Here is a 55,408-nt window from a genome sequence, read left to right as displayed (position 1 = left end):
GCGGCTGGACCCACTCGACCCGGCCGGGCTGGGTGAGGGAGTAGCGCCACGGCGTCGTCACGAAGCGGATGTCGCCGGCCGCGAGTCCCTGGGCGCTGGTCGCCAGGTCCTTCATGACGCCGACGGTGAGCTGGGGGTCGGTGGTGACGGACTTGGTGGCCGCGTCCAGGAAGTGGAACAGGCGGGCGGGGTCGGTGAGGGTGGCGCCGCTCATCGCCTTCTTGATCATCGAGGCGATGAACATCTGCTGCCGCTGGATGCGGCCGATGTCGGACCCGTCGCCCAGGCTGTAGCGGGCGCGCACGTAGCCGAGCGCCTCCTCGCCCTTGACGAGCTGGCGGCCGGCCTGCAGGTGCAGCATGGCCTTGACGTCGTTGATCGGCTTGGGCACGCAGATCTCGACGCCGCCGAGCGCGTTGACCATGCTCTTGAACCCGGTGAAGTCGACCTTGGCGAAGTGGTCGATGTGGATGCCGGTGAGCGACTCGATCGTCTTCCAGGTGCAGCCGATGCCGCCGAAGTTGAACGACTCGTTGATCATTCCGACGTGCGGGCGCTGGCCGGTCAGGCCGTTCTTGGGCGCGCAGGCCGGCAGTTGCACCAGCGAGTCGCGCGGGAAGCTGATGAGCAGCGCGTTGCCCCGGTCGGGCGAGATGTGTGCGAGGATGATCGTGTCGGTGCGCTCGCCGACTTCCCTGTGGCCGTACTTGACGTTCGCGCCCGCGCGGGTGTCCGAGCCGACGATCAGGATGTTCAGCGCCTTGCTCACCTTCGCGGGGCGGGTGCCGAGATCCTTGGCGTCGACGTTCACGTGCTTGATGTTGCCGCTCAGCTTGGTGTAGGCGCCGACCAGCGTCCCGCCCGCCGCGAGCGACACGCCCGCGACCGCCGCGACCAGGCACCACAGCCACGGTTTCCACAGTCCCTTGGCGCCACCCCGGGTCCCGCCCGAAGGCGGCTCCACGGGATGGGTAGGGCGCACATCGACAAGCCCGCCGTTCATTGTCCCCACGGAATGGCCAGGGCTGGTGGCCTCTGGCCACACGCCGACTACAGGCGCCGGATCCACCCGCCCGGCAAGCCGCGAGCCAGTCTAGCCATGGCCGTCATCTTTGTGGTGACGTGTCGCAGTATTCGCAGGAAATCATCGGTTTTGAGCCATTTCGACCGGCCGTTCGGCGGCGAGTCGGCGGCCCAGCAGCTGGGCCGGACGCTCGACGAAACGGTGGCCCAGGGCAGCACAGGCGACCACGGCGGCGAACAGCGCCGCCTCCCAGGCCAGCCGCACGCCGAGCGTCATCGCCGAGGGATCGACGGTGATCCGCCGGACGACCTGGAGCACCAGCGGGTGCAACAGATAGATCGAGTAGCTGACCAGGCCCAGCCAGGCGAGCACGGGCGGAATGGCGCGCCGGCGCAGGGCGAGACCGGCGGCGAAGGTCAGCCAGGCCCCGATCATGGCGGTCGACCAGCTCCACTTGAACGCCTGCTGATCGGCCTCCGGCATGCCCCAGCCGGGCCCGAGCCACACCGCGGTGGCGACCGCCAGCACCGGCACCAGGAAGATCGCCCAGCCCCACCGCGCGCGCAGGGCGGCCGAGCGCTCCATGTGGTGCAGGGCCGTGCCGCCGAACATCGTCGCCATGATCGCCAGGCTCTGCCAGGCGCCCACCCTGCTGTTGAGGGCGAGCAGCGCCACGGCCAGGACGGCGAGGGCCACGGCCCCGTGCCGCCGCACCTCCGGGCGCCCGGCCAGCACGGCGGCGAACCCGCCGGCCAGGACCGTCGCGGCGACGGCCACGACCGCCTCCACGCCGAGCCCCCGTGACAGCAGCCCGGCGGGCACGAGCGCGCCCGCGATCGGCGCGCCCACCGCGAACGCCAGCGAGGCCCGGGTCCCGGTCCCGCGCGCGCCCAGCACGAACATCGCCGTCACCAGCAGGTAGAAGGCCATCTCGTAGGACAGCGTCCAGAAGACGTTGACGACGCCCGGCACCTGCAGCAGGTCCTGCAGCATCGTGAGGTGCGCGAGCGCGGCGGTCCACGGCCGGTCGGCGATCTGGCCGGGCAGTGTGGTGTAGACCCCGGCGACCGCGAAGGCCGCGCCCGCCGCGGCGGCGAGCGCCCACAGCGGGTACAGGCGGAACACGCGCGTGATCCAGAAGGCGCGGACGTCGCCGCGCCGCTCCAGCGAGATCGGTACGACATAGCCGCTGACCAGGAAGAACACCAGGACGCCGTACTGCCCGAAGTCGAACCAGGGGCTGATCACCCCGCGGATCTCCGGGAGCAGCGGGTCCAGCGAGTGCTCGAAGACCACCACCAGCGCGGCGAACCCGCGAAGGGCGTCCAGCCAGGACTGCCGCGTGCGACGCGGGGTCGGACGCGTGGTGGGCGGGGGCGGCGGGAGGGTCGCGACCTGCATTCGCGGCTGGCTACCCGCGATGCCCGCGGGTCTAACCCGCCTCCGGCGGTCTTCACCCGATGAGCGGCACGTCGTGGCCCGCCCGTCACCGTGCGGTCACCCGCGGGCGGCGCCCGCCCGGCGGACCGCTCGTGACGGTCAGGTCATCCTGTGCGCGGCGCTCGCTCGTCAGCCGGACGGCTTTTCGTGGGCGTGGTGCAGCAGGCCGGTGATGACGTTCTCCAGGGTGACGATGCCGGCCACCGTGCCGTCGTCGGCGGTGATCGCGGCGAGCTGCGCCCGGCGCCGGCGCATCGTCGCCAGCACGTCCGCCATGGTCGTCCGGCGGCCCACGTGCGGCAGTTCGCGGACCGGCAGCGGCTCGTCCGGCGCGTGGCCGTTGAGCGCGTCCAGGACGTGGAGGTAGCCGCCCAGCCGCCCGGCCGCCCCGCTCACCGGGAAGCGCGAGTGGCCGTACCGGCCGGCGTACTGCTCGAGCTCGGCCGCCCGGGTGGTGGCCGGCACGCTGACCACCTCGCCGATCGGCACCATGACCGACTCCACCGGCCGGGCGTACAGGGCCAGGGCGGCGATCATGCGGTCGTGCTCGTCCCGGTCCAGCAGCCGGTGCCGGTGCGACTCCTGGATCAGCGCGGGCATCTCGTCAGAGGTGAAGACCGACCGCACCTCCTCGGTGCGCGGGATGCGCAGCGCCCGCAGCACGCCCGCCGCGATGGCGTTCACCACGACCAGCAGCGGCCGGGTCGCGCGGGCGACGACGCGCAGGGTGGGCACCAGCCACAGGGCGGCGCGGTCGGGGCCCGACAGGGCGAGGTTCTTCGGCACCATCTCGCCGATGATCACGTGCGCGGACACCACGATGATCATGGCCAGGGCGAACGCCGTCGGGTGGACCAGGCCGGGCGGCAGCCCGAGCGCGGCGAACAGCGGCTCCAGCGCGTGCGCGAGGACCGGCTCCCCGACGGCGCCCAGAGCCAGCGAGGCGAGGGTCACGCCGAGCTGCGCGGCGGCGAGCATCAGCGGCACGGCGTCCATGGCGGCCAGCACCGCCCGCGCCCGCCGGGAACCCTCCTTGGCGGCCGGCTCGATCTGGGTGCGGCGCGCGGAGATCAGCGCGAACTCGGCGCCGACGAAGAACCCGTTGACCGTCAGCAGGACCACGATGGCCAGGGCGTCCAGAATGGTCATCGGTCCTCCTCCGCGTCCGGGGCGGTCAGCGTGATCTGCTCGATGCGGTGCCGGCGCACGGTGTCGGCCCTGAGCGTCCAGCCGTCCACCACCACGCTGTCCCCCGGGTCGGGCAGGCGGCCGAGCCTGCTGATCAGCAGCCCGGCGAGCGTCTCGTAGGGCCCCTCCGGCATCTGGAAGCCGGTGCGCTCCTCCACCTCGTGGGCGCGCAGCAACGCGGGGACGGCGATGGAGCGCCCGGGCGCGAGCAGGGCGCCCGTGGGCTCGTCCGAGCCCTCCTCGGGCAGGTCGTACTCGTCGGCGATGTCGCCGATCAGCTCCTCCGCCAGGTCCTCCACGGTGACGATGCCGGCGAAGCCGCCGTACTCGTCCACGACGACCGCCATCTCCCGGCGGGCCGTGAACAGGCGTTCCTGGACGGTCTCCAGGTCGAGCGTCTCGGGGACCAGCAGGGGAGGCCGCCGGATCGCCGCCACCAGGGTCGCGGCCCGCTCGGACTCGGGCACGGCGAAGGCGTCCACGACCGAGGCGACGCCCACGATGTCGTCCATCTCGCCGCCGGACACCGGCAGCCGCAGGTGGCGCTCGCGCCGGGCCAGGGTCAGGAACTCGGCGACGGTGCCGGTGTCGGTCACGGTCACGCAGTCGGTGCGCGGGGTCATGGCCTCGGCGGCGGTGCGGTCGCCGAAGCTCAGCGCGCGGCGCAGCATGGCGGCGGTGGTGCCCGGCAGGGCGCCGGCCTCCGCGGACTGGCTCATCAGCAGGCTCAGCTCGTCGGGGGACCGGGCCGAGGCCAGCTCGTCCTGCGGCTCGGCCCCGAGCGCGCGCACCAGCGCGTTCGCGACCGCGTTGCATCCCTTGATCAGCGGGGCGAACACCGCGGAGAACGCCCGCTGCACGGGCACCGAGACGCGGGCCATGGCCATGGGGCGGGAGAAGGCGGCGTTCTTGGGCACCAGCTCTCCGAGCACCATCTGGCTCACCGTGGCGACGAGCAGGCCGAGCAGCGCGGCCACGCTCTCGGCGGCCCGGGCGGGGAGGCCGGGGACCAGCTCGACGAGCGGGCGCAGCAGATGCGAGATCGCGGGCTCGGCGATGACGCCGAGCAGCAGCGAGGTGATCGTGATGCCGAGCTGGGCGCCGGAGAGCTGGAAGGACAGGCGGCGCACCGCCGCCAGGATGCCCTGGGCACCCCGGTCGCCCGCCGCGGCGAGCCGCTGCACCTCGCTCCGCTCGACGGTCACCAGCGAGAACTCCGCCGCGACGAAGACGCCGTTGGCGATGACCAGGGCCAGCGCGCCCAGCAGGAAGATCCAATCGACGATCACGGTGTCGCCCTCCCGTGGAGCCGCTCCTTCCGTGGCTCGGACTCCACGCCATGTCCGGCTCTGGCCGGAACCGTACCGGCACGGCTCCGTGCTGGGAACGCCGGGCCCGGCGCCCGCGACCGCCGAGGGCCGGTGGCGGCCGGGCGAACCGGCGGCCGGCCTCCCCTGGGCACGACGGCGCGCCGACCGGATACTACGCGCAGGCGAGCGACATCGGGGCCGTTGGACGCAGGGGCGCGGAGGGACCGGTGAGGGCCGTCGGCGATGGCGATACGGGGCAGATACCAGGCAGGAGAGCAAGGCCGCCGCCTGGCGCGCACGACGGCCCGCCGTGGCCGGCCGTCGGAGGCCGAGGCGAACGGCCGAAGGAGGCAATGGTGCTCGGCAAGAAGCTCACCGAGGCACGCTGGACGCACATCGCCCTGCCCAGCGGCGACCTCGACAAGGCCATCGAGTTCTACACGACCATGACCCCGCTCGTGGTGGCCGCCAGGCACGAGGACAAGGACGGGCGCAACGCCTGGCTGTCCAACGACAAGCAGGTGGAGACGCCGTTCGTGCTGGTCCTGGTGGAGTTCGCCAAGGACAGGGGCCGCCGGCAGCCACAACTGGCGCCGTTCGCGCATCTCGGCATGGAGGTGCCCACCCGCGAGGACGTCGACGAGATCGCCCGCCGGGCGCGCGAGCTCGGCTGCCTGCACTGGGAGCCGATGCGACTGCCGCCTCCCGTGGGCTACGTCTGCGCCCTGACCGATCCCGACGGCAACGTTGTGGAGATCTCGCACGATCAGAAGGTGTTCGAGGAAGTACGCACACTCTGGGCCGACTGACGGCGGGCTCCGCCGTCCGCCGGTGGCGGTCCGCCGCGCGGCTTTGCGCCGAACGGCGGACGAGCGCGGAGTGAAGCGCTTCACTAGAGCTGGATTCCAGCACGGTCCAGGATCGTCCGACGCGGCCCGGCCCGCGGGGCCGGTCCCGCGCACGAGAAGGAGTGCCATGCGCATCGCCCGTATCGCGCCGTGCGTGCGCGGCCCGCCCCGGCGTCGCCCGTTCCGGCAGGTCTGACACCGCACCCGAGGGGCGTGCCACGCCCATCTCAGTCGGCAAGATCCGGAAATCCACCATAAGAGGTGATCGATACTGTGGTTCCGCCTACCACCGCGATCGCGGACGTATTGCAACTGCGGGGCCAGACGGGCTGGCTGAGCCCGCCGCTGCGCCCCGTCCACCGGGCGCCGGGGCTGCTCGGCCGGCCCCGTACCGTGCGGCTCGCCCCGGGACCGGGCGAGCACGGCCTGGAACCGCTGCGCGCGGTCATGGACGAGTGCCTGGACGGCCGGGTGATCGTCGTGGCCGGCGCCCAGGCCGCGGCCGGCGCCGTGTGGGACGAGATCATGACCCGGGCCGCGCTGGCCCGGGGAGCGCGCGGCCTGCTCGTGGAGGGCGGGGTGCGCGACGTCAACGCCTATCGCGACCTCGGCCTGCCCGTGTGGGCGCTGTACGAGGCGACGGCCGGTCCGGGCCCGGACGTGCACGTCGCCGCCCTCGGCGGCCCCGTGGAGATCGGAGGCGTGACGGTGGACGAGAGCGCCACCATCGTCATGGACGGCTCGGGCGTGGTCGCCCTGCCCTCGACCGACGTCTTCGCCGACTCCTATATGTACGCCGACGCCGAGGAGAACGTGGTCACGGCGCTGCGCGAGGGTGCCACCCTCGCCGAGGCCAACCGGTACAAGGAGGACATGGTCACCAAGCTGCTCCGCGCGACCTGATCCGCCCCGCCACCGGTCTCGGGGGCCGGCTTCACGGCATCGCGCCGCGGGGACCCGGCCGCTTCCAAGGCGCCGCCGGCCCCGCGGCGCGTACCTGCCTTCCACCGGGCGGGTCCGCGCCGCGGCGCCGGCGGGAGCGGTCAGTCCTTGAAGGCGTCCTTGACGTCCTTCGCGGCGTCCTTCACCCGCTCCCCGGCCTGCTTCAGGTTGCCCTTGGCCTCGTCGGCCTCGCCTTCGGCCCTGAGCTCCTCGTCGTCGGTCGCGTCGCCGACGCCCTGCTTGATCTTGCCCTTGAGCTGCTCCGCCTTGTTCGAGATCTTGTCGTCAGCGCCCATGATCCGGCCCCCTTCACTGTGGGTCTGTCCCGCTAGTGCACCTGTCCGGTGGGAGGGCCGGTAAACGCCGCCGCCCGCTAACCAGTGCGTCAAGTCCCGGCGGGGCGCCGACAAAGCCGGTCAATGAGCCTTGACCAGAAACCTCGCCATGGCCGGGAAACCCGGACATACTCGATCACGCGCGGGCAACAGCGGTAGTGCGGTTCCGGCGATGTAGCGCGGTTCCGATGATGAGGAAGCAGGACGATGGCCTCTCCCCGGCGCTCGATCGTGGTCGTGACCACGGCGGTGACCGTCGCGGCGCTCGCCGTGCTGTTCGCGGCACTGGTGTCCGGCGGCGGCTGGCCCCCGCAGCAGATCCCCGGCCTGCCCACGCCAGGGCCGCTGACCACCGCGGGACTGCCGGTCGTCCGGGTGCTGCTCGACGTGTGCGCGGTCGCGACGGTCGGCACGCTGTTCGCGGCCACGGCGCTGACCGGCGACCCGGGCGAAAGGCGTGCCGTCACCCGCGCCGCCGGGCCCTGGGCGCTCGGCTGGGCCCTCACCGCGGCGCTCACCCAGATCCTCACCATGTCCGACCTGCTCGGACTGCCGATCGGGCAGGCGCTGGAGTCGGGCTTCCTGACCACCTACAGCATGGAGGTGCCGCAGGGGCAGGCGTTCCTGCTGGTGATGCTGCTGGCCGTGGCCGTGGCGGTGGGGAGCACGCTGCGCCTCGGCTCGCGCGCCGGCGTCCTGCTCCTCGCCGTGGCGCTGTTCGCCGTCCTGCCGCCGGCCTACGTCGGGCACTCCGCGTCGGCCGCGGACCACAACATCGCCGTCTCCAGCCTCATGGCGCACATCGGCGGGGTGACGCTGTGGGTCGGCGGCCTGTTCGCCCTGGTCGCGCACCTGCGCCGTTCGCGGGCCACCGGGGCCGCACGGGTCGTCGCGGTGCGGCGGTTCAGCGCGGTCGCGCTGTGCTGCTTCGTCGTCGTCGGCTTCTCCGGGCTGGTCAACGCCTGGATCCGGCTCGGCGGCGCGGCCCAGTTCTGGGAGACCCGGTACGGCCTGCTGGTCCTGGCCAAGATCGCGGCACTGGGGGTGCTCGGCTGGTTCGGCTGGACCCACCGCCGCGGCACCATCGCCGCCCTGGAGGCGGAGCCCGACGCTGCGCAATCCGTCGCTGCGCGGTCCGATGGTGAGCGGTCCGACGGGGAGCAGGCGCCGGCCGGGGAGAGGTTCCTGCGGCTGGCGACCGCGGAGGTCGGGGTGATGGCCTGCACGATCGCGCTCGCGGTCGGCCTGTCGCGCACCCCGCCGCCGCGCGCCGACGCCCCGCACGGCCAGCACGAGCTGCTCGGCTACTCGCTGCCGCCGTTCTCCCCGTGGCGGCTGCTCACCGAGACCCGTCCCGACCCGCTGCTGATCCTGGCCGTGGCCGGCGTGGCCGTGGCCTACCTCGTCGGCGTGTGGCGGCTGAACCGCCGTGGGGAGAGGTGGCCGGCCGGCCGCACGGCGGCGGCGCTGGCGGGCGTGCTGGTCCTGCTGTACGGGGTCGCGGGCGGGGTGTCCGCCTACGGTCCCGCGCTGTTCTCCGTGCACGCCCTGCAGTACGCGCTCGTCGGCACCGTCGGCCCGGCCCTGCTCGCTCTCGGGGCGCCTCTGGTGCCGTTCAGGGAGGCCGCGCCGCTGCTGGGCCGCGGGGTGAACGGCCCTGTGGCGACGGCGCTGACCCACCCGGCCGCCGCCACGGCCGTGTACGCGGCGCCCTACTTCGTGCTGTACGTCACCGGCCTGTTCGACCAGGCGCAGTCGAGCCTCGCCGTCCGCCTGACCGCCATGGCCGTCATGGCGCTGAGCGGGACGTGGTTCTTCTCGGTGGCCCTCGGACTCGACCCGCTGCCCCGGGTGATCGGCCCGGCGGCCCGCGTCCGCATGCTCGCGGGCGCGCTGGTCGTCCAGGTCTGGACGGCGCTGCTGTTCCTCGCGGGCCCCCCGCAGGGGCCGGACTGGTACGCCGCCCTCGCCATCCCCTGGGCGCCCGACCGCGCCGCCGACCAGAGCACGGGCGCCCTCCTCGGCGCCGGGCCCGCCGCGGTCACGATCGCGCTGCTGATCGTGCTCATGACCGCCTGGCGGCGGCGGGCCGGCCGGCGCCTCGCGTCCCAGGACGCCCCGCCGCAGATTCACGCGACCCGGCCGTGACCTGCGGGGCCGTGACCTGCGGGATCGGGCCGTGACCTGCGGGACGCAGCGGTGCTCAGCGGGAACTGGCGGTGACCGGCGCGACCTGGCGGTGATCCGCGCGGCCTGGCGGCGACCCGGGCGCTGCGCCGGGATCCGCGGCGCCTTTAGAGTGTGGCCATGACGCGGTCGCCTTCCCCCGACCCCGCGGACGGGCCCCCCGGCACGCTCGCGCGACGGCTCGGCACCGGCGACGCCGTCGTGATCGGCCTCGGCTCCATGATCGGCGCGGGGGTGTTCGCGGCCTTCGGCCCCGCCGCCGCGGCGGCCGGGTCCGGGCTGCTCCCGGCGCTCGCGCTCGCGGCGCTGGTGGCCTACTGCAACGCCACCTCCTCGGCTCGGCTCGCCGCCCTCCACCCCGCCTCGGGCGGTACGTACGTGTACGGCCGCGAGCGCCTGGGCGAGTTCTGGGGGTACCTCGCCGGCTGGGGCTTCGTGGTCGGCAAGACCGCGAGCTGCGCGGCGATGGCGCTGACCGTGGGCGCCTACGCCTGGCCCGGGCACGAGCACCTGGTGGCGGTGGCGGCCGTGGCGGCGATCACGGCGGTCGACTACGCCGGCGTGCACAAGGCGGCGTGGCTGACCCGGCTGATCGTGGCGGTCGTCCTGGTGGTGCTGGCCGTCGCCGTGGCCGCCTGTCTCACCGGCGGCCGGCCCGCGCCGGTCGCCTCCGCCGCGGCGACGGCCGGCGGGGTGCTCCAGGCGGCCGGGCTGCTGTTCTTCGCCTTCGCCGGCTACGCCCGCATCGCGACCCTCGGCGAGGAGGTGCGCGACCCGGCGCGCACCATCCCGCGGGCCATTCCCGTGGCCCTCGGCGTGACCCTGGTCGTCTATGCCGCCGTGGCCTTCGCCCTGCTCGCGACGCTCGGCCCCGGGGGTCTGGCGCGCTCGGCGGCGCCCGTCGCGGACGCCGTCCGCGCCGCGGGGGCCGGCGGGCTGGTCCCGCTGGTCACGGTGGGGGCGGCGACGGCCGCGCTCGGGTCGCTGCTGGCGCTGGTCCTCGGCGTCTCGCGCACCGTGCTCGCGATGGCCAGGGACGGGCACCTGCCCCGCCCGCTGGACGCCGTGCACCCGCGCTTCCGCGTGCCGCACCGCGCCGCGCTGGCCGTGGGCGCGGTGGTGGCCGTCGTCGCCGGGACGGCCGACGTCCGCGGCGCGATCGGCTTCTCCTCGTTCGGCGTGCTGGTGTACTACGCGATCGCGAACGCCTCGGCGCTCACGCTGTCAGCGGACGAGGGCCGCCCGCCGAGGGCGGTGCCGGTGATCGGGCTGGCGGGCTGCCTGCTGCTCGCCTTCAGCCTGCCTCTGCCGTCGGCGCTGGCCGGGGCCGGGGTGCTGGCCGCCGGGGCGGTCGCCTGGGCGGCGCGAAGGGCGTGGCGACGCTCCTCCTGAGCCCTGGCGGGACCGCGTCCGTGGACGACGGCGTGTCTTTGACGACGGCGTGTCCGTGGACGACGGCGTGGCCGGCCGGGGGAGGCCCGGCCGGCGTCCGGGAACTAGAACAGCCAGTCCAGCAGGCCGGTCTTCTTGGTCTCGGTGGGGCTCGGCACGGGCGCCTGCGTGGTGGGCGGAGCCTGCGTGGGAGCGGAGGTCGTCGGCGAGGCCGTCGGCTTGTCGTCCTGGACCTGCGGGTCGTCCTCCGGCTCCTGCTCACGCTCGGTCGGCTTCGGCGCGGGCGGGGCCGAGGTGTGCCGGGTGCGGGTCGGCGTCGGCCGGGGCGTCGGCTCCGGCGGCGTCCGCGGGCGGGCGGCCGTCGTGGGCGCGGTCGACGGCGAGGCGCTGGGCGTCAGCGTCGGCTCCGCGGTCTCGTCGGGACCCGCGGCGCCGGTGGCCTCGTCGGTGGGCGTGGCGGCGGCCGTGCTGTCGGTGGCGGGCGCCTTCTGGCCGGCGGGGGTGCAGTCGGCGGGGGCCGCGCACGCCGCCTCGGACTTGGAGCCGACCGAGGAGGAGACGATCCAGCCCCCGGCGACGGCGAGCACCACGATCGCGACCATGGCGAGGATGAGGCCCTTGTTCTTGCTGCCCTTCTCCTCCTCGAGGTCGGCGTCGCCCGTCCAGCCGGAGCCGAGGAACCCGCGGCGCTCCTCGGTCGCGGGGCCCTGCTCGCCGTCGGGATCCCAGTCCTCCCCGTCCGGGCGGGCGTAGCCCTCGGGCCGCTCGTAGCCTTCCGGCCGCTCGTGGTCCTCGATCGCGGGGTAGCCCTCGGTGTACTCGCCGGGCTTCTCGTGGCCCTCGGCGCGGTCGAGGCCCTCGGGAGCCTCGCTCCGCTCGTAGTCGGGGCGCTCGGGCCGCGCGGGGTCGTCGTTGTGCGGGCGGACGGGCTCCTGTCCGGGCGTCCATCCGTCGGACAGCACGTCGCCGCCGGGACGCTCCGCCTCCGCGGCCCACTCGATGCTGAAGGGACCGGTCTGCTTCAGAGGATCCTCATCATGGGATCTCGGGTTGCCGTCGCGGTCCATATCGAACCTCTCTGCTCTAGAACCTGGCCGCGCACCTGCATAGCAGCTCCGACAGCGGCCTGTCCGGAAACTTCACACTTTTTCCAACTTTCGCAATCTTCCCATGGGTCACCCAGGCCACAGGCCGGAATCGGGAACAAGGCCGCGATCTCCGTCCGTCCGTAACCCCCTTGCCCACGGCACGGTGGACGGCTTCCCGACGCGTTCCGGCACCCGGATACCGATCCGCCGGTGGTCGTCGTATTTTGGGTATATGGCGTCACTAAGCGGGTGAAAGCGCAGGTGGCGGGCAGGTAGCGGCAGGGCCGAACGTCCCATCGCACAGGCGCCGTAAGACCCTGCCAGGTCGCTCGGTCATGGCCGAGTCTGGAAAGCAGATTCCCTGACAGGGAGGTGCCCCATGCGATCCTTGGCCAGGTGGACGGTGAGGTGTGCCCGCCGATATCGGTTCGATCACAACCCATTACGCCGCCGATCCGACCGCATCGAGGCCATCGCCGTGCTCGTCACGCTGCTGGCGCTGCTGATCAGCGTGTGGCCGGCCGCCATCGCCGCCCATCTGGTCTACCAGCGCGGCGTGGCCGCCGAACGCCTGGAGCCGGTCCAGCGCAAGCAGGTCACCGCCGTTCTGATGGAGGACGCCGCCAGCACCAGCACGGTCTCCTCCCAGGGCGCCGTGCTCGGCATCAAGGCCAAGGTCCGCTGGTACACCCCGGACGGCCGTCCGCACACCGAGACCCTGGCCGTTCCCGCCCAGGCGAAGTCCGGCTCCACTCTGGAGATGTGGGTCGACGCCTCGGGTCGTCCGGTCGCCGCTCCCCGGACGCACGCGCAGACCGTCGCCGACACGGTCGTCGCCGGTCTCGGCGTGCTGTTCGCGGCCTGCGGAGTCCTGTTCACCAACCTCGCGCTGTTCCGGTGGCTGCTCGACCGCCGTCGCTACGCCGAATGGGACCAGGCATGGGCGGGCGCCCACCAGCGGTGGCGGCGGCCACGGCAGCCGTGAGAGCGGTGGCGCCGTGAACCGGCCCGTGGTCGTCGGCGTCGACGGTTCGCCCCCCTCGCTGGCGGCCGTGCGCTGGGCCGCCGAGGACGCCGTACGGCGCCGGCGGGGCCTGCGCGTCGTCCACGTCGTCGACCCGTGGGTCTTCGACCAGCCGCTGGCCACCCCTCCAGGATTCCGCGACTCCCTGTCGGAGCTGTCGGGCAATGTACTCGCCGATGCCGCGCGGGAGGCCGCCGAGCGGGCGCCCGCGCTCGCGGTGGAGACGGCCACGCTCACCGGCACCGTCCGCGAGCAACTGCTGATCGCCGCGAAGGACGCCGAGGCACTGGTCGTCGGCAGCCGGGGCCTGGGCGGGTTCCTCGGCCTGGTCCTCGGCTCGGTGTCGATGGGCGTCGCCGGGCGCGCCGGCTGCCCGGTGGTGGTCGTCAGGCACACCGAGCCCGCCGCGTACGGCGAGATCGTCGTGGGCCACGACGCCTCGCCGGAGTCGGAGGCGGCACTGGAGTACGCCTTCGAGGAGGCCGCCCGGCGGCGGGCGGCGCTCCGCGCCGTCTACGCCTGGCAGGTGGACTCCATGCTGCCGATGTTCGGCGCCTACGGCGCCGACCTGGAGAGGGTCTACGAGTTCGGCGCGCGCGCCGCGCAGGAGCAGCTGTCGCCCTGGCGGGAGAAGTTCCCGCACGTGCGGGTGCGCGACTCGGTCGTCCAGGCCCACCCGATCGAGGCGCTGTGCAGGGCGTCGACCGAGGCCGACCTGCTCGTCGTCGGGTCGCGAGGAAGGGGCGGCCTCGGCTCGGCCGTGCTCGGCTCGGTCAGCCACGGCGTGCTCCACCACGCCTACAGCCCGGTCGCGGTCGTGTGCTCACGGACCGTTCGGCCGGCGGAGGAGGGCCGGGACCGATGAGCGGCGGCCTCCGGCGAGGAAAGGGGAGGCGAGGCGGATGAAGCAGAGCCTCCGGCTCGGTCGCGTGGCCGGCATCCCGGTGGGCGCCCACTGGTCCACGCTGGCGATCATCGCGCTGATCGGCTGGGCCCTGGCCGGCTCGGTCCTGCCCGAGGCCGTCCCCGGACTGCCCCCCGTGCAGTACTGGACGGTCGCCGTGGTCACCTCCGTGGTGTTCCTCGGCACCTTGCTGGCCCATGAGCTGGCGCACGCCCTGGTAGCCCGCCGCCGGGGCATCCCCGTGCGGTCGATCACCCTGTGGCTGCTCGGCGGCGTCACCGAGTTCGCCGGGGAGGAGGCGAAGACCCCGAAGGACGAGTTGCAGGTGTCGGCGGCGGGGCCGCTCACCAGCCTGGCGCTGTCGGGACTGTTCTTCCTGGCGTCGCTGCCGTTGCAGGGCCCGGCCGTGCTCGTCCCGGCCGTGCGGTGGCTCGCGCTGATGAACGCCGTGCTGGCGGTGTTCAACATGCTGCCCGGGGCTCCGCTGGACGGCGGCCGGGTGCTGCACGCCATCCTGTGGCGCCGGCACGGCGACCGCCTGCGGGCCGACCGCTCGGCGGCCCGTGCGGGGCAGGCGCTCGGCATGGCGCTGATCGCGATCGGCGGGGCGGAGCTGCTCCTGCTGGCCTGGACCGGCGGCCTGTGGACGATGCTGATCGGGTGGTTCCTCGCGGGGGCCGCGCGCAGCGAGAACATCGCCCGCGCGGCCCACCGGGGGCTCGCCGGGTGGCGGGTGCGCGATGTCATGACCCCCTCGCCCGACCTCGCCCCCGCCTGGGGTGACCTCGACGACTTCGTGGGCAACGTGGCGCTGCGCTCGCGGCAGACGGTGTTCCCGGTGGTCGACTTCGCGGGGAGCCCGGCGGGCGCCCTGTCGCTGGAGAGGCTGACGGCCATCCCTGCGCGGCAGCGCCACGACAGCCGGGTGGCGAGCGTGTGCAGGCCGCTGTCCCCCGACCGCGTGCTCGGCCCGGACGACGACGCGGGCCGCATCCTCGGGCTGTCGTCCCTCGGCGGGGAACTGGTGGCCGTGGTCGCCGACGCGGGTCACGTCGTCGGCATGGTGACCTCCGCCGACCTCGCCCGCGCCCTCCAGCAGGCCGTCCTGCGCACCACCACGGCCGCCCCGCCCCCCGGTCATCCCGGGCCGCCGCTCCACCCCCACCCCGACGCGCCCGGCGACGAGCCGCCCGACCGGCGCCTGCCCGGCTGACCGGAGTGCCGCCCATCGTCAGCGCACTCGTCTCAGCCGTCGCGGCAGCGGAGCAGCAGCATCGCGGCGTCGTCGTGGAGCGGCGCGTCGACGTGGGCGACCAGGTCGAGCCGCAGGGCCTCCAGCGCGGCCTCAGGGTCGTCGTCCTTGAGCAGGAACGCCCGTTCGGTGAGCGGGTAGAAGCGGCCCGCGCGGTCGCGGGCCTCGATCACCCCGTCGGTGTAGAGCAGGATCTGGTCGCCCGGCGCGAAGTCGACCTGGTGGGGGTTCGGGCCGTCGACCTCCAGCACCGCCAGCCCCAGCGGCGGGGCGGTGTCGTCCGGCTCCGCCAGCGTGATCTCGCCGTTGGCGCGCAGGATGAGCGGCGGCGGATGGCCGTAGTTGAGCAGGGTGAGCCGCCCGCAGGGGTCGGCGTCCACCAGGATGGCGGTGACGAACTCCTCGCCCGACAGGCGCCGGTTGAGCGCCTTCTCCAGCCGGCCGCTGACGCCGCGCAGGTCGGCCTCGTCGTGGGCCGCCTCGCGGAAGGCGCCGAGCACGAGCGCCGCGGTCTCGACGGCCTCCAAGCCCTTGCCCTGCACGTCGCCGACGATGGCGCGCACCCCGCCGGGGCCGGTGACCACCTCGTAGAGGTCGCCGCCGATGCGCGCCTCGGCGTTCGCCGAGGTGTAGGAGACGGCCGCGCGGAGGTGGCCCGCCAGCCGGGGGACCGGCCTGAGCAGCACGCGCTGCGCGACCTCGGCCACGGAGCGGACGGTCGCCAGCTCGCGCTCGCGGCGCTGCCGCCCCACCGTGGCCAGGATGCTCGCCGCGGTGACCCCGGCGATGGAGATCAGGCTCATGTTGCTCTGGCGGTCGCCGAGGACCCCCGCGTACAGCGCGAGGAGCAGCGAGAGGATCAGCGCCACGACGCCGATCAGGACCGTGCGCCGCACGCCGCCCACCAGGCTGGCGAACGCGGAACCGACGGCCAGCAGGGAGAGGTAGTTGAGGTCGGGCCCGGAGATGACGTCGACCGCGGCGACGATGCCCAGGGAGGCGAAAGGCAGCGCGCCCATGAGCCGCTGCGTTCTGCGACTGACCGCGCTCATAGGCGGCGTCCCGCTGCCGTGACGGTTCGTTCTCGCTGCCGACCGTTCGTCACAGGATGCCTCCGTGGAATAGGACCTTCTCGGTGGTGTGCCGACCAGGCTTCCCGGTGCTCCGCGGTAACTGTAACAAGGCGGCGAAAGGGCGAACAGCGTTCTGGCCTTACGCGATGGCCACAGCCGTGAACGGTGCGGCGACGGAGACGACGGGCCGGGGCAGCCGGCGAATCGGAAGTGAGCCGGCGTTCGCGGGGAACCCGGGTCACGAAAGAATCTTGAGTTACGGTGAAATGGGATAATTTCCACCATTTACCGCTTATGCCAGAAAGCACCTCGACAACCTCACAACTACAACGAACTGGACGCCCTCCGGCGTCGGAAAGCCGGATCGAGCCTGCCCGAGCGCAATTCTAGCCGGGAGGTCTCTGAAGGGCTCATGAATCGAACTTTACTCGGGGATCAGCCGGCCGGGACCGATTCGATACAGGCCCTCGACTTTCCGCGACCGGTCCGCCTGGAACCCATCCGATAATGCTTTGAGACGATAAATCATGCTCAGGCGGGCAGCTTGCTATCAGTCGTTGGTGGGAGTTCGTCGATGCGCGGGCAGGCGGGCGGTGAAGCACGCGCCGCCGCCCCCGCTCTCGGTGACGGCCACGGCGCCGCCGTGCAGGACGACGATCTCCCGGACGATCGCCAGGCCGAGGCCCGACCCGCCCGCGTCCCTCGTGCGGGCCTCGTCGAGCCTGGTGAAACGGTCGAAGACGGCGTCGCGGTCCTCCACGGGAATGCCGGGCCCGTCGTCGCGCACCTCCAGCACGGCGCCGTCCCCGTCCGCCCCCTCGGCGGCCACGCGGACCTGGACCGACGACGTCGCGTGCCGCACGGCGTTGTCCACCAGATTGACGATCATCCGCGCGAGGTGCGGGCGGGAGCCGCACACCACCACGTCCGGCTGGACGTCCAGCTCGACGCGAATGCCCGCCCGCGGGCGCGGGCGCAGCGACTCCTCCGCCGCCACCTGCCCGAGGTCCACCTCGTCGGCCCTCGGCGGCGCCCCGGCGTCCAGGGCCGCCAGCAGCAACAGGTCGGCGGCCAGCGACTGCAGCCGCCGCACGTCGCACAGTGCCTCGACGGCCGTCTCGCCGGCGGGGGCCAGCTCCAGACGGGTGCGCAGCGTCGCGATCGGGCTGCGCAGCTCGTGGGCCGCGTCGGCGACGAAGCGCCTGTGCTGCTCGACGGCCCTCTCCAGGCGGTCGAGGGTGGCGTTCACGGTGCGGGCGAGCGCCGCGACCTCGTCCCGCGCCGCCGGTACGGGTACGCGCCGGTGCAGGTCGCGCGCGGTGATGTCGGCCAGCCGGGCCCGTATGGCGGACACCGGCACCAGCGCCCGGCCCACGAAGAACCAGGTCATCGCGGCCACCAGAAGCAACAGGACCGGGATGCCGAAGATCAGCAGCCGGTTCAGCACGGCCAGCGCCTCACGCGCCGGGCCCAGCGAACTGCGCGCCATGACGGTCACCGGCCCCGCGCCGGTCTCCACGACGGTGCTGGCCGTCGTGTACGCCCCGGCGCCCCAGCCCGGGCCCGCGGCCTCGGCGGGAAGCCCGATATGGACGTCCGGGTCGGGCACCGTCCGCAGGGAGGCCTCGCTCGGCGCGCCCGACGCGCCCTCCTTGGTGATCGTGAGCGCGGCGCCCTTCGCCGAGCCGGGGACACCGGGTGCCTTCACGGGGCCGGTGGAACCGGCCGTCTTCGCAGGGCTGGGGGAGCCGGCCGTCTTCGCGGCGCCGGATGTACCGGCCGTTTCCGCCGGACCGGGCGATGCGGCTCTCTTCGCGTCGGACTCAGGGACCGCCGGCATGGGGGCGACGGCCAGGCGGCTCGCCGCCACCCCGGCCCGTTGCGCGGCCTCCGCGTTCGCGCTGCGCTCCAGGTCGGCGCGCAGGATCGTGGTCAGCGCGACGGCCGCCGCCGCGAGGGCGGCCGCGACGATGAGGGTCGCTGCCACGGTCGCGCGCAGCCGGACCGACCACCGCATCAGCGTCGCCCGTCGAGGCGGTAGCCGGCACCCCGCACGGTGACCAGGGAAGAACGGCCGAACGGGGTGTCGACCTTGCGGCGCAGCGCGCTGATGTAGACCTCCACGATGCTCGGATCGCCCTCGTAGGCGAAGTCCCACGCCTGCCGCAGCAGCTCGGCCTTGGAGACCACCTCGCCGGGCCGCCGGGCGAGGCCGTGCAGCACCGCGAACTCCTTGGGAGTGAGGGCGATGTCCACCCCGGCGCGGCTGCACCGCATTCCAGCAGGATCGACCACCAGGTCGCCGACCGTCAGCGCGACCGGCCGCTCCCGGCCGCCCCGCCGCACCAGGGCACGCAGCCGGGCCAGCAGCACGACGTAGGAGAACGGCTTGGACAGGAAGTCGTCGGCCCCGTTGTCCAGCGCCTCGGCCTCGTCGTACTCGCCGTCCTTGGCCGTCAGCATCATGATCGGCGTCCAGTCGCCCCCGTCGCGCAGGCGCCGGCAGACCGCGTACCCGTTCAGCCGGGGCAGCATCACGTCGAGCACGATCGCGTCGTAGGCATTTTCGGCCGCCATCCACAGGCCCTCGGGCCCGTCGTGGGCGACGTCGACGGCGAAGCCCTCGTTCGCCAGGCCGTTCTTGACCAGGGCCGCCAGGCGGCGCTCGTCCTCGACCAGTAGCACGCGCATGGGTCAAGGGTGCCGGACGCCACCTGAAAGGCGGCTTAAGATCATTTCGGCCGGCTTCAGGGTGGCTTCAGGTGACCGTCGGCAGGGTCTTTCTCCGTCGGACCCGCAAGGCCGGCCCGCGAGGGCCGGCCGGTCACTAGGAGAAGCTCATGATCGACAAGCGCCTGCGCGTGGTGCTGTCCGCCGGGGTGCTCGGGGTGGCCCTGGCCGCCACGCTCACCGCCGCCGCGAACGCCGACAACGCATCCGGCGACGACCCCGTGGTGCTCCATGCGACCCGCGTCTGCGGGCACACGATGACGCTGGTGCGCAAGGACGGCAAGGTCTACCTCGACGACGGCACGGGACTCAAGGAGCTGAAGCCCGGCGACGCGGCGCCCGCGGCGCCCGCGGTCCCCGCCCTGCCGCCGACCGGCCAGACGCCCGAGACGGCCACCCCGCCCCACGGCGACGCCCCCGAGACGGCCACCCCGCCCGACGGCGACGCGCCGGAGAAGGGCGCTCCGCCCGACGGCGACGCGCCGGAGAAGGGCGCTCCGCCCGCCGGTGACGCGCCGGAGGGGGCGACCACGGCGCCGGTCGTGCCGGATGGCGGCGGCACGCCCCTGGCCACGCCCGACGCCACCAGGACGCTGACCACGGTCCCCGATGGCGAGAGCGTGCCGCCGGCCGCCCGGGCGCCGGAGCCCGGGGAGAAGGCCGAGATCCTCCGCGCGGAGAAGGACACCAGGGTGAGCGGGACGGCTCCGGACGGGGACGGGAAGGGCGCGGGCACGTTGACCTGCGCCGTGCCGGCCCAGGCCCGGGAGGACCGGCAGGACGGCGGGGCCCGGGAGACGCGCCAGACCCATGAGGACCGACAGGAAGAGCAGGCCGAGTAGGCCGACGACGGGCGAGGCGGCCGGCGGCCCCGGCTCAGGAGCCGCTACAGCCAGTGCGCCGTCCACGAACGATCGCCGGGTCGGGCGCCGTAGTGCGGCGCCTTTACCGCCGTACCACGACCCGCCGACCCGGCGCCGATCACATGCAGCACATATCAGCTGAAGAGAGCCACACCCGGTGGTTACCGCGCCAACGGGTCGGCGGCCCGGCTCGGGGGCGTTCGCGGGCCGGTGACTTCAGCCTGGAGAGCCATGCCCGGTGAAGGCAGGTGGTCACCGTGCCAACGGGTCGGGGGCTGGCTCAGGGGTGTTCGCGGGCCGGTGGCTTGAGCTGGAGCTCGTCCAGCAGGCTGCTGGTCGCCGCGGCGACCGCCTCTACGGCCCGCTCGAACGCCTCGGTGTTGCGCGCCGACGGGGCGCGGAACCCTGAGATCTTGCGGACGTACTGCAACGCGGCGGCCCTTACGTCGTCGTCGGTGACGTCACTGGTGTAGGGCTCGCGAAGTGTCTTGATGCTCCGGCACATGAAAGGACGGTACGTCATGGGCGCGGAGGGCGGGGGACCCCGTCCCAGGCGCAGGGGTGACCCCAGCGGGCGGGCGGGCGCGGGAGTCACCCCGCCGGGGGCGTGGTACCCCGGGGGCCGCTGCGCGCGGGCGGCCTGGCGGCCCGCGGCGTGGTAGCCCGGGGGCCCCGGCGCGCGGGGCGGCCCGGCGGCCCGCGGCGTGAAACGCGAGCCCCGGCGTGCGGGCGGTCCGGCGGCCTGCGGCGTGAAACGCGAGCCCCGGCGTGCGGGCGCACGGAATGGGGGTCGGCCTGGCCGCGTCGCGTCTGTGGCTCCGTATGTCGGGAAACTCCCGGTAAAGCGGCGGTCGGCGGGCGTTATCCGCCGACGTCCGGAGGGGATGGGCACTACATCTCTGACTGACGGAGGCCGCCATGGCGCAGAAGACGACCGCCGCCCCGAAGGACGCCGAGCGCGGACGCGCCGAGACCGGCCCCGAGGATTCCGCGCGCCCCGCCGCGCGAAAGGCGGAGCCCCGGCGAGGCGCCGTCCGGAGTGCCGCGTCGGGGTCGGGCGCCGTCCAGAGTGCCGCGCCGGGGTCAAGTGGCTCCCGGGGTGCGGCGTCGGGGTCGGGTGGTGCCCGGAGTTCCGCGGCGCGATCGGGTGGTGCGCGGGGTGCCGCATCGGGGTCGGGTGGTGCCCGGGGGGCCGCGTCGCGGGCGACCGGCGCCCGGAGCGCCGCGTCGGGGTCGGGCGGCGCCAGGGGGGAGGGGCCGCGGGACGAGGCCGCCGCGCCCGCTCGGCGCCATCGGGCCCCCGCTTCGCGGCCGGCGGTGACGCTGCCGCTGATCGGGCGGGTGGTCCTGCCGCCGCCGGACCGGCTGGCCTTCTACGCGGCGCTGGGCCTGCTCTCGGCCTTCAACATCATCGAATGGCCGCTGGCGCTGGTCATCGGATTGGGGCACTTCCTGGCGGAGCAGCGTCTTTCGCGCGTCCTGCGAGGCATAGGACAGGCGGCGGAGGCCGTCTAGAGTGAATGCCGCATTTCCGGTTGATGACCGTCAATGCCGATGAATATCGCTCATTGTCAATAGCGCGCAAAATTCCAACACGCCGACCATCGGCAACGGACCGCAAACCTGGCAACAAGTCTCGACAGGGGGCGGATATCGGCGTTCGGTGAATCGGTTGTGGTCCGTTCGGCTCGGGTACATGGTCCTCGCCCGCCGAAATAGGACAAAGGAGTCATATCAATGACTTTCAACCCTCTGGAACAGCAGGGAATCCCGCTGGACCGGCAACTGCGCAACTGGCGGGAACTCAACGTCCCCCAGCTCGACCCGGACCATTCCGATCCCTACGCCCGCTGCCGGGTCATCACCATGAACGGCATCGAGGTCGAAGCGATCATGTTCGGCCACCACTTCGCCCGGCACTGCCCCGATCTGGACGTGCGGCGGCAGCTCGCCGAGGTGCGCTACATCGAGCAGCAGCAGCAGAAGGCCGTGAACTGGCTGCTGCCCGGCCTGGCCTCGGTGCTGGAGACCACGATCGCCTACGAGCAGGTGGCCGTCGACCTGACGGCCTGGGTCGCCCGGATGGAGCCCGACCCCTACCTCAAGCAGGCGTTCGAGTTCGGCATGCTGGAGGACTTCGACCACCTGTACCGGTACGCCAACCTGTACGAGCTGATCGAGCACCGCAAGGCCGAGAAGATCGTGGACGCGCTGACCGAGGTCATGCCCGGCCGGCCCACGCCCCTGCACCACCGGCACCCGATCGACAACGTCCGCGACCACTACGACAAGGACACCGCGAGCCCGATCTCCAAGCTGCACACCCTGACGATCATGGCCGCCGAGCAGCAGACCATGAACTTCTACATGAACGTCGGGCCGGAGTACATGGAGGAGATCGCCCGCAGGCTCTACCAGGAGATCGGGCTCATCGAAGAAGAGCACGTCACCCACTACGAGTCGCTGCTCGATCCGAACGAGACCTGGTGGGAGATGCTGGTCAACCATGAGTACAACGAGTGCTACATGTACTACTCGTTCATGGAGACCGAGTCCGACGACCGGCTGAAGTCGATCTGGGAGCTGCATCTGGCCATGGAGCTGGAGCACCTGCGCATCGCCTGCGACCTGATGCGCCGCCACCAGAGCCGCGAGCCGGCCGAGATCTTGGCGCCGAGCTTCCCGGAGCCGGTGACCTTCGAGCCGAACAAGATCTACATTCGCGAGATCCTCGCCACGCAGATCGACCTCACCACGCTCGGGACGGGGTACGTGCGCGACGCGCACGAGCGGTTCCAGCGCTTCCAGGACCGGTTGCACGGCGGCGAGCCGGCGCCCAGCGACCAGGTGCTGGAGGAGACCACGGCGAAGTTCGGGCAGGACTACCGGATGGAGACCGAGGGCCCGCATCCCGTGCCCAGCATGCGCCGTCCCGCCCACTGACAGGGGACGGACAGGACCGGCGCCCGTGCGGCGCGGCACCGCCCGCCCGGCCTTTCGAGGACCGGGCGGGCGGTGGCGTGTGCGGTCGGCGGTCAGGTGTTCTTCTTGCCCATCGCCTGGCGGACCACGTCCCGGACGCGGTCGAACATGGCCGTCGGCGTTCCGACCAGGACGTTCTTGGTGGCCGACTCCACGCCCGGGTGCGGGTGCGTCGGGGCGAGCGCCTCGGCGGCCTTGACGCCGAGCGCCATCGCCCGCCGCTCGGCCGAGTTGGTCTCCCGGACGAGCTGGGCGAACTCGTAGCGCTCCTCGGCCCGGGCGTGCTCCTCGACGGCGATGCGCAGCTTCTGCAGGTGCGAGGGGAACGAGGGGTCGTCGGTCCCCCGCTCCTCCATGAGGGTGAGCAGCTGCTTGGCCTCGTTCTCCTCGCGCAGCCGCTCGTCGACGATGGCGTCGCCGCCGTCGAGCGCGCGCCTGGCGTAGGGGTGGACGACCTCCTCCTCGGCGGTCTCGTGGACGGCCAGCAGTCGCACCAGGTTCTGGAACGCCTCGGCCCGCGTCTCGCCGGTGGCCTGCTCCACCTCGTCGAACATGTCCCTGATCTCCGCGTGCTGGCGGATCAGCAGTCCCACCACGTCGCTCTCGTCCATCAGCTCAGGCATGGTCTTGCTCTTGGCCATTGCGGTTCCCCCCGTGTCGTCGCCGCGGTGGCTCGGTTCTCCGCGGTCGGCAATGAAGACCTTCCCCACCGCCGGTGGCGACACGGACATCTGCCGACAAGGGCCAGCAAAGAGGTCATATGTGGAGCGGAACTCCCTCGATGCCGGAAGTCCCCGGATGCCGGAACGCCTCGGGTCCACAGTCCCCGGATGCCGGAACGCCTCGGGTCCACCGGCAGGTGCGGGAGTACGGCCGGGGGCCGTACTCCCGCGAAGGGCGCGACTCAGCTCGCGGCGCAGGTGTATCCGGACGGCACCGAGGTGGTGCCGTCGGGGCGGCCGCCCTGGAAGCCGAACGTCGTTCCGGCGCCCGGCCCGAGCGCGCCGTTGTAGGAGGCGTTGCGGGCGGTCACCGTCTGCCCGCTGGTGCTCACGGTCGCGCCCCACGACCCGGTGATGGTGTGGCCGGAGGGCAGGGTGAAGGTCACCGTCCATCCCTTGATGGCGGCGGTGCCGGTGTTGGTGACCGTGATCGGCTGGATGACGTAGCCGTTGCCCCACTGGCCCTGCGTGGTCGCCGTGACGCTGCAACCGCCCGTTCCGCCGCTTCCCGCCGTGGTGGTGAAGGTCACCAGGGCGGAGTCGCCGGAGAGGTTCCCCGCGCCGTCACGGGCCCGCACGTAGACCTGGTACCGCGTGCTCGCGCTCAGCCCGGTGAGGGTGATGGAGCTGGTGGTCGTCTGCCCGAGCCGCGGGTCGGTGCTGCCCTGTTCGCGGTAGACGTCGTAGCCGGCCAGGCCGGAGCCGCCGGAGTCGGTCGAGGCGGTCCAGGTCAGCGTGGCGCCCGAGGAGGTCACGGCGGAGGCCGCCGGGGTGCCCGGCGTGCTCGGCGGCGTCGTGTCGGAGGGGTCGCCGCCGCCGAAGATCGACGCCTGCCTGGCCGTCTGCTTGATGCCGTTGGCGCCGTTGAAGATGCGCTGACCCCAGGACGTCAGTGCGCTGGGGTTGAAGTTGGTGACCATGTCGAGGTACTCGACGCCGCCGCTGTTGCCGCTCCACGACCAGCCGAGGTAGCCGATGCCGCGCGACTGGGCCTGCGCCATGATCGTGTCCTCGTCGGGGTCGCCGTCGGAGTGCATGTTGCCGAACTCGCCGACGACCAGCGGCAGCCCGGCCGTCCGGAAGGCGTCGAAGTAGGCGTTGATCTCCGCGGCGGTGTCGAAGACCCCGTACATGTGGATGGAGAACACGGTGTTGCGCTGGGAGTCGGCGGCGGCCACGGTGGCGGCGGTGTCCCGCATGACGAACTGCCAGTCCTGGCCCCAGTTGGGCGCGTCCACCATGATCAGGTGCTGGAAGCCGCTGCCGCGCAGGCGGCTGATCGCGTTCGAGGTCGCCTGGGTCCAGCCGCTGACGTTGTTGTTGCCGTACGGCTCGTTGCCGATGTTGAGGATGACGTAGTCCTCCTGGCCGACCAGGGCGCTCTTGACGCTGATCCAGTAGTCGACCGCCGCGTCGAGCGTGACGGCGCCGCTCTGCTCGCCGTAGCCGGTGGTGTCGTGGTTCTCCAGGATGCAGATCAACCGGTTCGCCTTGCACTGCGCGATGACGTTCGCCACGTCGCTCGCGCCGTTGGCCGTCCAGCGCCCGCCGCTCAGCACGACGCGCACCGCGTTCGCGCCGAGGGACTTGATGCCCGCGAGCGAGGAGGTGGTCTGGCTCGCGTACCAGGTGTGCGCGTGGCTGACGCCCCGCAGGACGAAGGTGCCGCCGTTCGCCTCGACGATGTTCCTGCCGCTCACGTGCAGTCCGGCCGCGGCGCCCGCGGGCGGTGCGGCGGCGAGCATCGAGACCAGGAGCGCGAGCAGGGCGGCCGTCGCCGCCGCCGCCGTTCGGAGTCGCTTTCTCATCGATCACCTTTCATGGGAGGCCATTAACCGGTTAAGTCGCACGGCGGACGCCGCTGAGTCCGACGGTCGGGGAGCGCTCTCATGGTGGGTGGGTCGCGTTCGGATGTACAGCATGGGGCGCGCGCCGGACGGCACGGCGCGGCCGCGCCGGCCCCGGCGCGGGCGCGCGACCGTCCCGCGACATCGCAAGACGCCGGCACGGCGCCGCGCCGGGCTCGCGCCCCGGCGGTGGGGGGTGGGAGGAGGAGCTGAAACTTTCAGCTCGTCAGGGGCGCGCGCAGACCGTTCCGCCGGTCGGAGACGAGCGCACGACGAGCCGGTCTCCGGCCGGGGGAAGGAGGAGGGGAAGGGGGGCGGCCGGTCAGAGGAAGATGCTCTGCGGCACGGTCACCCCCAGGCTGGAGATCGGGCACAACCGGTCGAGCGCCGCGGCGATCTCGGGCACCACCTCCAGAGTGGCGCGCACCACCGGGTCGGTCACCTTCAGGTACGCCAAATGCCGGATGCCGTGCGCGACGACGTTCGCCACGGTCATGTCGTCAGGCGTGGGAGTGGCCGGCGCGCCTCCTCTCGCCACGCGCATGTAGGGCAACCGCACGGCGGGCAGGTGCGTCCACGGGTCCGGGCACACCGCGTACGTCAGCACGACCTCGCCGCTCGGCTCGTACCGCCAGCTCGTCGAGTGCACGGTCACGCTCACCTGCTCGGCGCTCACCCCGGCGGCACGGCGGGCGGCCTGGTCGGGGTTCTCACCGGGCAGAGGCGTGGTGACCAGCCGGCGGTAGGACCAGCCGCCGGAGGAATCCGCCCGCAATGCGAGGGTCTCGACCATCACCGTCGCCGTAGAAGTGCCGATCTCTTGTGTCAGCATGCGTTTCCAATCCCGTCATCGGCCCACCCGTGGGCGCCCCCCATCAGGGCTATTGCAACGAGTATGCAGGAGCGGTCACCACGCATCGCATCTTTGCTATTGCCGTAAGTGCCGCATGTGTGCTGGCTTGGACTCGTGCATGAGGAGGCGAGTGCGATGCCGGAGAGACCGGGAGTGCTGGTGCTCATGGGATCGGGGGAGACGGCCCCGACCATGGTGGAGGTCCACCGTTCCGTGGTCGGCAGATTCGGCCGGGGACCCCGGGCCCTGTTGCTGGACACGCCCTACGCGTTCCAGGAGAACGCGGCCGACATCTCCGCCCGCGCCCGGCGTTACTTCGCCGACAGCGTCGGGGTGAAGGTGGAGGTCGCGTCGGGCTCGGGCGCGCTGATCGAGGCCGACTGGGTCTTCTCCGGGCCGGGCAGCCCGACCTACGCGCTCGATCATTGGCGGGGGACGGAGGTCGGCGCCGCTTTGAAGGCCCGGGTGGGCTCCCGCAGCGGCGCCACGGTGCTGGCCTCCGCGGCGGCGTGCACGGTGGGGGTGGCGGCCGTGCCCGTCTATGAGATCTACAAGGTGGGCGCCCAGCCGCACTGGCGTGACGGGGTCGACATCCTGTCGTCGCTGGGGCTGCCGGTCGTGGTGATCCCGCACTACGACAACACCGAGGGCGGCACGCACGACACGCGCTTCTGCTATCTGGGTGAGCGGCGGCTGTCGCAGATGGAGCGCGAGTTACCCGACGAGGTCGCGGTGCTCGGCATCGACGAGCACACGGCCGTCGAGATCGACCTGCGGGCCGAGACCGTCACGGTGCGCGGACGCGGCGCGCTGACCGTCCGCCGCCAGGGCGCGCAGACCGAGTTCCCCACCGGCAGCACCCTGGCACTGGCGGAGCTGCGCGAACTGGCCAAGGGCGTCTCGGGGTTCGTCCCCGCCGCGCCGGTCGTCCAGGCGCCCGAGGAGGAGTCCTCCAGCGCCACGCTGGCCGAGTCGGTGCAGCGGTGCGAGTCGCGGTTCGACGCCGCCGCCGCGTCCGGCGACGCCGGCGCGCTGAGCGAGGCCGTCCTGGAGCTGGAGGGCGAGATCACCCGGTGGGCCGCCGACACCGAGGAGGACGAGGGCGGAGTGGACCAGGCCCGCGCGGTGCTGCGCCACCTGGTCGCGCGGCTCGGCGGCCTGGCCGACCTGAGCTCCCCGCACGACCGGCTCGCGCCGTTGGTCGAGCCGCTGGTCGCCCTGCGGGGACGGCTGCGCAAGGAGGGGGCCTACGACACGGCCGACGCGGTGCGGGACGCGCTGGCCGAGGGGGGCGTCCTGGTCGAGGACACCCCGCAGGGCCCGCGGTGGACCCTGCGCTCCTGATCTCTCGGGGAGGCATGCCCGCCATTCGGGGGTTATTGAGTCGAATGTCCCATTCGATGGCGGGCACATCTTCCCTATGGCCAGAACGACGCAACCCCGTGACGTGGCCGTCGGTGACGCGGTCACCTGGAAGAGCCACGGATCCACCGCCTCAGGGACGGTCGAAGAGAAGATCACCGAACGCACCGAGCGAGCCGGCCGTGTCGTGGACGCCTCGGAGGAGGAGCCGCAGTACCTGGTGCGCAGCGACAAGAGCGGCAGGACCGCCGTCCACAAGGCGTCGGCCCTGCGGAAGAAGCGCTGAGATGGCGAAGGACGAGCACCGCGTCGCCGCGGAGTTCGGCGAGGCGGTCAACATGACGCCCACGGAGATCGAGCGGTGGCTGGACACCCCGCAGTCCCAGGCCGCCGGCGACAAATCGGGCGGCGGGGAGTCCACCGGGCACGCCTCCGGCCGCCGCATCGCGGAGATCCTCCGCAAGAAGGCCGGGGACCTCTCCGAGGACGACTACGCCCACATGCGGAAGGTCACCGGCTACGTCCACCGCCACCTCGCGCAGCGCCCCTCCCACGACGTCAGGGATTCCCGCTGGCGCCACTCGCTCATGAACTGGGGCCACGACCCGCTCAAGTGACCCCGTCCTGACCGACGTTCCCGCGCCCTTCCACGACTAGGGCCGTTCGCGGCGGGCAGAGGGGAACCCGTGGTCGATGAGGGACTGGTGTTGCTGCTGGCGTGGAGCCAGCTGCTCGCGCTCCTGGGGCTGCTCGGGTACTTCCTGCTGCGGGGCAGGTCATGAGGCCCCCCGCGCCGCCGGGTACCGCGCCGCGGCCGGGAAGGCGCCGATTCGCGCGCGCCCTCCCGCAGGCGGCGCTGCTCGCGGTCCTCGCCACCGCGTGCGTCAGCCCGGCCTGGGACGACCACGACTACGGGCTCAAGGCGGGCGCCACCGCCCAGGCGGCCGCGTCCAGCGTGGAGCTGGTGCGGCTCGCGGTCAGGGACCACGACCGGCTCACCACCCCATACCTCAAGACGGTGCTCACCGAGGCGTCCGGCGACCTCGGCAGCGTGAACGACCAGTTCGGCGGGGTGCAGCCGCCCTCCGACGCCGCCGACCGGCTGCGCACGCAGGTCACCGACCTCACCTCGCAGGCGGAGGAGGAGGTCCAGGGCCTGCTCATCGAGGTCAGGCGGGACGGGTTGCGCGACCCGCGCGGGGCCGACCGCAGGCTCGGGGAACTCGCCGGGCGGCTGCGGCAGATCGAGGAGGCCCACCGGTGAAGAAGCTGTTCGCCGTGACCCTGGGCATCCTGACCGCCTTCGGCGGGTTCGTCGACATCGGGGACCTGGTGGCCAACGCCCTGGTCGGCGCCCGGTTCGGCATGTCGCTGGCCTGGGTGGTCATCGTCGGCGTCATCGGCATCTGCCTGTTCGCCGAGATGTCCGGACGCATCGCGGCCGCCTCCCAGCGCCCGGTCTTCGACCTGGTGCGCGAGCGGCTCGGCCCGCGCGCCGGCCTGGTCAACCTCGGCGCCTCCTTCTTCATCAACGTGCTGACGCTGGCCGCGGAGATCGGTGGCGCCTCGCTGGCGCTGGAGCTGGCCACCGGCGTCAACTACCTGCTGTGGGTGCCCGGCGTGGCGCTGGTGGCCTGGCTGGTGATGTGGCGGGTCAAGTTCGAGACGATGGAACGGATCTTCGGCCTCGCCGGGCTCGCGCTGGTCGTCTTCGCGGTGGTGCTGTGGCAGCTCGGCCCCGACTGGGGAGAGCTGGCCCACCAGGTGACCCACCCGCCGTCCGACGAGGGCGTGCCGACGTACTGGTACTACGCGATCGCGCTGCTCGGCGGGGCCATGACGCCCTACGAGGTGTTCTTCTTCTCCTCGGGCGGCGTCGAGGAGCGCTGGACGCGCAAGGACCTGGTCACCTCCCGGGCCAACGTCTTCGTCGGGTTCCCCCTCGGCGGCTTCCTGTCGCTGGCGATCGCCGGATGCGCGGCCACGGTGTTCCTGCCGGTGCACGCGCAGGTGGACACTCTGGGCCAGATGGTGCTGCCCGTCGGTCTCGGCCTCGGCCAGGTCGGTCTGGCGCTGGTCATCTTCGGGATCTTCGCGGCCACGTTCGGCGCGACGCTGGAGACGGCTCTGTCGTCGGGCTACACGCTCAGCCAGTACTTCGGCTGGCAGTGGGGCAAGTACGTGCGGCCGCGGCAGGCGTCGCGGTTCCACGTGGTGGTGCTGGTGGTGACGATCGTGGCGGCCGCCCTGGTGCTCACCACCGTGGACCCGATCAAGGTGACCGAGTACTCGCTGGTCTTCTCGGCCGCCGCGCTCCCGCTGACCTACCTGCCGGTGCTGATGATCAGCAACGATCCCGACTACATGGGCGACCAGGTCAACGGCCGGTTCTCCAACGCGCTCGGCACGGTCTACATGGTGCTGCTCGTCGTGGTCGCCGTGGCGGCGATCCCGCTGATGCTCGCGACGAAGGCGGGACAATGAGCCAGAAGGCCAGGACCCTGCACGCCCAGCTCCACCTGCTGGACCGCCAGGTGGTGCACGCCGGCGACGGCCGCCTGGTGTGCAAGGTGGACGACGTGGAGCTGGCGGCCGGTGAGGACGGCCGCCCGTACGCGACCGCGATTCTCAGCGGGCCGCTCGCGCTCGGGCCGAGGATCGGCGGCGTGGCCGGCCGGCTGATCGTCGCCACCACGGAGCTGTTCCGGCCGGAGGAGCGCCCGGCGCCGCAGCGCATCCCGATGGCGCTGGTGTCGGAGATCGGCAGCGCCGTCCAGGTGAGCGGGGATCCCCCGGAGGCGGCCCTCGAACGCTGGGTGCGCGAGCACCTCATCGCGCCCATTCCCGGCAGCGACGGCGGCGGCGAGGCGGAGGACGGCGGCGACGAGGAGCCGCCCGCCCCGCGTCCCTCCGCCGAGCCCGAGGACGGGAATCGCACGCGCCTCGCGCCGCTCCTCGGCCGCCGGGTCCTCGACGCCGACGGCGCGCCGGTCGGGCAGGTGGCCGACGTCCAGCTCACCCAGGACGGCCCCCTGCTGGAGGGCGTGCAGAACGCCTTCCAGGTCTCCGGTCTCATCGTGGTCCCCCGGCACACCGGGCAGCTGTTCGGTTACGAGCGCGGTCCGGGGGGCCAGGCGCCGGCGCTGGTCAAGACGATCATTCGCCGCCTCCACCGGGGCAGCAGGTACGTCGCCTGGCCGCAACTGGCCTCGCCGCTCCCGGACACCGGTCCGATACGGCTGTCCGCGCGCCTGGCGGAGCTGTCCTCCCTCGCCGAGCTCTACGAGCGGGACACCGCAGGGTGACGGTTTCGGCGCCCGATGCGGGGGCAGCCGAAGACCGATCCCGTACTAGAGGCAAGGAGAGCAGGATGCCGACCGCACGAGAGATCATGACCCCCAACGCCGAATGCGTGCTCGCGGACGAGACGGTCTTCGACGCGGCGGAGAAGATGGCCCGCCTCGACGTCGGCTCGCTCCCCATCTGTGGCGCCGACAACCGGCTGAAGGGCATGCTGACCGACCGCGACATCGTGGTCAAGGTGCTCGCCAAGGACAGGTCGCCCAAGGACTGCACGGCCGGCGAGCTGGCCCAGGGCGAGGCCGTCACCATCGGCGCCGACGACGACGCCAAGGAGATCCTCAGGACCATGGCCTCGCATCAGGTGCGCCGCCTGCCGGTCATCGACGGCCACGAGCTGGTCGGGATCGTCGCGCTGGCCGACGTCGCCCGCGCCCTGCCCGACTCACCGGTGGGCGACCTGGTCGACGCGCTGACGGCCGACTGAGCGGCGCGGCCGGCCGGATGACCGGCCGCCGGCCCGCCCGGCGGGTGCCGGACGTGCGGAGAGCTCCGGCCCGGAGGCACTAGGCCGGAGCTCTCCGCAGGTCACGGCATTCCGGACGGCACGGTCCGGCAGGCGGCCGAACGGTTCCACGGCGCCGTGCGCGCCGGTCAGGCCCAGGCGGCGTGCTCCCTCCTCGCGCCGAGCACCGCCGAGGACGTGGGCTCGGGGGAGGGAGGCTGCGCCAAGGCGATCCTCCGGCTCGGCCTGCCCGCCGGGCAGGGCGCGGGGACGGCGCGGGTCTGGGGCGACGAGGCCCAGGTGCGGCTCGCGGACGACACCGTCTTCCTGCACCGCTTCGCCCACGGCTGGCTCGTGCGGGCCGCCGGGTGCACGCCGCGCGGCGAGCGGCCCTACCAGTGCGATGTGGGGAGCTGAGCATGCGGACGATGTACGTGGTCACCCTGGTGATCATCGTGGCCGGTCTGACGTACTTCCTGACGACCGGGCTGCTGCGCAGGTAGGGGGACGACGATGAGACGCTTCCTGCGCGACAACGCGCTCGGCCTGTTCTTCCTGGCCATCTTCCTGCTGGCGCTGCTCGGCCAGTCGATCGCGGGCAACGCCGACTACAACGCCCGCCAGCTCGTCGACGGCGGCGCCCCCATCTCGTGGGTCTCCTACGTGACCTCCTCCGACTTCACCGTGGACGTCGCGGAGAACTGGCAGTCGGAGTACCTGCAGTTCCTGCTGTTCATCCTGGCGACGGTCTGGCTGGTGCAGCGCGGCTCCCCGGAGTCCAAGAAGCGCGGCGAGGAGGGCCGGGAGAGCGACGAGCGGCAGAAGGTCGGCCCGCACGCCGAGCCGGACAGCCCGGCGTGGGCCAAGGTGGGCGGCCTGCGGCAGGTGCTGTTCTCCAACTCCCTCGGCCTGGTGATGGGCGCGGTCTTCGTCCTGTCGTGGCTGGCCCAGTCGGTGGCCGGCACCGCGAGCTACAACGCCGAACGGCTGGCGCGGTTACAGGACCCGGTCACCTGGCTCGGCTACGTGGGCTCGGCCGACTTCTGGAACCGCACGCTGCAGAACTGGCAGTCGGAGTTCCTGGCGGTGCTGTCCATGGTGGCGTTGTCGGTGTACCTGCGCCAGCGCGGCTCACCGGAGTCCAAGCCGGTCGGCACCTCGCACACGGCGACGAGCGTCGAGGGCTGAGCCCGCCGGGACGGGCTCGGCCGGTCAGGCCGGATCTTGCCCCGGTGCGGCGGCCTCTTCGCGGGGACGGACGACCGCGACGGGGCAGTGGGACCCGTGCAGGGCGCCGTGGCCGACCGAGCCCAGCACCGCCCCCCGGAACCCGCCGAGCCCGCGCGACCCGGCGACGAGCAGGTCGGCCTTCTCCGAGGCCTCCACCAGGGCGGGGGTCGGATGCCCGCACACGGCCGACTCCGCCACCGGCACCTCGGGGTAGCGCTCCCGCCACGGCGCGAGCCACTGCCTGAGGCGCTGCGTCCCGGACTCGAAGACGTCCCGCATGACGTCGGTGTAGCCGGCCGCGAGCGGCGAGAACACCGGAACCGCCCAGGCGTACACCGCGTGGACGCGCGCCTCGCGTCGCCGCGCCTGCTCGAAGGCGAACTCCAGGGCGGCCTCGGAGTGCGGTGACCCGTCGACGCCCACGGCGATCTCGCCGAACCGCTCCCGCGGCAGGTCGCGGACGACCACGACCGGTCCGGCGGCGTGGCCGGCGAGGGCGACGCCCACCGATCCGACCATGAGCCCGGTGAAGCCGCCCATGCCGCGGCTGCCGAGCACGATGGCGTCGGCCCGGCCCGACTCGTCCAGCAGCCGCTCCACGACGGCGCCGGTGATCAACTCGGTGGTCACGGCGAGGCCGGGCGCCCGTTCTCCGGCCCGCTCGGCGGCCTTCGCCAGCACGCCCTCGCAGTAGTCGGTGAGCGACTGGTCGAACCCCTCCACGCGGTGGAAGGGGTACTCGTTGGCCCACGGCTCGCGGACGTGCACGATGCGCAGGGCGCCTCCCGCGCGCGCGGCGTCGTCGGCCGCCCAGTCGACCGCCGCGAGGGCGGAGGGGGAACCGTCGACCGCGACGGTGACAAGCCCGAACATGTTCTTCTCCTTCGTCGTGCCGGACGACCCGGCCGGTCCGCGCCGCTGCCCGTCTTCAGCCGGATCACCGGGACCCGGCCCGCCGGGACGTCCGCGTGGCACTGTCATCCTCGTCCCAGGCGAGCCCGCCCACCACGTCCACCACGCCGGTGACCCGCGCGATGGCCCGGACGGGCCGGTCACCCGTGCCCGCCGGGCGCCCGGAACGCGGCGGCGCCCGGGACGCGGTGGAACGCGGCGGCGCCCGGGACGCGGTGGAACGCGGCGCCGCCCTGGACGCGGCGGGCACATGGGCCTTTCGGCCCCAAGGGCTGGGACCAGTGCCCCGGGTACCCGGCCCCCGCCAGGGGGAGGACGACAGTGGGGCGAACGCCGCCGTTCCCGGCCGCCGGAGCACCGGCGTGCCGAAGGGAGGGAGAGCCATGGACACTCGCACGCCGGCCGGCACCCTGGCGGAGGCGGTCAGGGCCGCGGTGGAGGCGGCCGTCCACGCGCCGTCGGTGCACAACACCCAGCCGTGGTCCTTCACCGTGACGGGCGAGGAGATCAGCCTGCGGGCCGACCGCGACAGGCTCCTGCCGGTCGCCGACCCGGCGGGCCGCCAGATGCTGATCAGCTGCGGCGCCGCCCTGCTGGACGTGCGGATCGCGCTGCACGCCCTCGGCTACACCCCCGAGGTGCGGCTCCTGCCCGACCCGGACCGTCCCTCCCTGCTGGCCAGGGTGCGGCCGCGGCCGGGCCCGGCGCCCGACGAGGCGGCCCGCGCGTTGTACGAGCAGGTCGAACGGCGCCGCACGCACCGGGGCGGGTTCACCGAGGAGGCGGTGCCCGAGGCTTTGGCGGACGCGCTGGTGCGCGAGGCGGGCATGGAGGGCGCGCGGCTCACGCCGGTCCGGTCGGGGCCCGCCGTCCGCCTGCTCGGCGCCATCACCAACGCGGCCCAGGAGGCGCAGTCGCAGGACCGCCTGTTCACCCTGGAGCTGATCCGATGGAGCCGGCCCCCCGGAAGCACCCGGCGCGACGGGGTGGTGGCGGAGGCGTACCCGAGCACGCCGCCGCACACGCACCCGCAGCGGTTCGCCCAGCGTGACTACGCCCACGGCCACGGGTGGGGCGGCGAGGCCGGCGATCCGGCGGCGAACGCCACGGGGCTGGTCGCCGTGCTCACCACGGCGGGCGACACCCCCGAGGACTGGCTGGCCGCCGGCCAGGCGCTGCAGCGTGTCCTGCTGCACGCCTCGGCCCACGGGGTGTACGCCGCCTTCCACACCCAGGCGCTGGAGATGCCCGAGTTGCGGGAGTTCCTGCGCCACCAGGTGTGCTCGGGAGAGCACCCTCAGATGATCATGAGGCTGGGCCGCGTTCCCCGGGAAGGCGTCAGCGTCCGCCGCCCGGCCGCCGAGATGGTCGAGGAACGCTGAACCCGGCGGCCAGATGTCGTCCCCTGGTCGCCGGACCGGCGGCCGGACCACCCGCCGAGCCCGGCGGCCGGAGAGGCGCCGAGTCCGTCGTTCTCGCCGCCGCCGGATCGCCGGCCGCGGTGGGGTGCGAAGGCGTCGTACCCGGAGGCGGCCGTGGAGGAGATGGGGGTCAGGGGAGGTTCCAGGCCGTGGCGAACGCCTCGATCTCGGCCTCCATGAGGGTGGCGGGCCGGTGACCCATGCCGTCGAACTGACCCTGGACCTCCAGGCTCACGACGCCGTGCAGGCGGGACCAGACGACGACGGCCCCGGCCAGCGCGGTGGCGGGATCGCCCTCCTGGGTGTGGGCCCGCACCCATGTGGCGACCGGCGCGTTCTCGGCGGCCCACCGCTCCATCTGGGCCGTGAGCCCCTCGGCCTCCGGCGGGCGGACCCCGTGCGCGACCACGGCGAGGAAGGGGCCGAGCGCGGCCCTGGCCCGGTCGAGCGTCTCGGGCGGGGCGGCGTAGTCGGGGGACGGCGTCCCGGCGAGCAGGTGGTACAGGTGCGGCGCGGTCACGGCCCACTCGCGGTAGGCGGCGGCCAGAGCGTGCAGGCGTTCGCGGGGGGACCGCCCGGCCGCCGCGCCGGCCGCCGCCCGCACGGCCGCCGCGGCCGAGTCGTAACCGTCGCTGATCAGCTCGGTCAGCAGGTCGTCGCGGTTGCGGAAGTACTTGTAGAGCGCGGGGCCTGTGACGCCGAGCTGCTTGGCCACCGCGTTGAGGCTGAGCGCCGCCGCTCCGCCGGACGCGATCTGGGCGAGGGCGGCCTGTTTGATCTCGGCGCGTACCTGGTCCCGGTAGCGCTGCCGCGGTGTGCCGTCGCGGACCGCCATGCGAATCATCCCCTCGACGCCGTCGGCATGCTCGCGCTCGTTATATGCCGTAACCAACGATAGAGGATTGTGCCGCGCGCGCCGGTGCCCGCCTCAGGCCCCCGGGCCCCGCGCCTCGTCCGGCAGGTCGCGGCCGGCGATGACCAGGGTGTCGATGGCGTCCCGCACGCCGTCGTCGGTGGGCACCGGACGGCGGACGCGGCCGGCGCGCACGACGGCCAGCGACGCCAGCGACGCGACGACCGACTCGGGCGTATAGAGGACGGCGGCGTCGCGCGGGCCGCCCACGCCCTCCTCGAGGTTGGTGACGTCGTGGCCGACGATCAGCAGGCGGCCGCCGGGCGCCACCGCGCCCGCGGCCCTGCTCAGCACGGGGGCCAGGTCGTCCGGCGGCAGGTGCAGGTAGGCGATGAGCACCAGGTCGTAGGCCATGGGCTCGGGACGGTACTCGCACAGGTCGGCCATCACCCACTCGACGGCCACCTCGCGCTCGCCCGCCATCCGCCGGGCCTTGGCCAGCCCGGCGGTGGAGAAGTCGACGCCGGTCATCCGCCATCCGCGTTCGGCGAGCCACACGGCGTTGCGGCCCTCGCCGGCGCCGAGGTCCAGGCCGCGGCCGGGACGCAGGCCGGAGAGGTGCTCGACCACGAAACGGTTGGGCTCGGCGGTCCAGAGCAACCCGCTGGCCTCGTAGCGGCGGTCCCACTCCGCGTTCTTCATGCGCCACCTCCGGGGGCGATCATATGCCCGGCGGGGCCGCCCGGCCTCCGGCGCCGCACGGCGGTCACTCCTCGCCCGAGAAGCGCTCCCAGGCGGACTGCCGGGTCATGCCGAGCGCCGCTCCGATGCTCGCCCAGGTGACCTTGCGTTCGCGCAGGCGCAGCACCCAGTCGCGGAGGTTCTCCTCGACCTGTTTGCCGACGGCGGCGACGCGGGGCAGGTGCTCGAGGATCTGCTGGTCCGTCATGGCCTCCCACGCCGGGATGCGCGGCTCGCCGGGCTGGTCGGGCGTCTCGATGATCGTGAGGCACAGGCCCACGCATTCGTCGCAGATGAAGACGCCCGCGCCCGCGACGATCCTGGCGACCTCAGCGCGCCCCTTGCCGCAGAACGAGCACCGCACCGTCGGCGTCGTGTCGATGATCGTGGCCATCGCCGATCCTCCCGCCCTCGTGTCAGGCATCTCCTGACGGATATCGAGGAACGTATCGCGTCAGGCGATTCCTGACAAGGAGCGGACGGCGGAGATCAGAATGCGGGCGGCGAAAAATCAGAGAAGAAATCCGCGGCCCGTGTCGATGCGCGGTGGCCCCGCTCGACGCCCGGGTGAGAGCGGAACACCGCACCGCGACACACCGCACACGGAAGGACTCCCATCATGGCCGCCACCTCCCTCACCCCCGGCACCGCCGCCACCGCCCGCCCCCGCGTCCTGCGCAGGGTCCTGTGGGCCTTCCAGGTCCTCTTCGGGCTGTTCCTGATCGTGGCCTCGGCGCTGCCGAAGTTCGCCGGCCAGAAGGACGCGGTGGAGACCTTCGCCCAGATCGGCTGGGGTCAGTGGTTCCGGTACGTGACCGGCGCCGTCGAGCTGGCCGGCGGCGCCGGGCTGCTGGTCCCCCGCCTGGCCGGGGCGGCCGCGACCGGGCTCGTCGGCCTGATGATCGGCGCGGCCCTGACCCAGATCCTGGTCATCGACCCCGTCTGGGCGCTGATGCCGATCGGCATGGGCGTGGTGTTCGCGCTGATCGCCTGGGACCGCCGGGAGCAGACCCGCGACCTGGTCCGCTCCCTCACGCGCTGACCCGCCACCGGCCGGCGCCCCGCCCTCGACCGGCCGTGCCGGAGCCGGCCGGTCGAGGGCGTGGTTCAGGCCAACGCGGCCCGAGGTCGTCGGATGTGGTCCGGCGTGACCGGGGGGCCGGGGGGCCGGGGTCAGCCGGAGCAGCCCAGGCGCTGGGTGCTCAGTGCGATGTCGTCGAGCCACACCTCGTACGACCCCGGGGACGGGTTCGGCTGGTAGAGCTGCCAGCCGAGCTTGACGGTGTCGAAGCGGGGGAAGACGAAGTCCACGTCGTTGCCCCCGTGCTCGTGAGTGGAGGCGCTCAGCTCGGGCCGCGGCACCCCGTCGAACCAGGTCGAGATGCGGTTGTCGGTGGCGTCCATCCGCCACTCCACGCACTGCCACACGCCCGCGCGGGACGGGGCGGTCTCGCGCCAGTTCGTCCAGTCGCCGGTGGGGCCGCCGTCGGCGCCGACTCCCCAGAGCGCGGTGCCGCCGCCGACCACGGGGACGTACTGGCCGCCGAGCGGGCGGACGACCTCGGGGCCGGCGCCGGTCGCCTCGATGAGGGTGTAGTGCGCCCAGTCGGGCGCCACGGGGAACGCCTTCACGCGCAGCCGCACCCGGCCGTAGAAGCCGTTCCCCGGCGGGGCGAAGTCGTCCACCTTCAGGAAGGCCCGCCCGTTGCCCTCGGTGCGCACGCGCAGCGCCTTCTGCCCGGCCCGTCCGCCGGGAACGCGCTCCACGGTGAGGGCGCCGTGCTTGGTGTCGACGCCCCACGCGAGGCTGGCGGCGCCGCCGATGGGCAGGTTCTGGAAGTCCTCGCAGAACAGCAGGGTCTTGCCGGCGCAGGTTCCGGGCCCCCACCGCCCGGCGCTCTGGACGGTGCTCTGACCGGCGCTCTGACCGGCATCGCGGCCGGGTCCGGCGGCCTCGGCGACCGGCGTGGCCGTCAGGGGAAGCAGCATGGCCAGGGAGGCCATGGATAACCATTTCCGCACGACGTGCTCCTTCGCGACAGATGATCCGAACGTAAGCTACGGGAAATGGGAGCGCTCCCATAGAGACGGCGGCCTCCCGGAAAGGCACGAGGGCCGCCCCGCCCGGATGCCCCGCATGGGACACCAGGTCGGAGCGGCCCTCGACGCCGCCGGCGCTCAGGCGCCCGGCTCGGCCACCGTGAATGTTGCATGCAGGTGGCGCGTGTGGTCCACCTCGCGGACCGGCCCGGTCAGCGTCACCGCCGCGACGAGGCGCGGGTCGGTGCTGGAGGCGGCCAGCCGCAGTTCCAGCTCTCCGGGCTCGACGATCCGCCGGCCCTGGCGGCCGGTGAAGGAGGCCAGGTCGGCGGGCACGGTCACCCGCACGCGGCTCGCCTCCCCCGGCGCGAGCGGCACCCGCGCGTACCCGATCAGGCGCTGGACCGGCTGCACCACCGTGGCGACGGGGTCGTGCAGGTAGAGCTGTACCACCTCGGTGCCCTCGCGGTCGCCGGCGTTGCGCACGGTGAATTCCAGGGTCACCTCGCCGTCCGTGCCGATGCGCGCGCCGTCGCCGGACAGGTCCGACCACTCGAACGCCGTGTACGACAGGCCGTGGCCGAAGCCGAACGCGGGCGTCGGGTCGATGTTGGACACCTCGGTGGCGTGCGCGAGCCGCGCCGACAGGTAGGTGGAGGGGTGCACGCCCGGCCGGCGCGGGATGCTCACCGGCAGGCGGCCCGACGGGTTGATCCGCCCGCTGAGCACCCCGGCGATCGCGGAGGTGCCCTCCTGGCCCGGGAAGAACGACTGGACGATCGCCGCGGCCCCCTCCACGGCTCCGCCCAGCGCGTACGGCCGGCCGGCCAGCAGGGTGGTGACGACCGGCCTCCCCGTGGCGATCAGGGCGTCGAGCAGTTGCTGCTGGACGCCGGGCAGCGCCGCGGACTCGGCGTCGCACCCCTCGCCGCTGGTGCCCCGGCCGAACAGGCCGGCCCGGTCGCCGAGCACCGCCACCACGACGTCGGCGCCGCGCGCCAGCTCGACCGCCTCGGCGAAGCCGCCGGTGTCCGGCCCGTCCACGGTGGCGCCGGGCGCGGTGACGATCTCGGCGCCGGGGAACTCGGCGGCCAGCGCCTCGCGCAGCGTGGGCAGCCCGATGCCGGTGGGCACGTCGGGGTGGTGGACCAATACGTGCAGGGGGAAGGAGTAGCAGCCGAGGACGGCCAGCGGGTCGTCGGCGTTGGGCCCGACGACCGCGATCCTCTCCGGCCGCCGCAGCGGCAGCGTCCCGTCGTTGCCCAGCAGGACGATGGCCTGCTCGGCGATGCGCCGCGCGGTGTCCCGGTTGGCCGGCGAGTCCAGGTCGATCGACCCGCGCAGCGCCTCGGCGTCGCTCAGGTCGGCCCCCGCGAGCCCGGGCGGCACCGGGTTCCAGCCGGGGTCGAGCAGGCCGAGCCGCGCCTTCTGCACCAGCACGCGGCGCAGCGCCCGATCGATCAGCGCCTCGGGGACCTGCCCGGCGGCGATCGCCTCCACCAGGGGCCGCCCGAAGGTCTTGACGGTCGGGAGCTCCACGTCCACGCCGGCGGCCAGGGCGGCGCCCGCGGCCTCGGCCCAGTCGCCCGCCATGCCGTGCAGCGTCTTGAGGAAGGCGATGCCGAAGTAGTCGGCGACGACCGTGCCCTCGAACCCCCAGGTGTCGCGCAGCAGGGTCGTCAGCAGCCACTCGTCGGCGACGGCGGGCATCCCGTCGGTGTCGGTGTAGGCGTGCATGACCGAGCGGACGCCGCTCTCGCGCACGGCCATCTCGAACGGCACCAGGATGACATCGGCGCGCTCGCGGGGGCCCATCGCCACCGGGGCCAGGTTGCGGCCGGCCACCGAGGCGGAGTATCCGGCGAAGTGCTTGAGCGTGGCGATGATGCCCGCCGACTCAAGGCCCTGGATGTAGGCGGTGGCGATGGTGCCGACCAGGTAGGGGTCCTCCCCGATGGTCTCCTCGACGCGCCCCCAGCGGGCGTCGCGCACCACGTCCAGCACGGGGGCCAGACCCTGGTGGACGCCGACGGACCGCATGTCGCCGCCGATGGCGCCCGCCATCTGCCGGACCAGCGCGGGGTCGAACGTGGCGCCCCACGACAGCGGCACCGGGTAGGCGGTGGCGCCCCAGGTGGCGAAGCCGGCCAGGCACTCCTCGTGGGCCAGGGCGGGGATGGCGAACCGATTGGCGCCGGTGATGCGCTGCTGGGTCCTCAGCAGGGACAGCGCGCCGACGGCCGGGTCGACCGGTGCCGTGCCGAAGGGCCGTGTCAGCTGTCCGAGGCCGTTGGGCAGTAGGACGTCCAGGTCGATGGCGTCGTCCATCTCGTGCTGGTGCGGCGCGACCTCCCCGCCCTCGCGGGACGCGCCGACCCAGACACCGAAGAGCTGCGCGACCTTCTCCTCGACGGTCATCTCCGCGATCAGGGCCTCGACACGGGTCTCGGCGTCCTGAGCGGGGTCCTGCCAGAGGGGGGTGGCGGGGTCTGTCTCAACGGACACGATTGGGGTCACTTTCCTCCGACGCCCCTCAGCCCCTTTGCCAGGGCACGACGGGCGAACAGATACACGAGAAGGATGGGGACCATGCAGAGCATCACCGTGGCCGGCGGTCCGTCTTGATCAGACGGAGGCGATCGGGAGGAAAGTCGCCTCGGGGGGCGCCATCGACGGCCATGGCCTCCTACGGCTCCGGCGTGATGCCACGCATCACCCCGGACGGCACGAGTCCGGAGACCGGCAGCGCGAACGGCTCATACGAACCTTTCCGAAAAGTTTCGAGTCCGTTTCCGAAACGTGTCGGCTACGTGGACAGTAAGGGGCGGTGGACATCGAGATCAACGGTCGGGAGGCAGAGCTGCCAAACCGTTATTCGCCGCAGAAGTATAGGCATCGGAACGTCGCTGATGACACCTCTGATGCTCACAGAAGTGCGCTGAGACGACGGGCGAAGGACGGCGCCGCCTTCCGAAAGTTTCAGAGACGCGCGGAAATCGGGCGCCGGACACGGGTCGAGCGCGTCAACAGCCGATCAAGGGACGCCCCGCCTGGCGAGGTCCAGGGAACGACCGGGTGCGAGTGTGCGTCACTCCGTCGAGGAGCACTCGATCGGCTCTGTCGCATGTCACCCGCTCTCGGTGACCCATGCGGGCGGCGATGGCCCGACGGGATGGCGCGGCAGCAGGCGCGTTCGCGGCATGCGGCGAAATTTCTCCAGCGGCTGTGCCGAGTGGCGCGCTAGAGGTTCGGGGTTAACACGATCACGCTTTTACTTGACGGGCGGGAGGCTTTTTGTGAATCTCTCGTTCTCCATTTGCCCGTGGTTTTTCGGTGGCCTTTGTCCTACCATGAGCGCGTGGCCGTGATCGGTAAGCGTATTCGCCGTGTTCGTCGACGCCGTGAAATGGGTTCCGTCATACTCCCCCCACTGGGACAGGTGGCGGACTCGCCCACTGGCACCCCCTCTCACCAGGCACAACGTGCCCCGGACCCCATTCCGGTGAGCGTCGTGTCCGAGTCGTCTTTCACCGTCCGGGGCCACGGAGTGCACAGTGTCTTCGAGGAGAGCCTGCGCGCGATAAAGCGAATGCCGGATTTCCGGCGGGTTTCCGGATTGCGTGCCTGCCGTAAAGACGTGGTCCTTCACGTGCACACCATGGGCCCGTTCGCGGCGCTGCGGATGATGGTTCATCGCGGTCCGGCGCTCATCAGCGCCCACGTCACCCCCGAGACGCTCATCGGCAGCATCAAGGGCGCCCACCTCGTACGCGGACTGGTCGAGCGCTACATGCGCGGCGTGTTCGACCTGGCCACGATCGTGCTGTCGGTCAGCAAGGCCACGACCGCGGAACTGGAGCGGCTCGGCGTGCGAGCTCCGATCGTCCTGATGAGCAACGCCATCGACGAGGCCCGCGTCCGCCCGCTGGTCGCCCGCCGCGAGGAACTGAGGCGAGGGTTCGGCTGGGACGGCCGCATGGTCGTGCTCGGCGTCGGGCAGGTGCAGCCGAGGAAGGGCGTGGAGGAGTTCGTGGCCTGCGCCCGCGCCCTGCCGCACGTGCGGTTCGTCTGGGTGGGCGGCATGCAGTTCGGCATGCTGTCCGAGGCCCGGCACGACCTGACGCGCCTGCGCGAGACCGCTCCCGGCAACGTGACGTTCACCGGCCTGGTCCCCCGGGAGGAGGTCTTCGCGTACTGCGCGGCGGCCGATGTGTTCTTCCTGCCGTCCAAGCACGAGACCTTCGGACTGGCCACGCTGGAGGCCGCCACCGCCACGCTGCCCGTGGTGGTGCCGGACCTGCCGTGCTACCGCGACTGGCTGAAGGACGCCTACCTGCACGCGCGGACGGTGCCCGAGTTCGTCGAGCTGCTCGGCGGCCTGGAGGACCCCGAGGTGCGCGCCACCTGGGCCGGGCTCGCCTCCGCGGCGGCCGCCGCCCACGACTCCCGGATGCTCGTAGACGGCCTGCGCGACGCCTACCTCCTGGCCGCCGCCCGTCACCGCGGCCGGCCGGCCTCGGCGCCGGACAGGTAGCGGCGCAGGCTCCTCGCCTCCCCGGCGAGCATCCCCGGGTCGTCGCCGGGCACGAACTCCAGCAGGGCGGACATCGGCCGGCCCGTCGAGGCGAGCAGGCCCGCGACCTCCCGCCACAGCGCCGCCCGGTGGTCCAGCGGCCACCGCTCCCGCGGCGTCGGCCACCAGCTGAACACGTGCACCGCGTCCACGCGGTCGAGCACGGCGCGCAGCCCGTCCAGCGCCCGCTCGTCGGGCATCCCGTTCGGCGGCTGCCAGTACGTGCGCAGCCCCGGGACCTCGTCCAGCATCGCCCTGGCCGAGCCGGCGTCGTCGGTGAGCGTGCCCGAGTGGTACTCGGTGGCGACGGTGAGGTCACCGGCGCTGTCGACGCACCGCTTCAGCGCGTCCAGCGTCCTGCGGCGTCCGGCCGGGCCGGCGTCCGCCGAGGCCCGGTCGCCGGCCCACACCCGCACGCGCCGGGCGCCGAGGGCGCGGGCCGCGGCCAGCACCTGCCGCCACACCCGCCGGTCCTCCTGCGGGTCGGCGATGGCGCCCGCGCGGTAGTACGACCCGAGGGACGGCACCTCCAGGCCGGCGGCGCGGGTGGCCTCGGCCACGCGGGCCGCCTCCGCCTCGTCGCCGAGCGGGATGTGGGCGTCCTGGCCCCATTCGATCTGGGCGAGCCCGGCCCGCGCGGCCAGCGTGATGACGCGGTCGGCGGACAGCGCCCGGTAGGTGACGCTGCACACTCCCGCCGTGAGCGGCGGCCCGCCGCCGCTCATGCCGCCACCCGCCCGGCGGGCAGCAGGGGGGCGACGACGAAGCGCGTGGTGGCCCACCCGGCGTACAGCAAGGGCGAGCACAGCACCAGGCCGCCGGCGACCGGCCTGGCCAGCACGACGGCCGCCGCCAGGGCGAGCACGGCGACCGAGGCGGCGGCGAGGTACCAGCGCCGCGCCACCAGGTACAGGCACGGCAGGACGGCGTCGCGCGTGCGCGCGAACCGGCCGGGCGGCGGCTCGGCCGCCAGCACCAGCACGGCGACGACGGCCGCCATGACCAGGACGGCCGCGGTCACGAAGAACGGCACGAGCGCCGGGCCCCACGGCGTGCCCGCGACCGCGGCGACGTCCACGGCCAGCACGCCGACGGCGGCGAGCCCGGCCGTCCAGGCGGCCAGCGCCCGGGGCGCCGCCCGGCGGTAGGTGCGCCAGAACGTGCCGGCCACCCGCGCGGACCCCTCGCCGATCCCGGCGAAGCAGCCGAACGCCCCGGCCAGCGCCGGCGCGCACACCGGCGACAGCACGGCGAACAACGGCCAGGACGCGAACGGGTCGCCTACCAGCGCCAGCGCGAGGACCAGCGGCGCGCAGGCGACGGCCAGCAGGAGGTTGGTCATCAGCGCGGTGTACACGCCGGCGAACACCGTGTCGTAGGTGGCCTGCCGGGCCGGCCGCAGCAGCCTGCGCATCGCGCTCACCCCTTCAGCCCGCTCGTGGCGATGCCGCGGATGAAGTAGCGCTGCCCGAACAGAAAGAGCACCAGGATGGGCAGCACCGACAGCACCGCGCCCGTCATGATCATCGCGTACTCCGACTCGTACTGGCCGACGAACGAGCGCAGGCCGAGCTGCACGGTCCACAGCTCGTTGCTGGTCAGGTAGATGAACGGCCCCATGTAGTCGTTCCAGGTGGTGACGAAGGTGAGCAGGGCCAGGCTGGCGAGCGCCGGCTTGGACAGCGGCAGCATGACGCGCCGGTAGATGCCGTACTCGCTCAGCCCGTCGATGCGCGCGGCCTCGCACAACTCGTCGGGGATGGAGGCGTAGTACTGGCGCATCAGGAAGACGCCGAACGCGCCGAACGCCTGGATCAGGATGATGGACCAGTAGGTGTCGGTCAGCTCGGCCCGCCGCATCATGATGTACTGCGGCACCATGTAGGCCTGCCACGGCACGGCGATGGTCGCGATGTAGGCCAGGAAGAGCGCGTCGCGGCCGGGGAAGCGCACCTTGGCGAAGCCGTAGGCGGCGAAGCTGCCGGTCAGCACCTGCAGGACGGTGATGGCGGCCGACAGCAGCACCGAGTTGCCGAGGTAGGTCAGCATCGGGACGCGGTCCCAGATCTCGGCGAAGTTCGACCAGCGCGGTTCGCGGGGGATCCACTCGAGCGGGATGGTGAACACCTCGTTGTCGCGCTTCAGCGACGCCGACACCATCAACCCGAACGGGACGAGCACCAGCAGCGCCACGGCGGCGAGGGCGGCGTACGCCAGCGCCGTGCGCAGCGGGCGGGGCCGGCCGCCGTCGCCGGCCGTGCGCGCCGGTCGCCGTCGGGCACCGCCGTCCGCCTCGGGCCGATCGGGCGCGGCCGTCGCCGTGGGGAGGCCGTCCGGCAGGGTCATCGCACTCGTCTCCGCTCGTTGAACCGGAACTGGACCACGGTCACGGTGAGCACGATCGCGAAGAGCACGAGCGCGATGGCCGAGGAGTACCCGAAGTGGCCCTCGACGATTCCCTCCCGGTACACCAGCTGCGACAGCACCAGCGTGCTGCGTCCCGGCCCGCCCTTGGTCATCACCACGATCAGGTCCAGCACCTTGAAGCTCTGGATCGTCAGCATGACCAGGACGAAGAACGTCGTGGGCCGCAGGCACGGCAGGGTGATGCTCCAGAAGCGGTGCCAGGCGTTCGCCCCGTCGACCTTGGCGGCCTCGTGGTACTCCACCGGGATCGTCTGCAGCCCCGCCAGGTAGAGCACCATGTAGTAGCCCATGTCCCGCCACACGCTGGTGACGATCACGGCGGGCATCGCCCACGTGGTGCTGGCCACCCACCGGGGCGGCTCGGCCACGCCCAGCGCCTGGAGGAGCTGGTTGACCGGGCCCGCGTCCGGGTTGAAGAGCATGTTCCACACGACCGCGACGGCGACCAGCGAGGTGATGTAGGGCAGGAACGCCACGGTGCGGAAGAACCGCGCCCCGCGGACCTTGCTGTTCAGCGCCAACGCCATCGCCAGCGCCGCCACCAGCGTCAGCGGGATGTGGCCGGCGGCGTAGTACAGGGTGTTCAGCAGGGCCACCCGCACGGTCTGGTCGCCGAGCAGCCGCCGGAAGTTCGACAGCCCCACCCACTCGGGCGTGCCGTAGGAGTCCCAGTCCATGAAGGCGAGCGCGAACGCCGCCAGCACCGGCACCAGCGTGAACACGGCGAAGCCGACGAAGTTGGGCAGGATGAAGCTCCACCCCACCACCGTGCCCCGCCAGGGCCGTCGCCGGGCGGCCGCCGGCCCTGGCGGGTCGTGCGGCGCCACGGGCGCGGGCCGCGTCGTTGCGTGGATCATTGCGGTCCTTCGTGCGGGTCCGGCAGGCACATCGGAGGGTGACCGGAGGCCGGCCGGGCATGGGCCGTCAGGTCAGTTCAGGACTTCGGTCTTCACCCGGTCGTTCATGGCGCGCAGGCCGTCGTCGACGGACTTCTCGCCGACCATGATGAGCTGGTGCTCCTCGTTGAGGATGGTGTCGACGTCGGAGCTCTTGTCGCTGACCGGCATCTCCAGCACGACCTTGTCCGGCGCGAACGCCTTCTTCGACAGCGCGTCGGATGGCATGCCGTCGAGGGAGAAGTAGGCGTCGGTGATCTCCGGGGCCTGCAGCGCCGGCACGACGCCGACCTTGACGATGGCCTGCGCGCCCGCCCGGCTCGCGGCGAACGCGACGAACTTCCTGGCCGCGTCGGCGTGCTCGGACCTGCTGTTGACGGCGAAGGCGGTCGGCGCGCCGAAGGTGGTCACGCCGGTGGCGCCGGGGCGTTGCGGCAGGGGGGCGAGGCCCCAGTCGACGTCGGTGGCGCCCTTCTTCTTCGCCTGGATGACGCCCGCGGCGTACCAGGTGCCCATCGGCATCATCGCCGCCGCCCCGGTCTCGAACATGGTGCGGTAGTCGGAGTGCTGGGAGGTGGCGGTGCCGAAGTCGAGCACCACGCCCTCCTTCTGCAGCGCCAGGGCCATCTTGTACTGGTCGGCGAAGAATCCGTAGTCGCCGCCGAGCTGGTCGCCGCCGGTCTGGGCCGCCGCGATGGCCTGGACGACCGACCGCCAGGTGTGGTGGTAGGCGCCGTAGACCTTCTTGGCGCCGTCGCCCTTGGTGAGCCGCCGCGCGAGCGAGGCGTACTGGTCCCAGGTGAGGGCCTCGGGCTGCGGCAGGCCGGCCTCCTTGAAGTACTTCTTGTTGTAGTAGAGCAGCCAGAAGTCGTGGCGGAACGGCAGCGCGTAGTACTTGCCCTGGAGGTCGTAGGCGGGCAGGCCCGCGAGCTTGGCGCCGTCGGGGGCCTTGGCCAGGTCGGTGACCTCCAGGAGCTGGCCGCGGCTCGCGTGGCGCGCGTAGTCGGTGAGCGTCTTCATCGCCATCACGTCGGTCCGGTCGCCGCCGGCGAGCATGGTGGTGACCTTCTCGGAATAGTCGTCGGCGGGGATGTCCAGCGGCTTGACCGTGATGCCGGGATTGGCCTTCTGGAAGGCGTCGAAGAGCGCGCCGAACTCGGTGTTCTTGGCGAGGCTCCATCCGGCGACGGTGAGCGTGACCTTGCCGTCGCCGCTCTCCTGACCGCCGCCGGAGCCGCAGGCGGCGAGGGGGAGGGCGAGCGCGGCCACGGCGGCCAGCCATCCCGCGAGACGTCGCCGCGCGCCGCCGGGCCTTGCTGAGGTGGTGGCTGTGCTCATCGATCCGGGTCTCCTCTCGGTCGAGCCGGTGCGGGGCTCTAGGCGCCTGTCGCGAACGCGGCGGGGGTGACGGCGGCCCGGGGCGGCCGGCCGGTCAGGTAGCGCTCGATCTCGTCGAGCGCGCTCTCGCTCATCCGCCGGGTCTCCGCTCCGAGCGACCCGGCGACGTGTGGGGTGATCATGACGTTGGGCAGGTCGTACAGCACCGAGCCGGCCGGCAGCGGCTCGGGGTCGGTGACGTCGAGGATCGCGTCCAGCCGGCCGGCCGCGCACTCGCGTTCCAGGGCGGCGGTGTCCAGGACGGCGCCGCGGGCGGTGTTGATGACGGTCACGCCGTCGCGCAGCCGCGCCAGCTCCTCCGCTCCGATGAGGTGGCGGGTGGAGGGCAGCGCGGGGACGTGCAGCGTGAGCACGTCGCAGCGGCGCAGCAGCTCCGGCAGCTCCACCGGGCGGGCGCCGGCCGCCCGCACCTCGGCGGGGGAGGCGTAGGGGTCGGCGACCAGCACGTCGAGTTCCAGGTCGCGCAGCCGTTCCACGACGCGGCGCCCCACGCGGGAGAAGCCGACGACGCCGACGGTGCGGCCGCGGTTGGACAGTTCGCCGCGGCGGGCGGCGTAGGACCAGTCGTCGCGGTGCCGGCGGGCGTCCTGGGCGAGGAAGGGCGCCTTCTTGCCGGCGAAGATGACGGCGGCGAGGGTGAACTCGGCCACCGGGATCGCGTTCTCGTCGGCGGCGTTGGTCACCAGGATGCCGCGGCGCCAGACCTCGTCGGTGACGAACGAGCGGACGGTGCCGGCGCAGTGGAAGACCGCCCGCAGCCGGGGCGCGTCGGCGAGGCGCTCGGCCGTCAGCGGGGGGCAGCCCCACGAGGTCACCAGCACCTCCACCTCGCGCAGCCGGCGCCGCGCGCGGGCGGCGTCCAGGTCGTCGATCAGGACGGGCTCGCCGAGTTCGACCAGCTCGCGCAGCCGCCGGAGCTGTGGCTCGTGGAACTGCACCCGGTAGTGGGCGGGGTCCATGACCAGCAGGGCCTGCGGGCGTCGTCGCTCGGTCACGCGCGGGTTCCCTTCGTCTGGGAAGCGCTTACCAGTGCGCCGATCATGTCCGGTCATGACAATCATGTCAACGGTGTGTTATGCACAAGAAATCACAACTTCTGATCATTTCTGATCGATATGTGCGCGAGGTGCCGAGGAGGCGTCCATGAACCCCTGGCGGGAGTTCGACGATCGGGAGCTGTCCCCCTACACCGGATGGACCAGGAACCACTGGGCGGCCCTCGCCGACCACCTGCTGCTGTCGGCCCGGCGGTACGCCTCGCCCTCGCACGCCCGCATCGGCTTCCCCGGACCGCCGGGCGGCTACGGGGCCGACGTCGACGCGCTGGAGGGCTTCGCCCGCACCTTCCTGGCCGCCGGGTTCCGGGTGGCAGGCGAGGACGGCCGCGACCCGCTGGGACTGATGGAGTGGTACGCCGAAGGTCTCGCCGCGGGCACCGACCCCCGCTCGCCCGACCGCTGGGTGCGGCTGGAGGAGCACGGCCAGGCCAAGGTGGAGGCCGCGTCCATCGCCATGGTGCTCCACCTGACCCGGCCGTGGTTGTGGGACCGCCTCGGCCCGGTCGTGCGGGAGCAGGTCGTCGACTACCTCGCCCCCGCGATCGGCGCGGAGTACCCGCCGATCAACTGGGTGTGGTTCCAGATCGTCGTCGAGCAGTTCCTCGCCTCGGTCGGCGGGCCGTGCTCGCGGGAGGACATCGACGCCGGGCTCGCGCTGTCCGACGGCTTCGCCCGCGAGGACGGCTGGTACGCCGACGGCGCCGAACGCTCCTACGACCACTACGCCGGGTGGGCGCTGCAGTTCTACCCGTTGCTGTGGACCGAGATGGCCGCGGGCGACGAGCGCGCGGACTCCCGGCGCCCGGTGTACCTGCGGCGGCTGGAACGCTACCTGGACGACGCGTTGCACCTGGTGGGCGCCGACGGCTCGCCGCTGATCCAGGGACGCAGCCTGACCTACCGTTTCGCCGTGGCCGCGCAGTTCTGGGCAGGTGCGCGGGCCGGGCTCGGGCGGCCCTCGCCCGGCCTGCTGCGCCGCGCGGCCTCCGGCGTCGCCCGCCACTTCGCCGACCACGGCGCTCCCGACGGCGACGGCGTGCTGAGCCTCGGCTGGCACGGTCCGTGGCGGCCGATCGCCCAGTCCTACTCCGGGCCCGGCTCCCCGTACTGGGCCTCGAAAGGGCTGTTCGGGCTCGCCCTGCCGGCCGGCCACCCGGTGTGGACGGCGGTCGAGGAGCCGCTGCCGGTGGAGTCCGGCGACTTCCACCGGGTGCTCCGCGCCCCCGGATGGCTGGTCGGCGGCACCCGGGCCGACGGCGTCGTGCGGGTGGTCAACCACGGCGCCGACCACTCCTCCCCCGGCTCGCACCTGACCGACTCGCCGCTGTACGCGCGCCTCGGGTACTCGACGGCCACCGCGCCCGTCCTGGCCGGGGAGCACGCGGCCCGCCCGCTGGACCAGTCGGTGGTGCTGCTCGACGCGGACGGGACGCCCAGCCACCGCACGGGGTTCCAGGCTCTGCCCGCCCGCAGCCTGCCCTCCGGGACGCCGGTCGGCGCGTCGCGCTGGCGGGCCCACTGGGTCACCCCCGAGACCGACGGCCCGGACCACGGGCACGGACGCTCGGGACCGGTGCGCCTCGGGCCGTGGATCGAGGTGGTCTCGGTCGTGCGCGGTCCATGGGAGGCCCGGCTGGTACGGCTGTCGCCCGCCGAGGGGACGCCGTGGGACGGCCCGCTGCGCGTCGGCGGCTGGCCTCTGCCCGCGGGCGGGCCCGACGAGGCCGCCGGCCGGAGCCGGTTGTGCTCGCGCGTGCTCGGCGGCCCGGGGCTGGAGGCCTCCGGAGTGGTCCGCGCCGAGGACTCCTCGCCGCTGGCCCCGTGGACGCTCGTGCCCTGGTGCGCCACGCCCGCGGCCGCGCGGCCCGGCCGGTGGTACCAGGCCCTGGTCTACCTCGGCCGGGGCGAGCCCGCCGGGACGCCCGCCCTGTCGTGGGACGGTCCGGCGTCGGTGCGGCTGAGCTGGCACGACGGCGTCCGGGACGTCGTGGACCTCGCGGCGGGTGAGGTCAGCGCGGAGCCGACGAGGAGGAGCGCACCATCAGGCGGGGCGCGATGACGACGCGGTGGGCCGGGCGCTCGGCGCCGCCGCCGGCCAGGCGGGCCGCGAGCAGCTCGAACGCCGCCCGGCCGACGGCCGCCTTCGGCGGGCGAACCGCCGTCAGCGGCGGATCGCACAGCTCGGCTACCTCGTCGTCGTAGGCGACCAGGCTGAGGTCGCCGGGCACCCGGACGCCGCGCAGCTGGCAGCGTTCCACCAGGGACATCGTCTCGGGGTCGGAGTGGACCAGCATGGCCGTCGTCCCCGAGGCGAGGCAGGCGTCGAGCACCTCGTCCAGCACGGCGGCCCGCCCGGCGTCCCCGGCCGCGTTCACGTCCGGCACGTCCGTCAGGTCCAGGCCGAGCTCCTCGCACGCTTGCCGCCACCCCCGCCGCACGTGCGCGGTCGTCGGGCTCTGCGCGGGGGTGAGCAGCCCGACCCGCCGGTGGCCGAGCGTGGCCAGGTGCCGCACGGCCATGGCGGCGCCGAGCGCGTGGTCGCTGACCACCGACTCCATCGCCTCGCGGAGCGGCCCCACCGTGGCGGCGCGCTCGAGCAGCACCACCGGCACCTCGGCGGACTGCAGCCAGCGGACCAGCGCCTCACCCTCCTCGCCGGTGGTGGTCGGCGCGACCAGCAGGCCGTCCACCTCCATCGACTCCACCAGCCAGGCGAGCTGACGCCGCTCGTCGTCGGCCTGGTAGGTGGCGCCCCGCAGCACGACCCGCGCGGCGGCCGCGGCGGCCTCGCGCACGCCGCGGATCACGTCGGGGTAGTAGTAGGTCAGCGACGGCACCACCACGCCGACCGTGAGCCGCCGCCCGGCCACGGTCGCGGGCTGCGGGACCACCGGTGCGTCCCGCTCGTCCGCGCCTTCCATGACGGCCCCGCCGCGGACCCGGCGGATGACCCCCTGGGAGGCCAGCAGGGCGATGTCCCGCCGGATGGTGATGACCGAGACGTCCAGCTCGGCGGCCAGCTCGTCGGCGCGCACCACGCCGCGCCGGCGCAGCAGGTCGACCACCTGGGCACGGCGCTCGTACGGCAGCGGGGCGGGCGAGGGCCCCCCGGCGGACTCTGTCATGGCTCCCCCTCCCCAGAGACAGCCATGGTACCGATCGTTGTTGATCGAAGCTGACCGGTCCCCGCGCGGCCACGACACGCACGGCTGGACGCGTTCGAACCTGTGTACGAACCTGTGGACGCTGGGGATAACTCCGGGCTTCCCCTGGACAGGCCCCGCTTCGTCCGGGTCCGAGGGAGCAGATGGGGCATCCTTTACCATTGGCGCATGTCACGAGGATCTCCCGCCGTCCAGCGCGCCGAGCGGGCGCTGACGGCGAAGGGGACCGCCACCCGGGCGCGCATCATCCACGGCGCCGTCGAACTGGTCCGTGAACGCGGGCCGGCCAACGTCGGGCTGGACGACATCCGCGCCGTTACCGCGACGAGCAAGAGCCAGCTGTTCCACTACTTCCCCGACGGCAAGGCCGATCTGCTGCTGGCCGTGGCCGCCTACGAGGCCGAGCAGGTGCTCGCCGACCAGCAGCCCATGCTGGGCGACCTCACCACGTGGGAGAAGTGGGAGGCGTGGCGCACGCGGGTGGTCGAGAAGTACGACGCGCAACGGCGGCGCTGCCCGCTTTCGGCGCTCACGGCGCAGCTCGGCCTCTCCAACCCCGCGACCCGCACCATCGTCACCGGCATGTACGACAGATGGCACGCCCATCTCGCGGCCGGGGTCCAGGCGCTGAAGGACTCCGGCGAGATCCCGCCCTCCGTCGACGCCGGCCGCGCGGCGACGACGATCCTCACCACGGTCTGCGGTGGCGCCACCATGTTGCAGGCCACCGACGACCTGTCCTACCTGGAGACCGGCCTCGCCGACGTGCTGGACGGCCTACGCCACCCGGCGCCGACCGGCTCGCCGTGCTGAACGGCCTGCGCCGCCCCGCGCCGATCTCGCCGCGGTGATCCACGGCCCGCGTCCCGGCTCCGGTGGGACGCGGGGCAGGCGGTGCGTCCACGCCGATGGGCGTCTCCTCGGGGTTGCCCTTGACCTGCGGGTCAGGGGTTAGGGTCTCGACGCCTTGTCGACCGCAGACCTTGAGGAGCGTCCCATGCCGCACCTGCCGCAGGTGTCCAGAGAAGTCCGGCTCGCCGTCGCGACCGGCGGCCTGCCCGAGCCGGATCACTTCGTGGTCGCCGAGGTGCCGGTTCCGGCGCCGGGCGAAGGCCAGGTGCTGGTCCGCAACCGGTTCTTCCACGTCTTCGCCGCCCTCCGCACCCTGATCGGCGGGAGCGTGCGGGACGCGCCCTTCCCGCCGCTGCGTCCCGGCGACACGCTGTTCGGCGCGGCGGTCGGGGAGGTCGTGTCGGCGCCCGCGGACAGCGGGGTGCGCCCGGGCGACCTGGTCTCGCACTGGCTGGGCTGGCGCGAGTACGCGGTCGTGCCCGAGGGCGGGTTCGCGCCGCTGGGCGACGCGCTGCCCGACCCCGCGGCGCACCTGAGCCAGGGCGGCCTGGCCTACACCGCGTTGACCAGGGACGCGGAGGTCAGGCCCGGCGACACGGTGCTGGTCACCGGCGCCGCCGGCGCGGTCGGGTCGCTCGCCGGCCAGATCGCCCGCCTGCTCGGCGCGGGCAGGGTGATCGGCAGCACCGGCTCGGAGGAGAAGGCCGGCCGGCTGGTCTCCGAGCTCGGGTACGACGCGGCAGTGGTCCGCGGCGGGGAGCCGATCGGCGAGCAACTGGCGAAGGCCGCCCCCGACGGCATCGACGTCCTGCTGGACAACGTCGGAGGCGAGCAGCTCCAGGCGGCGGTGGCGGCGGCCCGGCCCGGTGCCCGGTTCGTGCTGGTCGGAGCGCTGTCCGGGCAGATGGCTCCGGAGGGGACCGGCGGGACGGCGCCGGTCGAGCTCGACACCTACCGGCTCATCCTCCGGCGCCTGTCCATCCGCGCCTTCCAGGGCGCCGACGAACGGACGCGGTCGCAGTGGGCCGGGCTTTTCGGCGGCTGGCTGCGTTCCAAAGCGATCACCTTCCCGCACGTCCGGGTGACGGGCATCGAGAACGCCCCCCGGGCGTTGTACGACACGATGCGTGGACGGCATTTCGGGACCGTCATCGTGGAGCTGTAGACCTCTGGGAGGACCGATGCGCATTGGCGACGCGGCGGCCGCGGCGGGGACCACCCCGCGGGCACTGCGCCTGTACGAGCAGCGCGGGCTGCTGCCCCCGCCCCGTCGCACGGTGACGGGGCAGCGGGAGTACGGGCAGCGCGACGTGGACCGGGTGCGCGTCATCCGCGAGCTGCTGTCGCTCGGGCTGACCATCGAGGACGTGAGCCGCTGCGCCGACCGCCTGCACCTGCTCGAAGGCGGCAGACTCCCGGCGCGCGGCGCCCCCGGATGCACCGCTTCGAGCGGTGTGGTCGAGCGCCGGCTCGCCGTCCTCGACGCGGAGATCTCCCGCCTGACACACCTGCGCGATCAGCTCGCCTCGCGGGCCGGGGTGCGGGCCGCGAAGACCCCCTGAGCCCCGCGGACGCCGCGTCCGTCCCCGGCGGAGCGTCGCGCAGGTCTCGCCGGCGCCGGGGGCGCCGAGGCGGATGCGCGGCCGCCCGCGGGGAGGGTTCATCGGGTCGCGCCTAGAGGCGGTCGAGGGCCAGGTTCAGCGAGAGGACGTTCACCGCGGGCTCGCCCATGAAGCCGAGGCCCCGTCCCGTGGTGTTCCGCTCGATGAGGGCCCTGACCTTGTCGAGCCCGAGCCCGCGTTCCCTGGCGACACGAGGTGCCTGCAGCTCGGCGTAGGCCGGGCTGATGTCGGGGTCGAGGCCGGAGCCGCCGGCGGTGACGGCGTCGGGGGGGACGAGGGCGGTCGCGGTGCCGCGGACGGTGACGGTGCGGCCGGCGGCGTGGTCGTCGCCGGGTTTGCCGCATTCGACCTTCACGCCCTGGTAGGTGGTGATGAAGGGGGTGGCGGGGCAGGCCTGGTTGACGCTGACGGCGCGGGAGGGGGCGCCGGTGGCGGGGAAGACCTTCAGGACGGCGCCGACGCCGTCGGGGGTGCAGTAGGGGCGGGCGCCGCTGACCCCTTCCAGCTCGCCGACGGCCTTGCTGCGGGCGCACACCTGGGTGAGCAGGCTCTGCTTCCCGGTGTCGGGGGCGCCCTCGTCGTCCTTGGCGCCCGGCACCGGCAGGACGTCCAGGACGTCCTCCGGGCCGAGGTTGCTCGCGGCCGTGGACGTCGGGTCGTATCCGTCACCGGCCGCCGACGGGCGGGACTGGAAGTACTTGCGCACCGGGGCGCCGTCGGCGTCGGTGAAGCTCTGTCCCAGCAGGGCGCTGCCGACGTCCTTGTCGGCCTTGTCGTGGACGATCGAGCCGTTGGCGCCGTCGTGGAAGACGGCCTGGGCGACTCCGGTCGCCAGCAGCGGGTAGATCACTCCGGTGATCACGGTGAGCGCCAGCAGGGCGCGCAGGGCGGCCAGGTGCCGGTTGATCCAGCTTGGCAGGCGTTGCATCAGGACATCCCCGGAAGAAACTGGACCAGCAGGTCGATGAGTTTGATGCCGATGAACGGGACGATGATGCCGCCCAGGCCGTAGATGTAGAGGTTGCGGGACAGGAGTTGGGAGGCGCTGGA

Annotated in this window: 52 protein-coding genes and 1 pseudogene (1 of these 53 cut by a window edge); 26 read left to right on the top strand and 27 right to left on the bottom strand. The window is 73.2% G+C overall.

Going from position 1 to position 55,408, the window contains the following annotated elements; all coding sequences use genetic code 11:
- The 4 genes from ABZT47_RS33920 to ABZT47_RS33905 all read right to left on the bottom strand — a co-directional run.
- Positions 1-1,003, bottom strand: partial view of an LCP family protein gene (locus tag ABZT47_RS33920; protein ID WP_354851542.1) — the 5' portion only. It extends 437 nt beyond the left edge of the window; only the first 1,003 of its 1,440 coding nucleotides appear in the window; it begins with the start codon at positions 1,001-1,003; its stop codon lies off the left edge, out of view.
- 141 nt (positions 1,004-1,144) lie between these two features.
- Positions 1,145-2,425: an acyltransferase gene (locus ABZT47_RS33915; RefSeq protein WP_354851539.1), complete on the bottom strand. Its 1,281-nt coding sequence runs from the start codon at positions 2,423-2,425 to the stop codon at positions 1,145-1,147.
- A 168-nt stretch (positions 2,426-2,593) separates the two neighbouring features.
- Positions 2,594-3,613 (bottom strand): hemolysin family protein, encoded by a 1,020-nt coding sequence (locus tag ABZT47_RS33910; protein ID WP_354851537.1) that lies wholly within the window; start codon positions 3,611-3,613, stop codon positions 2,594-2,596.
- The gene (locus ABZT47_RS33905) at positions 3,610-4,941 is read right to left on the bottom strand and encodes a hemolysin family protein (protein WP_354851534.1); all 1,332 of its coding nucleotides are present in this window, start codon (positions 4,939-4,941) and stop codon (positions 3,610-3,612) included. Before ABZT47_RS33905 ends, ABZT47_RS33910 begins: the two co-directional genes overlap by 4 nt.
- Positions 4,942-5,315: 374 nt before the next feature.
- Here ABZT47_RS33905 and ABZT47_RS33900 point away from each other — a divergent pair, with 374 nt between their 5' ends.
- Positions 5,316-5,771 (top strand): VOC family protein, encoded by a 456-nt coding sequence (locus ABZT47_RS33900; protein WP_354851532.1) that lies wholly within the window; start codon positions 5,316-5,318, stop codon positions 5,769-5,771.
- Positions 5,772-6,083: 312 nt separating this feature from the next.
- Positions 6,084-6,713, top strand: coding sequence for an RraA family protein (locus ABZT47_RS33895; protein WP_354851529.1), 630 nt, complete (start codon positions 6,084-6,086; stop codon positions 6,711-6,713).
- Positions 6,714-6,853: 140 nt separating this feature from the next.
- Here ABZT47_RS33895 and ABZT47_RS33890 read toward each other — a convergent pair whose 3' ends face one another.
- Complete coding sequence (locus tag ABZT47_RS33890) at positions 6,854-7,048, bottom strand: CsbD family protein (RefSeq protein ID WP_354851527.1); 195 nt, start codon at positions 7,046-7,048, stop codon at positions 6,854-6,856.
- 246 nt (positions 7,049-7,294) lie between these two features.
- On the opposite strand from ABZT47_RS33890, the gene ABZT47_RS33885 reads away from it, so the two are divergent.
- Positions 7,295-9,235 carry a cytochrome c oxidase assembly protein gene (locus ABZT47_RS33885; protein ID WP_354851524.1) on the top strand — a complete coding sequence of 647 codons (1,941 nt, stop codon included), beginning with the start codon at positions 7,295-7,297 and terminating at the stop codon, positions 9,233-9,235.
- A gap of 159 nt (positions 9,236-9,394) precedes the next feature.
- Positions 9,395-10,666: an amino acid permease gene (locus ABZT47_RS33880; RefSeq protein WP_354851521.1), complete on the top strand. Its 1,272-nt coding sequence runs from the start codon at positions 9,395-9,397 to the stop codon at positions 10,664-10,666.
- Positions 10,667-10,770: 104 nt separating this feature from the next.
- Here ABZT47_RS33880 and ABZT47_RS33875 read toward each other — a convergent pair whose 3' ends face one another.
- Complete coding sequence (locus ABZT47_RS33875) at positions 10,771-11,733, bottom strand: hypothetical protein (RefSeq protein ID WP_354851519.1); 963 nt, start codon at positions 11,731-11,733, stop codon at positions 10,771-10,773.
- Between the two features lie 400 nt (positions 11,734-12,133).
- Between ABZT47_RS33875 and ABZT47_RS33870 the strand changes: the two genes are divergently transcribed.
- Genes ABZT47_RS33870 through ABZT47_RS33860 form a run of 3 tightly spaced genes read left to right on the top strand, consistent with a single transcriptional unit; the run spans position 12,134 to position 14,895 of the window.
- A complete protein-coding gene (locus ABZT47_RS33870; protein ID WP_354851517.1) occupies positions 12,134-12,739 on the top strand; it encodes a hypothetical protein in 606 nt (201 codons plus the stop codon).
- A 13-nt stretch (positions 12,740-12,752) separates the two neighbouring features.
- Positions 12,753-13,643, top strand: a complete 891-nt coding sequence (locus tag ABZT47_RS33865) for a universal stress protein (RefSeq protein WP_354851514.1) — start codon at positions 12,753-12,755, stop codon at positions 13,641-13,643.
- A gap of 37 nt (positions 13,644-13,680) precedes the next feature.
- Positions 13,681-14,895 (top strand): site-2 protease family protein, encoded by a 1,215-nt coding sequence (locus ABZT47_RS33860; RefSeq protein WP_354851512.1) that lies wholly within the window; start codon positions 13,681-13,683, stop codon positions 14,893-14,895.
- Between the two features lie 32 nt (positions 14,896-14,927).
- Here the strand turns inward: ABZT47_RS33860 and ABZT47_RS33855 are convergent, their stop codons facing one another.
- The 3 genes from ABZT47_RS33855 to ABZT47_RS33845 all read right to left on the bottom strand — a co-directional run bounded on the left by ABZT47_RS33855 (position 14,928) and on the right by ABZT47_RS33845 (position 18,698).
- A complete protein-coding gene (locus ABZT47_RS33855; RefSeq protein ID WP_354851509.1) occupies positions 14,928-15,986 on the bottom strand; it encodes a PP2C family protein-serine/threonine phosphatase in 1,059 nt (352 codons plus the stop codon).
- Positions 15,987-16,557: 571 nt separating this feature from the next.
- Positions 16,558-18,024 carry an ATP-binding protein gene (locus ABZT47_RS33850; RefSeq protein ID WP_354851507.1) on the bottom strand — a complete coding sequence of 489 codons (1,467 nt, stop codon included), beginning with the start codon at positions 18,022-18,024 and terminating at the stop codon, positions 16,558-16,560.
- On the bottom strand, positions 18,024-18,698 hold the full coding sequence (locus ABZT47_RS33845) for a response regulator transcription factor (RefSeq protein WP_354851503.1): 675 nt from the start codon (positions 18,696-18,698) through the stop codon (positions 18,024-18,026). Before ABZT47_RS33845 ends, ABZT47_RS33850 begins: the two co-directional genes overlap by 1 nt.
- Positions 18,699-18,847: 149 nt before the next feature.
- Here ABZT47_RS33845 and ABZT47_RS33840 point away from each other — a divergent pair, with 149 nt between their 5' ends.
- Positions 18,848-19,579, top strand: coding sequence for a hypothetical protein (locus ABZT47_RS33840; RefSeq protein ID WP_354851500.1), 732 nt, complete (start codon positions 18,848-18,850; stop codon positions 19,577-19,579).
- Positions 19,580-19,880: 301 nt separating this feature from the next.
- Here the strand turns inward: ABZT47_RS33840 and ABZT47_RS33835 are convergent, their stop codons facing one another.
- Positions 19,881-20,105, bottom strand: a complete 225-nt coding sequence (locus ABZT47_RS33835) for a DUF2277 domain-containing protein (protein WP_354851498.1) — start codon at positions 20,103-20,105, stop codon at positions 19,881-19,883.
- A gap of 812 nt (positions 20,106-20,917) precedes the next feature.
- Here ABZT47_RS33835 and ABZT47_RS33830 point away from each other — a divergent pair.
- On the top strand, positions 20,918-21,115 hold the full coding sequence (locus tag ABZT47_RS33830) for a hypothetical protein (RefSeq protein ID WP_354851495.1): 198 nt from the start codon (positions 20,918-20,920) through the stop codon (positions 21,113-21,115).
- Between the two features lie 222 nt (positions 21,116-21,337).
- Positions 21,338-22,543, top strand: coding sequence for a hypothetical protein (locus ABZT47_RS33825; RefSeq protein ID WP_354851492.1), 1,206 nt, complete (start codon positions 21,338-21,340; stop codon positions 22,541-22,543).
- 92 nt (positions 22,544-22,635) lie between these two features.
- On the opposite strand, the gene ABZT47_RS33820 is transcribed toward ABZT47_RS33825, so the two are convergent.
- The 3 genes from ABZT47_RS33820 to ABZT47_RS33810 all read right to left on the bottom strand — a co-directional run bounded on the left by ABZT47_RS33820 (position 22,636) and on the right by ABZT47_RS33810 (position 25,983).
- Positions 22,636-23,223 (bottom strand): hemerythrin domain-containing protein, encoded by a 588-nt coding sequence (locus tag ABZT47_RS33820; RefSeq protein WP_354851489.1) that lies wholly within the window; start codon positions 23,221-23,223, stop codon positions 22,636-22,638.
- A gap of 263 nt (positions 23,224-23,486) precedes the next feature.
- Positions 23,487-25,112 (bottom strand): cellulase family glycosylhydrolase, encoded by a 1,626-nt coding sequence (locus ABZT47_RS33815; protein WP_354851486.1) that lies wholly within the window; start codon positions 25,110-25,112, stop codon positions 23,487-23,489.
- Between the two features lie 361 nt (positions 25,113-25,473).
- Positions 25,474-25,983 (bottom strand): hypothetical protein, encoded by a 510-nt coding sequence (locus ABZT47_RS33810; protein ID WP_354851484.1) that lies wholly within the window; start codon positions 25,981-25,983, stop codon positions 25,474-25,476.
- Between the two features lie 156 nt (positions 25,984-26,139).
- Between ABZT47_RS33810 and ABZT47_RS33805 the strand changes: the two genes are divergently transcribed.
- The 9 genes from ABZT47_RS33805 (at position 26,140) to ABZT47_RS33765 (ending at position 32,359) form a co-directional block, all read left to right on the top strand.
- On the top strand, positions 26,140-27,348 hold the full coding sequence (locus ABZT47_RS33805; RefSeq protein ID WP_354851481.1) for a hypothetical protein: 1,209 nt from the start codon (positions 26,140-26,142) through the stop codon (positions 27,346-27,348).
- A 76-nt stretch (positions 27,349-27,424) separates the two neighbouring features.
- Positions 27,425-27,652, top strand: coding sequence for a DUF2945 domain-containing protein (locus ABZT47_RS33800; protein WP_354851478.1), 228 nt, complete (start codon positions 27,425-27,427; stop codon positions 27,650-27,652).
- A gap of 1 nt (position 27,653) precedes the next feature.
- Positions 27,654-27,983, top strand: a complete 330-nt coding sequence (locus ABZT47_RS33795; RefSeq protein WP_354851475.1) for a DUF3140 domain-containing protein — start codon at positions 27,654-27,656, stop codon at positions 27,981-27,983.
- A gap of 161 nt (positions 27,984-28,144) precedes the next feature.
- On the top strand, positions 28,145-28,630 hold the full coding sequence (locus tag ABZT47_RS33790; protein ID WP_354851472.1) for a hypothetical protein: 486 nt from the start codon (positions 28,145-28,147) through the stop codon (positions 28,628-28,630).
- Complete coding sequence (locus ABZT47_RS33785) at positions 28,627-29,850, top strand: divalent metal cation transporter (RefSeq protein ID WP_354851469.1); 1,224 nt, start codon at positions 28,627-28,629, stop codon at positions 29,848-29,850. Before ABZT47_RS33790 ends, ABZT47_RS33785 begins: the two co-directional genes overlap by 4 nt.
- Positions 29,847-30,671 (top strand): hypothetical protein, encoded by an 825-nt coding sequence (locus ABZT47_RS33780; protein ID WP_354851466.1) that lies wholly within the window; start codon positions 29,847-29,849, stop codon positions 30,669-30,671. The genes ABZT47_RS33785 and ABZT47_RS33780 overlap by 4 nt, the downstream gene beginning before the upstream one ends.
- Positions 30,672-30,736: 65 nt before the next feature.
- Complete coding sequence (locus ABZT47_RS33775) at positions 30,737-31,153, top strand: CBS domain-containing protein (RefSeq protein WP_354851463.1); 417 nt, start codon at positions 30,737-30,739, stop codon at positions 31,151-31,153.
- A 156-nt stretch (positions 31,154-31,309) separates the two neighbouring features.
- Positions 31,310-31,588 (top strand): hypothetical protein, encoded by a 279-nt coding sequence (locus ABZT47_RS33770; RefSeq protein ID WP_354851460.1) that lies wholly within the window; start codon positions 31,310-31,312, stop codon positions 31,586-31,588.
- 96 nt (positions 31,589-31,684) lie between these two features.
- Entirely contained in the window at positions 31,685-32,359 is a 675-nt protein-coding gene (locus ABZT47_RS33765; protein ID WP_354851457.1) for a DUF6766 family protein, read from the top strand.
- 24 nt (positions 32,360-32,383) lie between these two features.
- Here ABZT47_RS33765 and ABZT47_RS33760 read toward each other — a convergent pair whose 3' ends face one another.
- Positions 32,384-33,274, bottom strand: a complete 891-nt coding sequence (locus ABZT47_RS33760) for a universal stress protein (RefSeq protein WP_354851455.1) — start codon at positions 33,272-33,274, stop codon at positions 32,384-32,386.
- 422 nt (positions 33,275-33,696) lie between these two features.
- Between ABZT47_RS33760 and ABZT47_RS33755 the strand changes: the two genes are divergently transcribed.
- Entirely contained in the window at positions 33,697-34,695 is a 999-nt protein-coding gene (locus ABZT47_RS33755) for a hypothetical protein (RefSeq protein WP_354851452.1), read from the top strand.
- A gap of 169 nt (positions 34,696-34,864) precedes the next feature.
- Here ABZT47_RS33755 and ABZT47_RS33750 read toward each other — a convergent pair whose 3' ends face one another.
- The 3 genes and pseudogenes from ABZT47_RS33750 to ABZT47_RS33740 form a co-directional block, all read right to left on the bottom strand.
- Positions 34,865-35,626 (bottom strand): TetR/AcrR family transcriptional regulator, encoded by a 762-nt coding sequence (locus tag ABZT47_RS33750; protein WP_354851449.1) that lies wholly within the window; start codon positions 35,624-35,626, stop codon positions 34,865-34,867.
- 36 nt (positions 35,627-35,662) lie between these two features.
- Entirely contained in the window at positions 35,663-36,289 is a 627-nt protein-coding gene (locus ABZT47_RS33745) for a class I SAM-dependent methyltransferase (RefSeq protein ID WP_354851447.1), read from the bottom strand.
- A 295-nt stretch (positions 36,290-36,584) separates the two neighbouring features.
- Positions 36,585-36,722: pseudogene (locus ABZT47_RS33740) on the bottom strand (ClpX C4-type zinc finger protein); the annotation flags it as partial.
- A gap of 225 nt (positions 36,723-36,947) precedes the next feature.
- On the opposite strand from ABZT47_RS33740, the gene ABZT47_RS33735 reads away from it, so the two are divergent.
- Complete coding sequence (locus tag ABZT47_RS33735; RefSeq protein ID WP_354851445.1) at positions 36,948-37,370, top strand: DoxX family protein; 423 nt, start codon at positions 36,948-36,950, stop codon at positions 37,368-37,370.
- 131 nt (positions 37,371-37,501) lie between these two features.
- Here the strand turns inward: ABZT47_RS33735 and ABZT47_RS33730 are convergent, their stop codons facing one another.
- Complete coding sequence (locus tag ABZT47_RS33730; RefSeq protein ID WP_354851442.1) at positions 37,502-38,350, bottom strand: hypothetical protein; 849 nt, start codon at positions 38,348-38,350, stop codon at positions 37,502-37,504.
- 156 nt (positions 38,351-38,506) lie between these two features.
- Positions 38,507-40,873, bottom strand: coding sequence for a glycoside hydrolase family 3 N-terminal domain-containing protein (locus tag ABZT47_RS33725; RefSeq protein ID WP_354851439.1), 2,367 nt, complete (start codon positions 40,871-40,873; stop codon positions 38,507-38,509).
- Positions 40,874-41,774: 901 nt separating this feature from the next.
- On the opposite strand from ABZT47_RS33725, the gene ABZT47_RS33720 reads away from it, so the two are divergent.
- Complete coding sequence (locus ABZT47_RS33720) at positions 41,775-42,902, top strand: glycosyltransferase (protein ID WP_354851436.1); 1,128 nt, start codon at positions 41,775-41,777, stop codon at positions 42,900-42,902.
- Here the strand turns inward: ABZT47_RS33720 and ABZT47_RS33715 are convergent.
- From ABZT47_RS33715 to ABZT47_RS33690, 6 genes are all read right to left on the bottom strand, one after another.
- Entirely contained in the window at positions 42,866-43,666 is an 801-nt protein-coding gene (locus ABZT47_RS33715; protein ID WP_354851433.1) for a TIM barrel protein, read from the bottom strand. The genes ABZT47_RS33720 and ABZT47_RS33715 overlap by 37 nt on opposite strands.
- A complete protein-coding gene (locus tag ABZT47_RS33710) occupies positions 43,663-44,355 on the bottom strand; it encodes a hypothetical protein (protein WP_354851430.1) in 693 nt (230 codons plus the stop codon). The genes ABZT47_RS33715 and ABZT47_RS33710 overlap by 4 nt, the downstream gene beginning before the upstream one ends.
- Positions 44,356-44,360: 5 nt before the next feature.
- Complete coding sequence (locus tag ABZT47_RS33705; RefSeq protein ID WP_354851427.1) at positions 44,361-45,287, bottom strand: carbohydrate ABC transporter permease; 927 nt, start codon at positions 45,285-45,287, stop codon at positions 44,361-44,363.
- The gene (locus tag ABZT47_RS33700; RefSeq protein WP_354851424.1) at positions 45,284-46,225 is read right to left on the bottom strand and encodes a sugar ABC transporter permease; all 942 of its coding nucleotides are present in this window, start codon (positions 46,223-46,225) and stop codon (positions 45,284-45,286) included. Before ABZT47_RS33700 ends, ABZT47_RS33705 begins: the two co-directional genes overlap by 4 nt.
- A 72-nt stretch (positions 46,226-46,297) precedes the next feature.
- Complete coding sequence (locus ABZT47_RS33695; RefSeq protein WP_354851421.1) at positions 46,298-47,602, bottom strand: sugar ABC transporter substrate-binding protein; 1,305 nt, start codon at positions 47,600-47,602, stop codon at positions 46,298-46,300.
- 38 nt (positions 47,603-47,640) lie between these two features.
- On the bottom strand, positions 47,641-48,657 hold the full coding sequence (locus ABZT47_RS33690) for a hydroxyacid dehydrogenase (RefSeq protein WP_354851419.1): 1,017 nt from the start codon (positions 48,655-48,657) through the stop codon (positions 47,641-47,643).
- A gap of 148 nt (positions 48,658-48,805) precedes the next feature.
- Here ABZT47_RS33690 and ABZT47_RS33685 point away from each other — a divergent pair, with 148 nt between their 5' ends.
- Complete coding sequence (locus ABZT47_RS33685; RefSeq protein WP_354851416.1) at positions 48,806-50,779, top strand: DUF2264 domain-containing protein; 1,974 nt, start codon at positions 48,806-48,808, stop codon at positions 50,777-50,779.
- Here ABZT47_RS33685 and ABZT47_RS33680 read toward each other — a convergent pair.
- Positions 50,730-51,845: a substrate-binding domain-containing protein gene (locus ABZT47_RS33680; RefSeq protein WP_354851413.1), complete on the bottom strand. Its 1,116-nt coding sequence runs from the start codon at positions 51,843-51,845 to the stop codon at positions 50,730-50,732. The two genes, ABZT47_RS33685 and ABZT47_RS33680, sit on opposite strands and share 50 nt — an antisense overlap.
- A 207-nt stretch (positions 51,846-52,052) precedes the next feature.
- Between ABZT47_RS33680 and ABZT47_RS33675 the strand changes: the two genes are divergently transcribed.
- The 3 genes from ABZT47_RS33675 (at position 52,053) to ABZT47_RS33665 (ending at position 54,298) form a co-directional block, all read left to right on the top strand.
- Complete coding sequence (locus tag ABZT47_RS33675) at positions 52,053-52,697, top strand: TetR/AcrR family transcriptional regulator (RefSeq protein ID WP_354851410.1); 645 nt, start codon at positions 52,053-52,055, stop codon at positions 52,695-52,697.
- Positions 52,698-52,881: 184 nt separating this feature from the next.
- On the top strand, positions 52,882-53,901 hold the full coding sequence (locus ABZT47_RS33670) for an NADP-dependent oxidoreductase (RefSeq protein ID WP_354851407.1): 1,020 nt from the start codon (positions 52,882-52,884) through the stop codon (positions 53,899-53,901).
- Between the two features lie 16 nt (positions 53,902-53,917).
- The gene (locus ABZT47_RS33665) at positions 53,918-54,298 is read left to right on the top strand and encodes a MerR family transcriptional regulator (protein WP_354851404.1); all 381 of its coding nucleotides are present in this window, start codon (positions 53,918-53,920) and stop codon (positions 54,296-54,298) included.
- Between the two features lie 112 nt (positions 54,299-54,410).
- On the opposite strand, the gene ABZT47_RS33660 is transcribed toward ABZT47_RS33665, so the two are convergent.
- Complete coding sequence (locus ABZT47_RS33660) at positions 54,411-55,286, bottom strand: potassium-transporting ATPase subunit C (protein WP_354851402.1); 876 nt, start codon at positions 55,284-55,286, stop codon at positions 54,411-54,413.
- Positions 55,287-55,408: the final 122 nt, after the last annotated feature.

This window comes from Sphaerisporangium sp. NPDC005289, from assembly GCF_040607455.1.
In the GTDB taxonomy this organism is placed as follows: Bacteria; Actinomycetota; Actinomycetes; order Streptosporangiales; family Streptosporangiaceae; genus Sphaerisporangium; species Sphaerisporangium rhizosphaerae.
This window is presented reverse-complemented; position numbering and strand designations above follow the sequence as displayed.

Coding starts and splice junctions, on each gene's coding strand:
- ABZT47_RS33685 (WP_354851416.1), top strand. CDS start 48,806: ATGAACCCCTGGCGGGAGTTCGACGATCGGGAGCTGTCCCCCTACACC.
- ABZT47_RS33760 (WP_354851455.1), bottom strand. CDS start 33,274: ATGTTCGGGCTTGTCACCGTCGCGGTCGACGGTTCCCCCTCCGCCCTC.
- ABZT47_RS33900 (WP_354851532.1), top strand. CDS start 5,316: ATGGTGCTCGGCAAGAAGCTCACCGAGGCACGCTGGACGCACATCGCC.
- ABZT47_RS33660 (WP_354851402.1), bottom strand. CDS start 55,286: ATGCAACGCCTGCCAAGCTGGATCAACCGGCACCTGGCCGCCCTGCGC.
- ABZT47_RS33775 (WP_354851463.1), top strand. CDS start 30,737: ATGCCGACCGCACGAGAGATCATGACCCCCAACGCCGAATGCGTGCTC.
- ABZT47_RS33710 (WP_354851430.1), bottom strand. CDS start 44,355: ATGCGCAGGCTGCTGCGGCCGGCCCGGCAGGCCACCTACGACACGGTG.
- ABZT47_RS33745 (WP_354851447.1), bottom strand. CDS start 36,289: ATGAAGAACGCGGAGTGGGACCGCCGCTACGAGGCCAGCGGGTTGCTC.
- ABZT47_RS33855 (WP_354851509.1), bottom strand. CDS start 15,986: ATGAGCGCGGTCAGTCGCAGAACGCAGCGGCTCATGGGCGCGCTGCCT.
- ABZT47_RS33890 (WP_354851527.1), bottom strand. CDS start 7,048: ATGGGCGCTGACGACAAGATCTCGAACAAGGCGGAGCAGCTCAAGGGC.
- ABZT47_RS33705 (WP_354851427.1), bottom strand. CDS start 45,287: ATGACCCTGCCGGACGGCCTCCCCACGGCGACGGCCGCGCCCGATCGG.
- ABZT47_RS33800 (WP_354851478.1), top strand. CDS start 27,425: ATGGCCAGAACGACGCAACCCCGTGACGTGGCCGTCGGTGACGCGGTC.
- ABZT47_RS33805 (WP_354851481.1), top strand. CDS start 26,140: ATGCCGGAGAGACCGGGAGTGCTGGTGCTCATGGGATCGGGGGAGACG.
- ABZT47_RS33735 (WP_354851445.1), top strand. CDS start 36,948: ATGGCCGCCACCTCCCTCACCCCCGGCACCGCCGCCACCGCCCGCCCC.
- ABZT47_RS33755 (WP_354851452.1), top strand. CDS start 33,697: ATGGACACTCGCACGCCGGCCGGCACCCTGGCGGAGGCGGTCAGGGCC.
- ABZT47_RS33860 (WP_354851512.1), top strand. CDS start 13,681: ATGAAGCAGAGCCTCCGGCTCGGTCGCGTGGCCGGCATCCCGGTGGGC.
- ABZT47_RS33815 (WP_354851486.1), bottom strand. CDS start 25,112: ATGAGAAAGCGACTCCGAACGGCGGCGGCGGCGACGGCCGCCCTGCTC.
- ABZT47_RS33700 (WP_354851424.1), bottom strand. CDS start 46,225: ATGATCCACGCAACGACGCGGCCCGCGCCCGTGGCGCCGCACGACCCG.
- ABZT47_RS33850 (WP_354851507.1), bottom strand. CDS start 18,024: ATGCGGTGGTCGGTCCGGCTGCGCGCGACCGTGGCAGCGACCCTCATC.
- ABZT47_RS33795 (WP_354851475.1), top strand. CDS start 27,654: ATGGCGAAGGACGAGCACCGCGTCGCCGCGGAGTTCGGCGAGGCGGTC.
- ABZT47_RS33885 (WP_354851524.1), top strand. CDS start 7,295: ATGGCCTCTCCCCGGCGCTCGATCGTGGTCGTGACCACGGCGGTGACC.
- ABZT47_RS33765 (WP_354851457.1), top strand. CDS start 31,685: ATGAGACGCTTCCTGCGCGACAACGCGCTCGGCCTGTTCTTCCTGGCC.
- ABZT47_RS33910 (WP_354851537.1), bottom strand. CDS start 3,613: ATGACCATTCTGGACGCCCTGGCCATCGTGGTCCTGCTGACGGTCAAC.
- ABZT47_RS33845 (WP_354851503.1), bottom strand. CDS start 18,698: ATGCGCGTGCTACTGGTCGAGGACGAGCGCCGCCTGGCGGCCCTGGTC.
- ABZT47_RS33825 (WP_354851492.1), top strand. CDS start 21,338: ATGACTTTCAACCCTCTGGAACAGCAGGGAATCCCGCTGGACCGGCAA.
- ABZT47_RS33695 (WP_354851421.1), bottom strand. CDS start 47,602: ATGAGCACAGCCACCACCTCAGCAAGGCCCGGCGGCGCGCGGCGACGT.
- ABZT47_RS33810 (WP_354851484.1), bottom strand. CDS start 25,983: ATGCTGACACAAGAGATCGGCACTTCTACGGCGACGGTGATGGTCGAG.
- ABZT47_RS33720 (WP_354851436.1), top strand. CDS start 41,775: ATGGGTTCCGTCATACTCCCCCCACTGGGACAGGTGGCGGACTCGCCC.
- ABZT47_RS33835 (WP_354851498.1), bottom strand. CDS start 20,105: ATGTGCCGGAGCATCAAGACACTTCGCGAGCCCTACACCAGTGACGTC.
- ABZT47_RS33665 (WP_354851404.1), top strand. CDS start 53,918: ATGCGCATTGGCGACGCGGCGGCCGCGGCGGGGACCACCCCGCGGGCA.
- ABZT47_RS33820 (WP_354851489.1), bottom strand. CDS start 23,223: ATGGCCAAGAGCAAGACCATGCCTGAGCTGATGGACGAGAGCGACGTG.
- ABZT47_RS33840 (WP_354851500.1), top strand. CDS start 18,848: ATGATCGACAAGCGCCTGCGCGTGGTGCTGTCCGCCGGGGTGCTCGGG.
- ABZT47_RS33670 (WP_354851407.1), top strand. CDS start 52,882: ATGCCGCACCTGCCGCAGGTGTCCAGAGAAGTCCGGCTCGCCGTCGCG.
- ABZT47_RS33680 (WP_354851413.1), bottom strand. CDS start 51,845: ATGACAGAGTCCGCCGGGGGGCCCTCGCCCGCCCCGCTGCCGTACGAG.
- ABZT47_RS33875 (WP_354851519.1), bottom strand. CDS start 11,733: ATGGACCGCGACGGCAACCCGAGATCCCATGATGAGGATCCTCTGAAG.
- ABZT47_RS33880 (WP_354851521.1), top strand. CDS start 9,395: ATGACGCGGTCGCCTTCCCCCGACCCCGCGGACGGGCCCCCCGGCACG.
- ABZT47_RS33780 (WP_354851466.1), top strand. CDS start 29,847: ATGAGCCAGAAGGCCAGGACCCTGCACGCCCAGCTCCACCTGCTGGAC.
- ABZT47_RS33675 (WP_354851410.1), top strand. CDS start 52,053: ATGTCACGAGGATCTCCCGCCGTCCAGCGCGCCGAGCGGGCGCTGACG.
- ABZT47_RS33870 (WP_354851517.1), top strand. CDS start 12,134: ATGCGATCCTTGGCCAGGTGGACGGTGAGGTGTGCCCGCCGATATCGG.
- ABZT47_RS33715 (WP_354851433.1), bottom strand. CDS start 43,666: ATGAGCGGCGGCGGGCCGCCGCTCACGGCGGGAGTGTGCAGCGTCACC.
- ABZT47_RS33915 (WP_354851539.1), bottom strand. CDS start 2,425: ATGCAGGTCGCGACCCTCCCGCCGCCCCCGCCCACCACGCGTCCGACC.
- ABZT47_RS33790 (WP_354851472.1), top strand. CDS start 28,145: ATGAGGCCCCCCGCGCCGCCGGGTACCGCGCCGCGGCCGGGAAGGCGC.